Source organism: Oribacterium sp. P6A1 (assembly GCF_000702885.1).
Classification (GTDB): Bacteria; Bacillota; Clostridia; order Lachnospirales; family Lachnospiraceae; genus Oribacterium.
Map to the genome: position 1 here is coordinate 57672 of NZ_JNKO01000009.1, position 57671 is coordinate 115342.

Consider the following 57671-nt stretch of genomic DNA (forward strand, 5'->3'; position numbering starts at 1 on the left):
TATTAACGATGTGCGTCACAGTAAGATGGGCCATGGTCTTCTCCGGATAAATAATTTCATCCGCCCCAAGCTTTTTCAGTACCTTTCCCATTCTCTCGTTTCCCGCCTTGGCGATGACCTTGTGAACTCCCTGCTCTTTGGCAATGGTGGTGCACATAATGCTGGACTCAAGGTTGCTGCCCATAGCAATGATAACTATATTCATATTTCCAAGTCCGAGCTTTTCAACGGCATCCGGATCCGCAAGATCGCATACCACTGCTATATCCGCTATCTCGGACATCTGATTGATGACCTCCTCGTCATTGTCCGCCAGCAAAAGATCCGCTCCGTTTTCAAACAGCTCCTTAGCCACGTACTTTCCGAACCTGCCAAGGCCCAGTACCGCTACTGAAAGTTTTTTATTGTCAGCCATATGATTCCTCCACTTATTCCCGCTATTCTTTATTTATTGACGTGAGTTGAAAATTCTATATCCCTCAGATTGGGGCTTTGCACTGCCTGTAATGCCAGCCAATGTAATTCGCTTCACAAAAATGCCAAGTCCTCACATATCACCCTATATAGTATTTTCCGTCCGCATATTTCAGAAGATCGTTCTTATCCTTATTGCCTCTGAAGAACATCACAAGGGAAATGGGCCCTATTCTGCCGAGATACATGGCGATTATGATGATCACCTTTCCCGCCGGATTCAGGGATGCAGTCAGATTTCTCGAAAGACCCACCGTCGCCGTGGCGCTGAAGGTTTCGTAAAGCGCATCCACAAGTGAGACTGTGGGGTTCGTAAGCATTAGCATGATGCTGAGACCCGAGGTCACAAGAAAGCTTATGATAATGATGGCCACTGCCTTGTGTATGGTTTCAAAGGAAAAAGCCCTGTTGAAGATAACCGGCTTTTGATGACGATTCAGAGAACTAAGCGCATAAAGAATAAGAGCGAAAAATGTCACTGTCTTTACGCCTCCCGCAGTACCCATGGGAGAACCTCCGATAAACATGTAGAAAAGTCCGGAAAATGCCGTCACATCTCTAAGCTCATTCTGGGGCACCGTCATGAAGCCCGCCGTTCGGAAGGTCACCGACTGGAAAATGCTGTTCCAGATCTTTCCTGCCGGTGTCATGTTCTGCATGGTTCCCGGATTGTCGTGTTCAGCCACAAAGACAAGAACAGCCCCCGAAAGGATAAGCACAGCCGTCAGGGTAAGCACAAGCCAGGTATGTTCAAGAATCTTTACCCTTTTCTTTTCCCCGTCCCTCTTAATCTGGTTTTTTACATAGCCGATGATATCAAACCAGACTACAAATCCGAGACCGCCGAGAACTATAAGGAGCATGGTGACGAACATAAAAAAGTAATTGTTCGAAAATCTGATGAGGCTGTCCGGCCCAAGCACATCGATGCCGGCGTTGCAGAAGGCGGAAACGGAATGGAACAATGCCGCAAACAGTCCTTTTTCTCTTCCCATCATGGGCACAAAAACTTCGGCAGTTAATATGGCGCCGATTCCTTCTACTATAAATATGTCCATGATGACTCTTTTGCAGAATCCCACTACGCCTTTTATAGAATCCAGGTTGAAAGCGTCCATCATAAGGACTCTGGTTTTGAGGGACAGGCCCTTCTTCATAAAGAGAAGAAGCAGGGCCGAAAGACATACAACGCCGATTCCCCCGATCTGAATCAGCAGAAGTATCACGATCTGCCCGAACAGCGACCAGTGGGAAAAGGTATCAACCACCACAAGTCCTGTGATGCACACAGAAGTAGTCGCCGTAAACAGTGCTGTCAGAAAGTCCGTTTCTTTCCCCGGGGCCGTCGCGAAGGGAAGCATCAACAAGATAGTCCCGATAATGATGGCAATCAAAAAGCTCAATGCTATAAGCTGTGTTGTGCTGAAGTTCAAATTACTTTTTTTCTTTCCGTTTTTCATATCATGCCACATCCAAAAATTTTATTTCTTACATGATATCAAAAAATAAACTTCAATGTATATAGTCTTAATTTATAGCATAGCCAACCTAAAGTAAATATGCTAAAATCCACTAACACCAATAAAGATATACGGAGTTACAACAATGAAAACAAGCCTCACCTTCGGAGAGCTCATCACCATATCAAGTATGCTCTTCGGTTTATTTTTCGGCGCGGGAAATCTTATCTTCCCCGCTTATTTCGGTCAGATGGCCGGAAATCATATTTACCCGGCCCTGGCGGGATTTCTGATAACAGCTGTGGGCATGCCTCTTCTTGCAGTCATATCTCTTGGTATAACAGGGAGCAACGGACTTCTTGACCTAAGCCAAAAGGTGGGAAAGAAATTCGGATACATCTTCACCATAGCTCTTTACCTGGCTATAGGTCCTTTCTTTGCAGCCCCCAGGTGCCTGACTGTACCCTTTGAGATAGGGATCAGACCTCTGCTTCCGGAAGGAAGTAATCCTCAGCTTATGCTTCTAATGTTTACGACCTTCATGTTCGTGCTTATTCTCTGGTTTTCCCTGAGACCGGGAAATATCCTTGTATGGATCGGAAAGTTTCTTAACCCTGTATTTATAGTAGTTTTGGGAATACTTCTGTTCATAGCGCTGTCACAGCCCGAGGGAAGCATTGCACAGTTTACCGCGCAGGGGGCTTACGAAACCTCCCCTGTCCTCCAGGGAATACTTGACGGCTACAACACCATGGATACTCTTGCGGGTCTTGCCTTTGGAATCATAGTTGTGGAGGTTGTCCGTGCACAGGGCATCACTTCATCTTCACATATCGCTAAAAATACCATTATGGCCGGTATCTTCAGCTGCGGATTCATGGGGATTATATATTTCCTTGTTGCCCTGGCAGGCGCTGAAAGCAGAGCCTACGCTCCTTTAAGCGATAACGGAGGTGCTGTTCTTGCGGATATATCCGCGCATTTCCTTCCGGGATTCGGATCCGTGCTTCTTGCGGTTATCGTATTTTTTGCCTGCCTGAAGACAGCGGTTGGCCTCATGACAAGCTGTGCCACAACATTTTCCGAGATGTTTCCGGGAAAGCTTTCCTATGGTAAATGGGCCGTTCTATTTTCCACAGTGACCTTTATCATTTCAAATGTGGGTCTCGCATCCATAATCAAAATTTCGGTTCCGGCTCTAATGATGCTATATCCCATAGCCATCACACTTACGCTGCTTTCTGTTTTCGGAGGATTGTTTAAGCATAATCATACTGTCATCGTTTCTGTTATGACCATGTCTGTCATAAGCGCATTTTTTGATTTCATTAAGGCGCTGCCGGAAGCCTGGACCACTGCCATCAGAGCTGACGGTATCATAGCACTCTGTGACAGATACCTGCCCTTCTTCACCTACGGTTTCGGGTGGGTGGTGCCAACCATGGCCGGACTGATGATTGGCTTAGTGATACTCTTTTTTGCTTCTGTCTTTCCGAGAGCTAAGGCTTGAAGATTTTTAAATTTGTTTACACAAAGTGACCTCCGGATAATCCGGAGGTCACTTCTTTTATATAGAGAGTTCAATTATTTTTGGAGGATAAAAGTAACTTCTCTTGTATTCACTTATCCCTTGGTTCCGAAAACCTGCTCGCGGTATTTCTTGCCTGTAGGGGTCGCTGCAAGACCGCCTGTGGCAGTTTCCTTGAGGTCACGGGACATGGCGTCACCAACCTCACGCATGGCATCTATACACTCATCTGCAGGAATCTTTGCCTCAATGCCTGCGAGAGCCATATCTGCGGAAGAGAATGCTATAACCACGCCGGAAGCATTTCTCTTGATACATGGAATCTCAACGAGACCCGCAACAGGGTCACATACGAGACCTTCCTGATTTACGATGGCGATAGCCAGAGCATCCGCACACATCTGCGGTGTGCCGCCCATAAGTTCAACGAGGGATGCCGCAGCCATGCCTGAAGCACTTCCGCACTCTGCCTGACAGCCGCCCTGTGCACCGGCGATACAAGCCTTTTCAGCAACTATCATTCCGAAAGCGGCTGCGGTAAAGATAGACATTACCACATCCTTCTTATCCATCTTTCTGTCTTCATAAGCGGAGATGAGACATCCCGGAAGGATTCCGCAGCTTCCCGCAGTAGGAGTTGCCACGATCTTACCCATGGCAGCATTACAGTTGGAAACTGCAAGAGCTCTGGAAACGGCCCTTGACATGGCCTGACCCATGAGTCCGCCGCCATTCTTTGCATACTGAGTCATCTTGAAGCCTTCGTCACCTGTGAGACCGGAAGTGGATCTGCGGCCTTCCTGCTCGCCCCACTCTGCTGACTCAATCATGATGTCAAAACACTTCTCCATGCTCTTGTAAACTTCCTCTTCGGAAATTCCCATCTTCTTTGCCTGATCTTTGATACAGATATCACTGATTCGGCAATTATTCTCATTGGCTGCATCAACCAGCTCTTTTACTGAATTATATGAAAGCATTTATTTTCTCCTTAAATTGCATGGATAAGTAATGCATTATCGATATTATCCATTTTCTTAAGATCTGTGATCAGCTGCTCAGGCGGGAGTTCATCAAGCTCAAGTGTCATGAGAGCGTCTCCTCCGCGTTCCTTTCTGCTGAGATGGAAACCGCTTATGTTAAGTTCGCCGTATCGCCAGTACATAAGGTTGGTAACATTGGCAATTACACCCGGTGTATCCTTGTGAAGCACAAAAAGGGTGTTGTTCTCTCCGCTGAAGTTTACTTCCATTCCGTCTATATTGCTTACGCGAATGTTTCCGCCGCCGATACTTGCGCCCTCAACAAAACCGGTCTTACCGCTTTTGCAGGTGTAGTAAATTCTGGCTGTGTTCGGATGAGCTCCGGGAATGTCTTCAGCAATGAATTCATATTTAAGACCACGTTCCTCTGCTATATCCATAGCATTTCTGATCTCTTCGGAATAGCTCTTGAAGCCCATGATTCCGGCAAGAATAGCACGGTCTGTTCCATGTCCTCTGTAGGTGCGGGCAAATGATCCCGAAAGCTGTATCTTTACTTCAGTCAGAGTGTCCTGATCAACTATCTTGTTGACTATGGCACCGATTCTGCAGGCACCTGCAGTGTGGGAACTGGAGGGTCCGATCATAACAGGTCCTATGATATTGAATATATTCATTTTCGGTTTAAGACCTTTCTTTGTCCTATATCTTTTAAACAAGTTCAGGGGCAATGCTTTGCCCCCGATCTTCTTTTAATATCAGTTTTCGTTCTTAGTTATATTTCAGCATCAGTCGTCAGCGACAGCCTGTCCCTTCATGATAACCTTTCTGTAGATCTGGTCAACAACCACGCCGATGGCATTGTCACCGGAAACGTTGCATGCTGTTCCGAAAGAATCCTGTGTGATGTAAAGAGCAACCATAAGTGCGCAGATAGGGCCGTTAGGATCACCTGCTGTTGTTCCGAATACCATGTAAAGGAAAGGAAGAGCTGTCATGATGGATCCGCCCGGAGCTCCCGGAGAAGCTACCATTGCTACGCCAAGTGTCATGATGAATGGGATAACAGTAGCAAGGCTGATAGGAAGATCGTTCATGAGACATACTGCTGTAGCGCAGGCTGTGATGGTGATCATGGAACCGCACATGTGAATGTTTGCGCAAAGCGGAACAACGAAGTTTCTGATCTGTGAGCAGATACCGTCTGCATGAGCACACTCAAGGTTTACAGGAATTGTAGCTGCTGAAGACTGTGTTCCGATAGCTGTTGTGTAACCGGGAATCTGGTTAAGCATAAGCTTAAAAGGATTCTTGTGTGAAACACTTCCTGCGATGAAGAACTCGATAACGAGGTAAACAAGGTGCATTGCGATAACAACGATAAATACCTTCCAAAGGATTCCGAGGATCGTAAATGTCTTTCCTGAGTATGTAAGGTCTACGAAAGTTCCGCAGATATACAGCGGAAGAAGTGGAATGATTGCTGTGTGAAGAACCGCATCAATGATTGCCGAGAAATCCTTCATGCTGTTGTAAAGTGTTGTACCGATGGTCTTTCCGCGGAGACTTGACATGCAAAGTCCAAGGATGAAAGCAAGAACAACTGCTGAAAGTGTATCGATAACAGCAGGAAGTGAAATGCTGAAGTATGTTCCAACACTTACATCGGCTGTAGCCTGGATCTTCTCAAGAGCATCCGGAGCCATGAAGTGTGGAAAAAGTGAGCTTGATACGATGAAGGACATGCTTCCTGCAACGAGAGTACTTGTATAAGCAAGAAGTACTGTGATGATAAGAAGCTTTCCTGCTCCCTGTGACAGATCTGCGATACCCATGGTAACGTATGCCAGGATCATGAGAGGGATTACGAACTTCAGGAATGAACTGAAGATAGATGACAGTGTAACTACTGTTTTACAGAACCATAATGGCATGAACTCGCCGATCAGTATACCTATGATAATGGCGATGATAAGCTTTGGCACAAGACCTAATTTGAACTGTTTCATTTAAAAATTCCCCTTAACATATTACGGGATCAACCCGTATAATTTGACTCAACAACAGGAAGCTGTGCACCTCTCTTCCTGTCAGTAAGGGAATAATAACTAAAAAAAATACATTTGTAAAATTCATAGTTTTAAACATGTGCATTAAAAATACTAATGAGAGGAACCGGATTTCTATATCTCATTCAAAGGTCCCGGCATGTAGCGCCCCAACGCAAAAAAAGCGCGTAACATAGCCCCTATCACGCGCCTGTATTCCGACTTATATCACAAATTCCGCATCATGCGATCTTAAGTCTCTGTCCTATCTCTATCTTATTAGGGTCTCTTATCTGATCCTTGTTCATCTTGTAGATAAGATTCCATTTGGATGAATCCCCGTATACTTTCTTAGCGATTTTGGAAAGAGTATCCCCGCGCTTTACCACATAAATCTGAGCTTCCGGTTCTTCAGCCTGCTGAAGCTTTTCTCCGCTTTCATCAGCCTTCTCTTTTCCCGCAAGGGCAGCATTAACCATAGCAGTAATGCCCTCATTGACAGAGCCCGGAAGAGATGACTTCAGCTTTTCGATATCCGAATCCGTATATCCGAGAGACTTAAGATACTCTACGGCTTTATCATTAAGATCCGAAGGATTCAGATTCACGTCGCCCGGATTGACCCCCTTCGGGGCTATTCCCTTCAGATCCACCCCGCCCAGGTCCAATCCGCCGGCATTAAGACCCTGCAGGTTCACTCCACTGAGATCAACCGTACCCAAAGCTCCTTTAAGAGCATCCATGATGTCACTGCTTTCGCTGCTATTTCCGGTTTCACCGGTCCCGTCAGCATAGACCGTGGCAGACATCATAAAGATCAGCACCATCACAAGCACTGCAGTTACTAGCGGCATTTTCTTCCGGTATCCCATCATAACTCTCCCTTCCATTTAAAATTTGCCCGATTAGTTTTTTTACTTAGTTATTATTATAAACTCACTTTAGTATCTTTTGTACATACCAGGTTCTGTTTCCGAAGTTTTATCTACTGTTTTGCAGAACCTTTTTTGCGGAACTCTTAAATCTCCAGGGTCTTCACCTTTTCAACCAGCTCTCTGACCCTCGCCATATAAAGTTCTGAAAGCTTCTGTTCCTTCTCCGACATAGTCACCTTCTTATGAAGCTTTCTGATCATCCTGAGGCAGGATATGAAAGCCGCCTTGTCCGTAACTTCCTGAAGGACTCCGCTGTCCTCCGTTCCGAAATAGTTCTTTATGAAGACACTGTAAAATCTCTGTGCCGTCTGATAGGAGAATCCCATAAACTTTTCTATGACAGAGGGGTCATCCTCCCCAAGAACCACGTAGAAGTAGTACAGTCCCGCAATTTCGATTATGGGATTTCCTCTGGAAACCCTGTCCATATCTATGAGCAGAGCCTCACCGTTTTGCATGAACACATTTCCTGTATGGAAGTCTCCGTGGATAAGTGTTCCCGGAGCCGGCAGTGCATCTATGAGTTTCATGCATTTTTCTGCCAATGCCTCGTCCTCCCGTTCCACGCCTCCCCTGACATAATCTCTCAGGCTTTCGGTTCCGTCTGAAAAACCATCCTCCTCCGTCACCTCTATATCATGAATGGTATGGGCAAGGTCAGACATTATCTTTGCATAAACATCCACCTGCCCCTGATCTCTTCCTATGCAGGTTGAAACAGTGTCAGATTCGATAAGCTCATACATGGCGCCGTACCTGTCTCCCACAGAAACTATTCCAAAGGAAATGGCCGTAGGCATGCCAAGCACAAAGGTTTTACGGCTTAATGCTATCTCCTCTTCAACATCATGGTAGGTATTGTTTTCATTGAATACTTTAATGACAAGTTCATCATCATAGCGGTATACCTCACCCTTTGCTCCCCGTCCCAGGAGCTTGCATCCGTCTATGGAAACCTCTCTATACTTCTTGTATCTTGCCTTGTCCGAATCAAAGGTTCCGGGCCATATGAAGTTCATATGCTTGATATACTCCTTGAAGGCGCCGGTCTTGTTCAGGCTTAGTTCCAGCGACTCCGCAATGCTTCTGTAGTACCAGCACTGCATATGAGGGTCATCCTGATGAAGCTTCGTCCACATCTCATCTCCCATTTCGGAGTACATGCCTGAAAGAGACCTTATGTTGGCAAGCTTGTCCGCAAGCCAAAGCATCTTTACGCCTATGTCCTGACTGTTCTTCAGAATCAAGAGCGCCTCTTCCTTACGTCTCTTCCATGTGGCTTCCCTGGACTCATCCGGGTACTTGTTTTCAGACTCCGAAGATACAAGATAGGCCACTCTTTTTCCGAAGCGCTTCTCTATCTCTGTCAGTGTTCCGTCTGTATCTTCAACTATGTCGTGAAGGATGCCTGCGGTTATGATCTCTTCATCATCAGTCATGGTGGAAAGTATCTGTGCAACTTCTATGGGATGCAAAATATATGGGATACTTTTAAATTTACGAACCTTACCCTGATGCAAAACCGTAGCGTAAATTATGGCCTCTTCCAACATATTCATCATAAAGAACTTCCCTGCCTTCCCCGACCCTAGGCCGCTGTGACATGAGTGCCAGAAGCATTTGCCACTCACTGATTAGCGTTAAGCACACATCCGTGTGCAATACTCCCTGTCATTCTCTTCTCTATCAACAAAATCTTTATCGGCAGGAATAACTTATAACTTTAGAAAAACCCACTATATTTTTTACAGAAAAATCCCCTGGAACATTTCTGCTCCGGGGGATCCCTTACAGGACTGCTAATGAATCATTACTTTACATTTGCTGCCCTTTTTCTTTTTTTGCTTGCGTAAAACCATGCTGCAAGTACTGCCAGTGAGAAGATAGCACCGATTCCGTAGTAAATCATGTTGGACTCGTCGCCTGTCTTAGGTGTTCTTGATGCACCTAAAACTGCCGGCTCCTCAGGTATCTCACGGTTTGCACCGAGAACCTCTCCATCATCGGTTGAATCACCCGGATTATCGCGGGTGCCGCCGAGGGTGTCACCGCCGCTTCCGCCGTCTCCACCGCCGCCATTGCTTCCGCCGCCACCGCCGTTGCCGCCGGTGTAGCTGTTGGTGAATACTACTTCGGAAAGCTTTTCGCTCTCTGTAAATACTCTTGCTGCCACTGTACCATCACCTGTACGAGCTTCAGTACCGTAGGTTACAGACTTATAAGAAGCCTTATAGCCTGTGATACTCTCTTCAGTGAATGTGTAGTAAATACGCTTTCCGTCTGCGGTATATACAGGAACGGATGCCCATGTTGTGTCATCTGCCCAGTTGTTTGCCGCATTCAGAACTGTCTCTGTCTTAAGTCCGTCAATGGTAATGTCTGTGGTTGTACCATTATCTACCGTTGTAGTCTTAAGTGTTACCTTAAGCTCCTTAGGACGTTTATTACTCTTGTTATTATCATCACTCCAGATCTTTGAAACCTTCAGGGAAGCTGTATCCATACGGTTCGTGATATCCGTTATGAATCCGTCCTCAGTCTCTGTCGTGTCTGATTTATAAATATACGCTCCTACATGTCCTCCGGTAAGATCATCGGTCTTTTCCTTGACATTGACACTGCTTCCGTCAGAAAGATAGATTCTGCTCTCAACCGCACGGTAGCTATATCTGTTACCGGCACTGTCAAATGCAGGAAGATCATCTATGGTAATGCTTGTCTCAGGCTTACTGATGACACGTATAAAGTCTGTTCCGTTTTCGGTAACATTAATCCAGTCTGTACCCTCAGTCTTTCTCTGAAGAACAACCTCTGCTCCCGTTACGTTCTTTCCTACGCCGGCATACTCGTTCTCCCAGTTCTTTCGAACAAGGATCTTAACTGTATCCAAAGCATTTGTGATAGTAATCTCAAAAATCTTCTTTCCGGATGCATCCTCAGTAACCTTCACGGTACTTCTGTCTTCATCCTGGATGTAACCATTGACCTTGTTATCGCTTTCTGAAGCATGTCCGAAGTCATCCTCCAGTACGTAGTAGCTGATTTCTTTGCCTCTGAAGCCTCTCTTATACTCCGGAAGATCTGTCCATGTCACTGTCCAGTTATTCTTCTCATCAAGAGTATAATCGTCAAACTTCACCGTTCCGAGACTGAGATCATCATCCTCAAGCATACGGCTTACAGGCACATCTACTCTCTGGTTATCTTCATCATAGAAGTATGCCCAAAGTGTAACTGAAATCTTTTCAGGTCTGTCGCCATACTTGTTGTCCTTATCATCCCACTTCTTGGTTACAGTAACATCTACCGTACCCGGCTTGTGGATATTAGAACATGTGCTCTTTACGAGCTCACCTTCTTCGAGAAGGACTCCCTCAGCAGCTACGAACTCATAGCCTCTGGTTGAAAGATTTGCTTCAGCCTCATCCTCGTAAGCTCTGTAGACGTATGACACACCGTTTGGAGCCTTCAGAGGAAGCTGTGACCAGGAAGCGATTTCCCACTCACCTGAGTCAGTTTCACTGATACTCTGATCAAATCCTTCTATTGTCTTCCACTTGTCATCACTCTCAGACTCCAGCTTACGCTGCAAGTGGAATTTAATGCTGCCAGGACGTTTACCGTCTCTGTCATCATCATCTTCCCAAACCTTAGTAACGGAGAAATCTCCCTTCCTGAGGATATTGCTGAGATATGAAGCAAATGTTCCATTCTCCTGATCGACCTTATCAAAGTCGTAGTTGTAAGCTCCGATGACCTTTCCGTCAAGTTTAACCTCTGCTCTTTCCCTGGTTTCCTTATCCACGGTTACAAGAGACTTCTCAACTGCCCGGTAAGAAAGCTTAACACGATTATCACCATCGTTACCGTAAACAGGAAGATCATCCCATACGTAACTGTATTCATTACTCTCTGAAAGTACAGCTGTTACTTCACTTCCGCTTGCCACATGATTTCCGTTTTCATCAAGGTGATTTATAACAGGCTTCCAGCTTCCACCACCATCCTTGGAGTACTCAAGTGCAATGTTTACATAACGCTCATACTCTTCGTTTACCTTAGTGATGTCTGTTCCTTCATCCCATGATTTCCTTGCGATAACAGAAGTCGTAGCAACCGTATTCTCCAAAGCAGTTACATAACTATATCTGCTGTTGGAATTCTCAACTCTATTGGTCTCGTCTATAGCCTTACGCTCTGTTTCAGCCTTTGTCTTAGTGTATCCTTCCACCTCTCTTTCGTTAAAATCAACGTCTTCTTCATAAGGACTTTCTTTAACAACATATCTGATTTCTGTTCTGTTTTTACCGCTGAATCCTCTCTTGTACTTAGGAAGATTACTCCAGGTCGCCTTCCAACCGTTACCTGAACTAAGGATAACCGGATTATCAAGCTCTACTACCTTTCCGGTTTCAGCCTCTATTCTCGCTCCATCAGCAATCTCGATAGTCTTAACTATCTGACTGACTGTAGCCTTTTCAACAGGATCGAAATACTCCTCATAAAGGGCCGCCCAAATTCTTTCAGGTCTTTCTCCATACTTATCATTCTGATCTATCCACTCCTTCTGTACTTCCACATCAACTGTTTCAAGATCATGAATGTTTACATATGTGACAGAAGTTGTCTCAACATCTTCATCAAGTACGAATCCCTCATCATAGTAGCTTTCATCCAAATCCTGTCCTGTAAGGAGCTTATAAATAAATCTTCTTACAGGTGCTGTAATCTCCATGATAGCATCATAGATTCTCTTGAATACGCTGTAATCTACATCTACATCAGATCGTCTCAGAATATATCCATCTGTGATATCCTTTTCAACTACTCTGTATGTATACTTCTCTCCAAAAGCATCCTCCATCGGGAGATTTTCCCAGGTAGCAGTTTCCCACTCACCTGATTCTGTAGCTTTGATCTTTCTGGGAAGCTCGGATAATGTAGCCCACTTATCCTTCGCCTCTGACTTAAGTTTACGCTGTAAGTAGAAGGTTACACTTTCCGGACGGATACCGTCACGGTCATTGTCATCATCCCACAGCTTCGTAATGGAGAGATTTCTCTTCTTAAGCTTGTTGCTAAGTACTGACAAACCTATTTGTTCTTCGGCCTTGTAATCATAGCCTCCGACTACGCCGGTCCTTATAGTACGTCCATCAACCACTGTCTCACTCGGAGTCGTAACATTGAATGTCTTATCTTTATCTTTAGTACCGGATATAAGTTGAATTTTCTCCTCAATTGCTCTGTATCTGTAGTCGTTATTATCTGCATCCTTCGCAGGAAGATCATTCCACTCATGTCTGTAACAAAGCTCCGGAACGTTACTATATTCAAGAACGGCAGTTACCTTCTCTCCGTCTTTAGTCCGAACAAATTCCCATTCTCCCTTACCGGCATCATACCTCTGAAGTGCTACAGTAACCTTCTTCTCAACACCATCAACATAAGCACGGGTTGGATCAGTTTCATCTGTATCCCAGTACTTCTCTACTATGTATGATGTTGTTATGAGTTTATTGGTGAACTGTACTTCAACTGTATCATTCTGAACTAATTCTACAGGATTTGATTTATTTCCCGTCTTAATATCGCCATCAGGTTTTATAAAACTTGTTGCGTCATAATTATATACAGGAACTTCATCATTACCTACTTTCACATACTCCTCTAAGGTATATGTGATCTTACTACCGTCTGCACCATAAAGCGGAAGTTCACTCCATGTTGCGGTCCAGTTAGAATCACTCAGAGTCTTTGACTCAAGAAGGTATTTACCATCAGAAACCTTGTTAAGCTGTTTATTCTCGTTATCCCTAACCTTACCGGATGCAAAAAGCTTAACAATGAGAGTCGTAGGCCTTAAACCATACTTATCACCAAAGTCCTCCCACTTCTTAGTTACAGCGATTTCTCCAAGTTTCAGTGTATTAACTGCCTTTGTCTCAAATTTCTTGGTATCTTCGTCATAACTGTTTGTGGACTCATATACATAGGCACCTGCATCACCATTCTGATCTCCGGTTGATGAATTATCACCCTTCAATACTATGTCTACAGTTCCATCCGTATGAGTTATCTTTGTCTCAACTGCTCTATATTCATACTCCTTTCCGTTAATGTAGTCATTACTGTATTCACCCTTCAGTGGAAGATTCTTAAAATAAGCAGTCTGTACAGTCTTTCTATCGATCGTTTCTGTCCAATTCTCTACTTTATCAGCATTCCACTTCTCTACTGTCTTCCAGTCAGAAGCTTTATCAGAGCCTTTAAGTCTTTTCTGAAGAGCAAAACTTATGGACTTAATATCACTTCCAAAATCTCTCTTCTCACCTTCCCAGGTCTTTGTCACCTTAAGCTCTGTAAGATCGAGATCATTGTTGACTGTTGTTCTAAATTCGCTAGGTTTAGCAGAATCATTCAGCGTATTCTTAACTGTCTCAGAAGACATTGACTTAAATCCTGCAAATCCGTCGAATACAGATGATGTAAACTTGTTATCGTTTTCTGACAGAGATGAAAGTTCTGCGGCAATGCTATCTTCTGATCTGGTCATCGTAACTGTTTTGTAATGAGCCTTATACTCTACAGCACAATAGCTGATCTCGAAATAGTTATTTTTATCTTCATCATAAGCATAAGCAGGAAGTCCGCTTCTGTAAGTCTCATTGAACTTTCCAGCATCATAATTGAATGGTGATGTAATGGTTTGTTCACTGGTTGTGCCGTTAGCTGTCTTTGTAAGCAACTTCCAACCGGAATCGCCGTCCTGAACCTTATAATAAATTCTGTAAGTTATCTTTTCAGGAATTGCACCCATTTTATAAATGGTCTGAATTTCCTTTGTAGATAATTCACCATTATTCAATTCCTTATTTGCATACAGCGTTACAGTTTTAAATTTATTTGAATGTGTCAGTGTCGTCTCTATTTCCCGATCCACACAGGTTACAACTGAATTCGTCGTATAGACAAATGGAACAAAATTCCATGCCTTCTCTCCTGTTGGTACAACCTCCTTAATGTAATATCTGTTTCTGTATCCTCTTGGTTCATAGTAAAGAAGATTATCTTCTATTTTGTGTGTCCATGCCGGATTATCATTTTTCTTAAGTTCAAAAGTATCTATTAATTTATCCTTGCCCCCATTGTTGACACTGTTATCCTTCGCTTTATAAAGCTCGAATGTAATGGAATCCGGATAAATATCTATTCCGTCATAACTGGACGCATTTTGCCATGCTTTCTTAACTATCAGATCGCCACGAATCTTTGAGAAACCATTGATGATTGCAGCCGTACCGGTACCGTGACCCGCAGTACCCTCTGTAGGAGGAGTATACGTTCCCTTAACCTCGATATCATAGCCTTTCCAGTTATCGCCATGAGAAGTAAGTTTAGTTTGTTTATTATTTGCATCTAACTGGAAAAGATTATCGCCGGTTTCTTCAAATGTTACCGAATCGCCATTCCTGGTAACCTTGGCCTCATAAATGTGCTCATAACCATTGCTGTCTATCCTGCCATCATTCATCTTCACATATTTTTCAGAAATCATGTACTTATATGGATTAAGATTAGGCGCATAGTATGGCAGATTATTCCATGTATATGACAAGAAGTCCTTGTCCATATCATAGGTTAATGTAATCTCGGCATCACTCTCATTAGTTGTTGCTTTGCCATCCTTGCCGATTAATTCCGGCTCACCTATAACCTTACCATCATTTCCAAGCAGATATCTATACAAGCGAATAGTTATTGTTGGAAGATAATTCGGTCCATATACATAATGTCCATTTTCATCTTTCCTGAAATATTCCTTCAGGTATTTATCATCAAATTTTCCTGTCTCAGGATCAAAGCCTGTCCACTTCTTATAGAAAGTGATGCTGTAATCCTGATCCTTTCTGTACTTATTTGATGCCTGTATGCCATTTGTCAATGAGTCATCATTTACATTAAACTCATAGGTTGACTCTATAGGCTTATTAGTTGTGTCCTTTTCTACCTCCTCAATTGTATAGATGTACGGGCGACCATGTTTATCATACTTAGGAACCTTTGCTTCCTCCAGTTCACTTCCGGTAGCCTTATTACCTTTTGCATCCGTGTTATAGAACTTGAATTCTTTACTCTTAAGTGAATTTGCGCCGGCAAGCTCAGTAGTAAGATATAATATATTGCCATCGACTATCTTCTCCTCAAGAATCTTTTTGCCTGTGCCATCAGGCTTTAAATAGTACTCCGGTGACGGCTCCTTACTGCCTCCCTCTACAGATCTCATAAGACGTACTGTAACTGTAGGAAGATTATCAGTACTGTATCCCTCCGGGATATCCTCATAAATCTTTAAACCTTTGACAGTTCTGTCATTATAAGGTCTGTTTACGATGGTTCCGGCCTCATCAGGATTAAGCGTTACCTCTGCGGCAAATATATGAGGCTGCTCTTCACCATCAGCAACTTTCGGCCAAGGCAAAGTCTGTGGTGTCTTGCCTTCGTAATCATACTTCGCAACTGTTTTGCTTTCGTCAGTATAATCAGGAGCATCTGTAAAAGCACCTATCTGAGTATATTCGTTTGTGTTTTCTGAATCATAAGCCTCACCTATGTAGTATGTGTATTCATAAAAATTGCCATCCTGACTGAATCGTGGCATAGGCGCATAGATTTCCTGCCACCAGTTATTTGTTTTCTTATCTTTTATTGTGTACCAGTCATAATCAACATAGGTTTTCTCATCTACCTGCTCTATAACCTCCTTTTTCTCATTATTTACATACTTTCGATAAAGATGAGTGTAAATATCCGGTCGAGTATTCGTCTTTTCATCAGAATCATCCCAGAACTTATTTACAACAGGAGTAACTGTTGCTGAAAGCTCATTCACAAGAGAGATTGTATATCTGTCACCTGTATGGTTTTCCTCACCTAAAGACAATTCGCCCTTACGATTGGAACCTGAAGTTATGGCATAGAGCTTTGAGTACTTTTCAGCCTTATCTTCTCTTCCAGCCTTATAAATCAGCTTCTCATAATTACCGTCAGCATTCTTTAAAATCTCAGGCTCATATTCAATTAACTCACCTTTATCACCATACTTACGATATGGTCCCAGATGGACAGTCCAATCATTTTCTGCATTCAGTTCAACAGTTTCTGTAGCATATTCACTCTCATTATTGCCTTTTTTTATCTTGACCTTAAGTTCAACAGCATCCGGACGGGACTTATTTATATTATTACCATCGTTCCAGGTTTTGTGAATGTCTACATAAACAACACCAACTCTTACATTGCAAAGCGCAAAGTCAAAATTTCTGTTGGCTATTACATTTTTATCCATGAAATACTGATAATCAATGTAACTGCTTGTAGCCTTACCTTTCTTTGCTGTTTCACTGTTAATCAGCAATACATCATAATCATATGTACTGCCCTGAACAAATCCGAAATCATCTGTCTCTCTTGAAAGATTCTCAATGGAGGCTTTTTTACCACCTTCATACTGATTCCAGTCATGGCTCAGATAATGATCGGCTTTATTTTCAGGTTTACCTTGCCAGTCACTATTGACGGAATTTACAACGGTCTCTCCATCCTTACCGGTGTAATAGTGAACTTCTTTATCTCCAAGTTTTGTTTCCAGTACTCTGAATTCACCGGAACCGTCTTTTTCCTGATAGCCGTTATTCCTCCAATTATTAAAATCAGTTTTTACCTGACCATTCGGCAACTCTATAAAGACATACTTCGAATAGCTATAATCATTAGGGTTAATGCTATAGCCATTTTTATCAGCCACTGTGGTCCACTCTCCATCGCCCTTCTTCTGCTGAAGGACAAAGGTCACATTCTCTCTTGATTCCGAATCATCACCATCAAGCCACTCTTTATAAACAGTAGCGTAATCGTACTCTCCTATACCGTTAATGATTGATACAGAATCCAAAAGATACTTATCACAGTAATCGGCATTTTCCTTTCCATTGGATCCGATATATGGATTAACAACAGTATTATCTGATTCAGAATATGTAGGCTCAGTTATTTCGTTTATTACTGTTGGAATATAGCCTCTGTTAGGGTCTTCTTCATGCTCAAAGATAGAGTATGTATACTCTACACCATTGTCATCATAGCGAGGGAGTAACCCCTTCATGCTGGAATTTTCTAACTTAAGGATGGCCGTATCATATCTGTCTACGATGATTACATCTGTTAATCCAACAAAATCCTCTGAGCTGTTTAAGATAGTCTCAGTATATGTTCCGTCGTCATTTAACTTATTGTAGGTGCTGCCTTTCTTATAGGTTCTAACGATGGTTCCTATTCTTATTTTGTCCTGGTAAACATCAAACCTGAAAGAAATCTCTTCACCATTATCAAATTTTGTCTTATCTGAGTCATACAGACCATTCTTGAAATTCTTAACCAGCTTGACCTGAGCATTACCTACAAGAGTATTCTCAAAGTGGGTTGTATTGTCGCTATAGTTCCTTGTTACAGACTGAACATAACGATACCCATCCTTTGTAAGGAAATACTCTCTTCCTCCCTCAGAATATTTATTTGCATCTTCTAGTTTTGTTCCGACCTTAGTCTGAACACCGGCTTCTTCAACAAAATAGTAAAGTCTTCTTCCTTCCTCATCATATTTGTCGACATGCCATGTATGGCTGTCAGAAGTAACTTCAGCAGAGAAATCCATCACCTTTTCAGTATCAGGTACTTCTGAATAGGTGGCAACTGCTTTAAAGGATTCAAGATCACTATAGTTCGCAGGATTTGTCAAACTGCTGTAAAGCTTAAAGGTAACCTTTGCCTCTGTATCCTGTCTTGCAACAGCATGCCAGGTTTTTGACACATTAACACTGACAGTGTCCTTGATAAGATTTATCAGGGTCTCACCGTTGTATACAAAATGTCCGTCATGAAGGCCTCCCTCTACTTTGGCCCCATTTTTATCAAGAAGCTCTGTAACGTAGTGGTTTGGACTTGTACCTTGCTTAGTCTCAGTTTTTTCTTTACCTACATAAATGAACTCAGCTCCGTCTCTGTTATAGGCATCGAAGTATCTCTCGTTACCTTCCACATCCTTTAACGGAAGTGTCAGTTCATATAAGCTAAAGGGTATGATATTTTTAACTATCGGTCTCTCAACAGTCTCATCCTGAATTGCGGCTAACGGAGGAAAACTACCGTCATCAGTCTTTTTATGTCTGTATATGATGATGTTGGCTTCCGGACGAGTATTTAAATCTTCCTTAGTCTTCACAGTATCCTTCCAGAGTTTGTACATCTTATACTGTGTCTGGCCGGCAAGAATATTTACAAGCGTTCCGCCATCATAAAGACCGCCAATGTAATTTGAAGCATTTCCTGTATTTTCATAAGAAGGAACATAGTGACGATTAATTATTTCATTACCATCTGTTCCGGTAGTGTTCGGAAGTCCCTCAAGTTCCTCCGTCAGATAATAATGAACAGGATAATCTGTATCATCAAAAGCATAGCCCTTGATTTCGATAGACCATGTATCACCATTATCAACTACACTTATAGCGCCTTCAAAAAAGTCATCAATATCAGCAAAACTGTTTGCAGCCGGTTTAAGTTCTACTTCAACAGGATTATCTTTGTCCCCTTTCAGTACTTTATAAAGGGTAATCTTATTTGTGTTTTTATTTAACCAGTCTTCTACTGATGGTCTGTCCTGATTTATATCTCCTTCTTTACGGGCATCTTCATCGTTCCACTTGATTGTTGCTTTAAAAGTCTGAATCTCATTGTTGCAAAGAACCATACCGTTGCGGTCATCTGCGTCTTCAATGTATTTGCTGAAGTACTTTTTCTTGATATCACCTTCCTCAGCAATTCGGTACTTAATAGTGGCACTTTCAAGCTTGCCTGTTTCAGAATTATAGAAAACATATTTATCATATAATCCGTCTGAAAACTTATAGGTATAAACCGATACATTGTGCTCATATAAATTAGCGGATGTAGGGCGGGGAACATCTGAATCCTCAACGCCATCACCATAGCAAAGCTCGCCCTTCATGCTGTCAGCATCAAGTCGCTTCCATTCAGTGCTTATGCCCTCGATGAAGTATTCAAGATACATATAGTTCTCGACATCAGCGCCTACAAATGCATTCTTCTCTTCATCACTCTTGCCATCATCCTTCCAGAGTTTCTTGACCAAAAGGTTTATTCCTCTGTTTTCAATAAAGAGCTGATTCTCTTTGTAATCTGAATTCTCAGCCTTCTTTACAAGTGTTATAGGATTAACACCTGTTCCGAGACGACGCTGGAAAGTAGTGCCACTTGCATCAACCATCATTGTGAGGTCTTTGTCATCGGATACTACAAGAAGGTAGTAGTCTACAGGAGAGTTGATCTCTCTCTTAAAGGTATATCTTCCTTCTGAATCTTTACTAAGAGTATTTTTTATCTCTTTTGACTTGTTCAGAATATAAACATCACAAACATTATCTACGCCTAAACCATCAATTATAAAATTGATGTCAGTTCCGGCGGTGACATTCTCGGTATAAAGATATACAGGGTAAGAAATCAGCTCAGTGTAGTTAAGAGTCAGAGTTACATCTTCTGTAATAGCAACAGGATCTGCTGTTCCATTCTGATACTTGAAATAATTGATCTTTGAATCAGAACCAAGGTTAATAGGCTCCGAATCGGAACCAATAGTAATGGTTGCATTTTTAAACCTGTATTCAGGCACATTAAACAGAGCAGAAATCTCAGCCAGGTCTCCCTTGCCGTTAAGATTATTATATTCTTCTGTAGCAGAATACTTCGAAGTAGCTATTACCCTAGGATTACCGTGTTCATCTAAATTGCTTTCATCCAAAAGCACTACTGTGAATTTTGGTACATCAAAAACAAGCTCAAGTGCTGTCTCATCACTTAAGTTCTTTGGAAGAAGGTCTGTCCTACGAATAAGGTTATCAGCTGAGTTCTCATTTGCTGCAGCCGAAAGCGTAATTGTCTTCTCCTTTGCAAGAACGCTGAAACTTGCAATGCTTGCAGGCAAAGTAAAGATGCGGGTACCTTCGTCTTCTCCTGCCTTATGTGCGGCATCGTCAACAACCTCACTGCCGATCTTCTTTCTGATGATTACATCCTCATTTGCAGAAAGGCCGCTGATGGTATAGTCAATTAAATCTGAAGAATCAAGTACTCCATCCTTGGTTACAGTCAGATGAACTGTATGTGCATAATTCTTATTATTTATAAATGTAAAGCTTGTAGGCTCCGATGCATCAATCGAAATCGCATGCGGTCCGCCTTCAGGCGTATAGGAATAGTCATCCCTGTCAGCCGGCTTGATCTCAACTATATCAGTTGAATCTATAGTAAAGGACTTGTCACTTGCATTAACTTCAAAGCTGCCGTTTCCTTCAGAATCACTGTCAACAGAAAGAGTATATGAACCATTGTCCTTATCTATGACAGATACTGTGGCCTTGCCGCCGTTGCTTCCGAATCCCGAAAGCTCATAGGTGATTTTACCCTCTACATTAGGAGCGCTCTGGGCAGCATAAAACTTCTGATCGAGATCCCAGTATATACCCTTGAAGGTTACAGCCTCGTGTTCATCAACAGGCGGCTTCTCTCTTGAAGTCACCTTATATGTAACTCCATTTCTGTGAAGGGCTGTTACCTTGATACTGATTCCTTTTGAATCTGCAATCAGACCGATATTGCCGGTCTTTGCAGGAACATCGCTTATCTCACTTCCGACAGTGATATTTTCATCTTCAAGAAGTCCCAGCAGATCATCAGGATTCTGAGCTATCTGCTGTCTGAAGGCCTCAAATGTATCTTCATCCGAATATATAGCCGCAATCTTTTTCTCCTCTCCGCCCTCTGCGGTTATGGAAAGAGTAAGTGTGTCTCCCTCTTCATATGAATACTTTGAGTCACTGTCACTTCCGAGACTTATATAATAAGCCTTGATGTTACTCTTTTCAGAATAAAAAGCTACTGTATATATAGAGAAGTCTTTTGTTTTTACTGTGAGTTCACCATCTTCAGAAACAAGATCACTGTCATCTGTCTTTGGACCGGACTTCTGATCCTTTGAATCAGTCTCCTCAGGTTTTTCAATCTTTTCAGAATTTTCTGTCTCTACTGCTTCTGAATCTTCGATAACAGCTTCTTCAGTTTCCTCTGCCTTAATGTATTCAGGCTTCTTGAGTTTTTCTCCGGAATCCTGTCTGGTAACAAAGGATACAACAGAATCAACCACAGCCCCCACAAAGGAATCAGCCTCGTCCGCCTTTGCCCTGGCAGCCTTCTCAACATCTTCTTTATCCACATCCTTGAAATGGTAAACAGATACATACTGGTCTTCTTCCATGGATGCATCCTTGATGGCCTGAGACTTGAATGTAACCTCTACCTTCTTTCCTCCGGCAGTTACAGGCTCAAGTTCATTTCCTTCAGGATCTGTCACCTTGATGTCGTATGAGAAAGAATCCTTGACTGACTTGTCACCGTCAAGAGTCTTCTCTACAGCCTCTTCGATCTTTCTATTGTCCTGCTCGTCTGTGATTCTTTCAACCTTAAGAATACTGTCATTAGGAAATACTCCGGCAGGGGCTGTTACTGTGATCTCCACATCATCATCTGACCACACAGCTGAAAATGCCTCGCTGTTCTCCTCCAGCACCTCTACGCTTATAGTCGGTAATGCAGAATCATAAAGAACGTACTTGGATTCTTTTTTCACTTCCGATGTAAAGCTGTAAACTCCAGGCGTCTTGGGATCGTACTCTCCTCCGAAAGTCATATCCGATTCCCAGGTCAGGGGGAGATCGATGACTGTATAACCCTTAAGATTAAGGCCGCTCTTTTCCTCAAGCTCCTTGATGGTCGGCTTTTCTTCATCAGAAAGAAGTTCGATTAAAGCCTCCTTCTGATCATCGGTCATAAAGTCAACGCTCTTATTAAGCTGAGACTTTGAAGCCTCGCTGGATGTTGCGGTTTCATCCACACTTGATGCTGTGGAAATCCAAACCTCATCCTCATCATCGTTCTGCTCCGCTTCTTCATCTGAAGCAAGGGCATATATGGTTTTAGGCAAATTAAGCGAGGACTTTGGTGTACCAAACTCTACAGTCTGATAAGCCACGTCCTCCTTAAGTCTTCCAAATACTTTTACCGCATATACTGATATACCGGAACCTGAGGCTTTCTCGGTTGCATAGCCTGTAATGCCTGCATTGAAGCCTGATTCGATAACCATGAGTACGCAGAGAAAAAGTGATAACAGTTGCTTTGTCAGCTTATTCATTACTAAACCCCACTCAAAAAACTACTCTTACTAAAATTTTTGCCAGTATTACCTATACTTATTATCTAATTATAATACTACCACTATCATAAATGTACATAAATTTTTAATAAACAGCTTATAATTTTTTAAATAAATACAAAGAAATAAAAAAAATTACGCATACGTGTCAAGGCGTATGCGTTATTTTTTGTTTATTCCATCAAAATGATTTCCGTAATCACGATTTAACAGCACAGTAGTCTGTCTCGTTCAGCTTATCGTCATAGATAGTATATCCGTCCCTCGTTGTTTTTTTGGTATGGTACAGCGCCATATCAGCTTTCTCATAAAGATCGCTGGTGAATCCCTGTGAAGAAAAAGCAATTCCCGCACTTATGGAAACCTTAGGTATGTTGCTTCCCCGGGGATTCTTCAGAGCACTGTTTATGGCGTATATCTTATCTATGAGCATCTGTGCATCTTTATCCTCTATTCCTGTCATGATAACGCAGAACTCGTCACCTCCCATACGTATGATGTGGTCCGACAGGCGGAACTCATTCCTCATGAAGCAGGCAAGTCTCTTAAGAACCGAATCCCCTATTCCATGTCCGTAGGTGTCATTGATCTGTTTAAACTTATCTACATCCAAAAGAATGTAGGCAATAGCCATATCCGACTTCTTGAGAAGCTCGGTGTACTTGTTGTAAGCTGTTCGATTAAGTACGCCTGTAAGCGCATCATGTTCAATCTTGAACTCGAGATCCGCCTGTTCATTCTTTTCCTGGTCTATATCCTCCATGGCAAGTGAAGCCCTGGTGACATTTCCGTTCTCGTCCGCCTTTGAAGCTGTGATCAGAATTCTGAACCACTTATGGCTCTTTCCGTAATACTCGGTAGCGATTATGGACTTTTCAGACAGTCTTTCCTGCATAGTGGAGATATCCATAAAAGCATTGACCCTGTCCTTATACTCATCGGAAACATAGTTTTCGATGAGCATGTCCTTCGCAAGCTCGTAGGGCTGCTGATTCATACCGAGTCTGTCCTTTATGTAGTCGGGTACAACAAGAGGAATGAACTCCCTGGTACTGAATACGATATGGATAAGAGTAAAATATATCTTGGACATATCAACAAGTACATCCTTGTAGTCCATCTCAGTCTTTTTACTGTCTTCGATTATTCTGGTGGTATAAAGCACCTTCACGGCTTTTCCGCTTTCATCTCTGTCCAGAACGAAGAAGGAAGCTGTGGTCCATCCGTTGATGGCTCCGATAAAATCCGCTTCTATATAATCCTTTTCCGAAAGACGCTCCGCCAATGTATCCGGATTTGTAAAGGAAAGAATGGCCTCCATATATTCAGTACTCGCGAATATACGCATAACTGCGGGCATAACGTCGCTAATCTGTCCTTTATCTCCAAGGAACCTGTGCATGCTGTAATTTGCCTTGAGCTCCTTATAGCTGTCTTTTTCAAGATCCAGCATGTATATGCTGTTATATACAGAAGAAATAGCGCTGAAGATCTTCTGTCCTTCATTTAAATCCCGTCTGGAAACGAAAGAGATGCCCGGGTCCTTTTTTATTCCGACTATGTCTTCATCTTCCTTCTTGCAGGCGGCATCTATGTTCATGGGAAATTCAGCAGGTATACGCTCTGAGGGTCTTCCATAGGAGTAATAGTAGCCCTGCACTATCTCACAGCCTACACCTTTCAGATACTCCAGCTGTTCCTCAGTCTCCACACCCTTTGCGTAAGTGTGTATGCCGAGCCCCTTACTCATATTTATAACAGGTTTAAGGATATTCTTTGATTTCTCATCAAATTCCTTCATGTACCCCAGGTCTATAAGGATACCGTCAAATTCGTACTCACGTATGGTATTGAGAGAAGAATGTTCATTTCCGAAGTCATCTATGAAAACTTTAAACCCGCTGTCTCTCAGCCTTCTTATCTCCCTCTTAAAGAGATTCGGATCTGTGCTGAGGGTCTTTTCGCTTATTTCAACCTGCAGGCACTCTCTCGGAATATCAAATTCCGCAGCTATGTCTATAAGCTCATTGCAGGGGTCGAAGGACAAAAAATCATCATGTGAAAGATTGAAGGAAACCGGGATATGTTTCCCCAGGGTTTTTCTTTGCTTTTCAACATCCCTGGCTGCCTGCCTCATGACGAATCTGTCCAGTATATGCGTCAGCTTATACTCTTCCAGCACAGGAACATATTCTCCCGGAAGAAGCATGCCGTATTTGGGATCCACCCATCTGGACAATGCCTCGAATCCGTGCAGCCTGCCTGTTGCCGTAACGAACTTTGGCTGATAGTAAATCTTTATATACTCCTCTTTGACCGCCTTATCTATGTTGTTCAGAATATATTCTCTGCTGGAGTTATCCAGAATACATGTATGCTCATCCTTGAAGGTCCTCTTTTCCGCTTCCTTCAGGACAGACATGGTAACAGAAATAAGTTCCCCTTCTTCCGGGGAAGTATAAAGTCTGCCCTGTATCTCTACATATTTAATCTGATCCTTTTTACTTCTTATACGAAAGCTTACCTTATCATATCCGCCGTTTTCAGAAATCCGGGCAGTTATATTTTCTTCGGTAATGCTCAGATCTGCCGGAAATATCATCCCGGCAAAGGTGCCCCTGGTAAGTTCCCGGAACTCGTCTTCATCAGCACAATCGTATATATAAAGAACCGATTCGTTTACATAAAGCAGTTCCGCAGAGAAATCCGCCCTGTATATAAAAAATCCGCTCATCATAGATGTAAGTCCATCCAATATAAAATTACGGGACAGTCCGGCATCAAGCTTAGCTTTCATTACTCAAAATCTCCTACTCACTTCCTGTCAAACGTACCCCCAACGTACGTCTGTTTGGTTGCTTTTCATTCGGCTAAAAGCCGAAAAGCCGCATCAATATTGCATAAGTCTCACGAACCAGCAAACATTCATATTATACCTAAAGGGGGTAATTTATACAAAGGCAATTAAAAAAATAAATAGAGTTCTTAAATGCCGACTACATATGCTATAAATTTAATCATATGTCACGTATTCTTAATATGTTAAACGTTTTCGTGAATACATTGTTCTTCGGGCGTCACCCCGGTTTCAATCTTTTTAATATTCAAAGGCTTGAATTAAAGGCTATAAAATCCCTTACATTTTACCTTTGTTTTTACCTCCTGTTTTTTAACTATTTAATTTTTTTAAATTAAAAATGCCCGCCGCCGAAGCAGAGGGCAATTCCGATATTCTTATTAAAAAGTTCTCATATAAACTGTACGAATGGATAAATACAGTTACTGTACCTGTATCGGTCACCGAAGCATCAGCTCACACCACGCTCTTCAGTCCCAGGGTCTTCTCGATGATCAGCATGACTGCCAGGGTTGCCACCATAAGCAAAGTAGCAAGTGCCGCAATGGTAGGATCAAAATGATACTCTACGTATGCCATCATCTCGATAGGCAGGACGTTTACTCCGGGTCCGGTGAGAAAAGCCGAAAGAGAAACATTGTTAAAGGAATTTATCATGGCCATGATGCCCGCTGAGGCAATGGCCGATTTTATATTCGGAAGGATAATGTTGAAAAAGCAGTACACCTTGGTGGCTCCGAGGCTTCCGGCAGCTTCTTCTATGGAAAAATCGAAGTTCGAAAGAGCTGCAGTAACCACACGCATCACATAAGGTATGCCTAAAAGCGTATGTCCGATGAGAAGGCTAGGCATAACAGGCATTTTGAAAGCATTGACAACATATCTCAGCATGATAAATCCGAGAACTATAACCGGAATAAGTACCGGTGACAGAAATACCGTCTTGATTGCTTCTTTACCGTGGAAACGGTAACGGTTAAGGGCGTATGCCGCAGGGAGTCCCATGGCCAGGGCCAACAGAGTCGAAACAATCGCGACTATGATGGAGGTTCTGGCTGAATCTATGAAGGAGCTCATAGTCAGTACCTGTGCATACCACTTGAGGGTAAAGCCCTTCCCCGGAAATGTCAGATAATTTGTGTCGCTGAAGGAGGCCGCCATAATGATAAGAAGGGGGCCTATCAGGAAGAAATATACCAGTATAGTAAGCAGGAGAAGACTTTTACTCTTTTTCATAAGAGACCTTTCTAAAATAACCCATCGCTCATCAGAGAAATACTGATAAGCCAAGTCCTGTGATGGAAATATCCATACAGGTGAAATGTGCTTTGTAACGATAAGTGAGTGGCTGATACCCATGCCACTCACAAAAGATGCAGATCAAAAGTATTAAATCGTAAATCAATCACAGGATTTTATATTTTGATCCTTACATCATACATATTACTGAACTGAGAACAGGTTGTTCCACTTCTCGATCCACTCAGCCTTCTTCTCTGTAATGAGATCCCAGTCCGGAACGATAAGGCCGTTTACCATCTCAGCGCCGTATGTGAAGTTCTGTGCCTGCTCAGCTGTGAGCTCTACAGCTGTGTTTACGGGAGAGTCAACTCCGTCGAGAGCCTCTGCCTCCTGAACTTCCTTTGAAAGATAGAAGTCGATGAAAGCCTGTGCAAGCTCCTTGTTCTCACAGCCCTTAACGATGTTCAGCATATTGAAGCCTGAGAAGCTGCCCTCTGCAGGATCTACCCACACGTAAGCATCATTAGCCTGCTTGGCTGATGTGTAGCTGTAGTCAAGAAGAAGTGCAACTGAAGCCTCGCCCTGGTTAAGCATAGTGATGGTATCGTTAGCTGATGTGTATGTCTTTACAACGTTTGGCTTAAGCTCTGCGAGCTTTGCAAAAATAGCGTCATCATCCTTGCCAGGCTCAAGACCGAAAGCTGCTGCTGTTCCGTAATAGAAAAGCGGACCTGAAGTTGTTGTGATATCAGGGATGGCGATTGAGCCCTCAAGCTCAGGATTCCAAAGATCCGCAAAGCTCTTGATCTCAGTTGTGCATGTCTCCGGATCATAAACGATTCCGAGACGGTTGAATGTATATGCAGGTCCGAACTCTTCACCCATAGGAGCCTTTGCTGAATCATAGATAGAATCAAGGTTTGTAAGAGCTGATCTGTCAACAGACTCAAGCATGCCGTCCTTAGCAAGCTGAGCTGCAAATGAATCACCGATGATAACTACATCATAGTTCTCAGGAGACTCTTCAATCTTGGTTACACGCTCTGCATTCTTACCTGTCTCGATAACGAGCTCTGCGCCTGTCTTCTCCATGAAAGGATCGTAAACGTTCTTCTGAAGAAGCTCAGCGTTGAATGAGAAGGTGCTGACTGTAAGCTTCTGTCCTGCGAAAGGCTTCTCTCCCTCTGGGGCAGCAGCTGTTGTCTCCTCTGCTGCGGCTGTTGTTCCCTCTGCTGCTGCAGCTGTTGTCTCTTCCTTAGCTGCAGCTGTTGTTGCAGCAGTCTGTGATGATCCGCACGCAGCGAGACCAAGGCTCATTGCAGCTACAAGTCCAAGTGATAATACTCTCTTCATAATTTCCTCCTAAATCAGATGGTGATAAATGGACCTTTGTACTCTTTCCAAAACCTGCTCCAGCGGCACCGAATCCTCCGGCAAATCTCCGACAGTGCCGAAGCACGTCACATGTCAAAGGATTTCAGCATCAGCCGATTCTCAGGTTACGGAATAAGTACGATTTTATTTGGTGTCAGAGAAAGGGTAATGTTATCTCCGACAGAAAATACATTTTCCTGAGCTGTGCTCACTATAAGCTCGCCTATATTTGTTGAAACATTGTACTGTGTTCTCTTACCGAGGAAGGTCTGGACACTGACCTGTCCGCTGATGGCATTGACAGGAGCAGCTGTGCCTCTCTCTATAACTATATCTTCAGGACGGATGCAGGCTCTCAGGCTGTCTCCCGGGATATCCTCTGTAACTGTGATTTCAGTGCCCGCGGAAGTTTTGAACTTTCCGGATCCGGTTCTTGTAAGATCCATGAAATTTTCAAATCCAACGAACTTCGCGATGAATTCTGTTTTCGGATGATTGTATATCTCTGCAGGCTTATCCATCTGCTCGATGACACCGTGATTCATGATGGCTACCTTGTCACTGATGGCGAAACACTCTTCCTGATCATGTGTTACGTAGATAGCCGTGAAGCCCAGCTTCTGCTGAAGCTTACGTATCTCTACTCTCATCTGGACACGAAGCTTTGCATCCAGGTTTGAAAGAGGCTCATCAAAAAGCATGAGGTCCGGATTTATGACCATGGCTCTGGCAAGGGCGACTCTCTGTCTCTGTCCGCCTGACATCTCCTTGGGAAGTCTCTTCTCGAAACCATCAAGGTCTACTGTATGGAGCATCTCCATAACCTTTGTCTTTATCTCCGACTCAGGTACCTTTCTCTGACGAAGTCCGAAGGCAACATTGTCATAGATGTTCATGTGAGGGAACAGGGCGTAGCTCTGGAATACAAAACCGAAATTTCTCTTGTGGAGAGGTATCTTTGTATAGTCCTTTTCATTAAAGAAGAAGTTTCCCGAAACAGGCTCCGAAAAACCCGCTATAAGTCTAAGGGTTGTTGTCTTTCCGCATCCGCTGGGTCCAAGAAGGCTCACAAGCTCTCCCTTCTCCACGTTAAGATTCAGGTTCTTCAGGATAATGTTCTTATCATATCCCGCGGTAATATCTCTAAGTTCAAGTAATGACATGTTATTTCTCCTTATGTGAGCGGATTGATCTTTTTACTTACAGCATTGAAAACCGATGAGATCAGCATGGTGACGATGATCATGATGACCGCAACTACGGAAGCCTGAATCCAGTCTCCAAGACTCATGGCATACTGATAGATCATGGTGGAAAGCACTCTTGTATCTGTTCCGCCGAGAAGCTGAGGTGTTGTATATGCTGTGATGCAGCCTGTGAATACCAGCACGCTTCCTGTCACAAGACCTGAAACACTTAGAGGCAGTGTGATCTTCACAAAGGTCTCCATGGCTGTGCAGCCTAGATTACGGGCAGCAAGAGTCAGATCATCGGGGATGCTCTCAAGCACGCCTATAAGGGACAATATCATTAGAGGAAGAAACAACTGTACGAAGCCTACAGTAATGGAAAATTCGTTATACAAAAGACTCTGAGGTTTTGTAAAAAGACCTGCAGAAACAAGAAGTTTATTGACGATGCCCTTCTTACCTAAGATAACCATCCAGCTGAAAGAGCGGATGACAGGGCTGGTGAACATAGGGAACACTGCAAATGCCATGAGCATACCCTTGTTCTTTGAGAATTTTGCGATGTAATATGCGGCAGGATAACCAAGAGCCGCACAGATAAGTGTGCTCAGGATACTGAGCTTCAGACTTCTTACGAACACCTGCTGAAAATAGGTGCTCTGAACTATATCAACGTAAGCTGATAATGAGAACCCTCCTTCATTGGGAAAGAAGGTTGCGACAAGCAGTGTACAAAGTGGAATCAGCATGAATACGGCAAGGAATAAAATCCCCGGCAGTATCATAAAGATCCACGCTTTATTTTTGATCCAGTTCACGTGATATCCTCCTGAAAACGGCGAATCGTATTTAGGCGGCCCATGACCGCATTTTTAGGTTTCGGCACATCTTATGCGCCGTATGCGCTGATGACTTATGCACTAAACCGCATCAGCCTTAATTTTTATAGCATAATATTTATTCCGCTGTAAATGTTTAAAATACTGAATTATTGTATTAATATTCAATCATTTAGCGACTTTTAAACAATCTATCTGAATATCATGAAGCCTGTCTCTCGCTTTTCTGCAGGCGCAGACGGGAGGCAGACTCATGGAGCTTATGTCAAATGATATCCCTGTACTCCTCTGCCGCCTCCATAAAGGGTTTCATGGCCTGAAGAAGATCCGACTTTATCTTCGGAAGATCCAGTGATGTCAGCTTTCCGTCCCGCACAAGAATCTTTCCGTCTGCCATGACGAGGGAAACGTTTGAAGCATTGGCAGAATAAACCAGGGCGGAATATGGATTATAGGCGGGGAACATGTTCACAGACTCTGTTTCCACCATCTGAAGATCCGCCTTCTTTCCGGGCTCGAGACTTCCGAAATGCTCTGCACCGAGAGCCACGGCGCCGCCTGCTGTGGCAGCTCTCACCACACGCTCCGCAGAGAAAATGCTTCTGTCATGATATCTTGTTTTCTGGGCACAAGGCATGAGGCGCATCTGATCGAACATAGACAGTGTGTTTCCCGAAGAAGGCCCGTCGGTTCCGAGGCCGAAAGGAACTCCCATGGAATCCGCATCCTTCATGGGGGCGATGCCCTTTCCCGCCTTGGTGTTGCTGGCGATGCAGTGGGCTATGCTGCTCCCTCTCTCTTTCATAAGAGAAAGGTCTGATTCCGTCGCATGGATGCAGTGAGCCGCCAAAGTATGCCTGGACAAGGCTCCTATTGAATCAAGGAACTCTATGGGGGTTTTTCCCATGTCTCTGAAGTGGTTCATCTCATAATCCATCTCAGCGGCATGAAGGGTATATATGGTGTCGTATTTCACCGCCAGGTCGTGTGCCTCGCAAAGCTTCTCCGGACTTAATGTGGTAGTGCCGTGAGGGGCAATGACAGGAATGATACGGTCATGGTTTCTGAAATTCTCGAGAAATTCCTTTTGATAATCAAATCCACCGTACTCCTTTTCGGGGCTGTCGCAGGTCTTCTGGCCTATAAGGGTCTCTCCCAGATAGCCTCTTATGCCGCTCTCAAGACAGGCCTTTGCCACCTCATCTTCGAAATAGTACATGTCCAGGAAGGTGGTGGTGCCGGAGAGAAGCATTTCCCCTATTCCGTACAGAGCAGAGAGATATACCAGTTCCCGGTTCATAGCCTCTAGTTCCAGGGGAAAAAGAAACTTTCTCAGTCTGTCGGGGCAGTCGTCCCCCATGGTGCGGAAGGGCACCATGGAAACGTGGCAGTGTGTGTTTACAAAGCCGGGAAGCATGATGCCGCATCCCCCATCGATATATTCTTCTGCTTCAATTCCCTCAGGTTTTCTCCCATCAGAGGTCCCCAGTTCTTTGATAATGTCTCCCTCAGTAAGCAGCCAGCCGTCCTTCAGTACCGTGCCTGATTTATCCATGGTCAGTATCGTGGCGTTGTATATAAGTGTTTTCATATTGTCTCCCATTCAGATCATATACTATAGAAGCAAAAACTCTGATTCCATTGACCAGCACCTTTTCATCGAAGTCAAATCTCACGGTGTGCTGGGGGCTTGCCATATCAGTCATGGTACGCATATAAGCGGCAAGTCCTCCGTGGCTCTGTACCCTGTTCATCATGACTGAGATGTCCTCGCTTCCCCAGTTTCTGGCATTGGGAATGCTGCTGACTCTGAGATCGGGACAATGCTCAGCCAGCATATTTCCTATTCTGCCCCAGAGTTCTTCATCACTGTGCTGTGTCTCGCCACGGCCTACCATCTTCATTTCACAGCTGCAGCCTGTCATCATGGCTGCGCCTTTGCAGATGCTCTCTGCCTGGCCTGACATATAGTCATTTATCTCCGTATCCTCTCCCCGGACTTCTATCTCCAGCTTTGCGGTGTCCGGTATCACATTCCTTCCGGTGCCTGCGTGAAGGGTTCCGACATTGACACGGGTCTGACCCTGGCTGTGACGTGGTATGGAGTAAAGTCCAAGAACCGCATGAGAAGCAGATACCAGGGCATTCCTGCCCTTTTCGGGATATCCTCCCGCATGGGACGCTTCTCCCCGGAACCATACATCATACTTTGTATTGGCAAGAGAGCCATAGGTTCCGGGTGTCACATCCCCGTCATCAAGTGAGTTTGTGGGGGCAATGTGATTTCCTATAAAATAATCCACATCATCCAGGTGCCCCTTCGCGACAATGGGCACCGCCCCGTGACCGCCTTCCTCTCCCGGCTGGAATATGAGCTTTACGGTTCCCCTGAGCTCCTCCTTTATCTCCATAAGAAGCTTTGCCACCCCCAGGCCTATGGCCGCATGTCCGTCATGTCCGCAGCCGTGCATCATTCCCCTGTTCACTGAAGAAAAGCCTTCCCTGAAGGGTCTGTGTTCCATATCCGAAGCCTCATTCATTCCGAGAGCATCTATGTCAAAACGAAGGGCTGTCACAGGTCCTTCTCCGCATCTGAGGATACCTATGACTCCGGTATAGCCTTCCCGGATCTCCTCAGTAAGATCCTCCTCTGAAATTCCCTGCCCGAGAACTTCCGAAGCATGAAGGGAAAGCTCCTCCGGGGACGGTACTCCAAGACGCTCACCTTCTTTGCAGACCGCTTTTCCTGTGAGCACCTCATATCCAAGCTCTTTTAAATGCTTTTCGATAATTACCGTTGTACGCATTTCCAGAAATGCCGTTTCAGGATGTTTATGAAGGTCCCTTCTGATACGAACCGACTCTTCTTCCATTTTTTGAGAAAGTGTACTTATCTTTTCGTAGATGTCCATCGCTGCCGCCTCTCCAACCGTATATTGTTTTGATCCGCTTAACTGTAGATCCTTCATCCAAGCCTCATCTCTACAAAGCATGAAATCCTATAAATCTGCTGATAACTATAGCATATAACCGTAAGCATTTGACAACATGCCTGAACCTTAAATTAACCTTAAAAAAGCGTCCCTTATTTTCAATGATGGTTTAAGAGTGATTTATTATAATAAGTTACGTGTCATGAATCATTTTTGCTTTTTTTTGCTTGAATTACAACCATGAATTTTTTAAGACATAAAAAACAATTACTTGTACAAAAGAAACTATATAATCCGTTACTTATATCCTTTGTTATCAATATTGTGGCCTACAATGTCTCCAGACTTTGGACCACTTCTTCGCACCACATAAACATGGCGGTCCGCTTTGACAGCCTCATTCCTGTCATTCCCTGGACCACCGCTATTTATCTGGGAAGTTATATATTCTGGATGATCAATTATCTCATGGGTGCCCTTCAGGATGACGAAGAGGAAGCCTACAATTTTTTGTGCGCCGATGTACTGGCAAAGCTGATTTGTCTTATTTTCTTTACCGTGCTGCCTACAACAACCTTTCGCCCCACCATCACAGGTGCCGACGTCTGGTCCCGTTTGCTCCGCACTGTATACAGAATGGATGCTGCGGACAATCTTTTCCCCTCCATTCACTGTCTCACAAGCCAGTTTTGTTTTATCGCCGTGAGAAAGAGCAGCTTTGTGCCGAAATGGTACAAGGTCTTTTCCATGCTTGCGGCAGGTCTTATATGCATATCTACCCTTACCACAAAACAGCACGTGGTGGCAGATGTGTTCATGGGCATAGCATTGGCAGAGACCAGCTACTTCCTTGTAAAGGTTACCGGACTTGCCAGATTGTACAATCGTGTAATCAATGTAAATTATGAATATGAGCGCAAACTGAAATGAATGTTAAAAAGAATATATTTTTCGCAATGGGAGCTGTGCTTATCGCATATCTCACCTTAAGGACCGTTTCATCCCAATCGAAAGCCCTGACCCCGGAGCATCTTATGCTGATGCTGGAGCACGCCTCCATTCCGGGGCTCATATCCGCCTTTCTTTCGATGTTCGGTTTCATCCTTTTTGAGGGGCTGGCGCTGCAATGCCTGCTGAATTCTCTGGGATACAAAACCAATTTACTAAAGGGGCTTTTGTACAGCGCCGGAGACCAGTTCTTCTCCGCCATAACCCCTTCCGCCAGCGGAGGGCAGCCGGTGAGCGCGCTGTTTATGCGTTTCAACAGGATACCTGTTTCGGCCATAACGGTAACGCTTCTTGCAAACCTTGTGATGTACACCCTGTCCTCTTTTTCCATAGGGCTTGTAAGCATCATCTTTATGCCGGATGTCCTCGGGAATTTCGACGAGATATCACTGGCTTTTATCCTTTTCGGAAGCCTGGTTATGCTGACACTGACCGTCATTTTCTACGCACTGCTGGTAAAAAGCTCTTACCTGAAACGAATAGGATTAAACACCATAAAGTTTCTTCATAAGATTCACATCATAAAGGATGTCACCAGATGGAACGACAGGATGGAAAGGCACATGGCAGACTTCAAGCTGTGTTCTCAGATGCTTCATAACAAAGGTTCGGTGCTGCTTCTGGCCTTCATTTTCAATCTGGCCCAGCGCATATCACAGATAAGCATCACGCCTCTCATGCATCTGGCTCTGGGAAATCTTGAAAGTGTAAATCTTGCAAGATTATGGATCATTCAGAATCTGGCTCAGGTAGGTTCCAACTGTGTACCTATTCCAGGAGGAATGGGGGTTGCCGACTATCTCATGCTGGACGGATTTCAATCGGTTTTTACAAAGGACTACGCCTACATGCTGCAGACTTTATGCAGAAGCATTTCCTTCTACATCTGCTCTTCCATATCAGGATTGATAGTCCTTGTAGGATATATAAAACAAATCATTAAATCAAATAAGGAGTTTTTAAAAAAATGATTAAGCCATTAGGTTACTATGATTACACAGTCGTACTTACATACGCCGGAATGATGTTTTCCTTCTACGGAATCATGATGTCAATTGACGGAAAGTTTTTCGAGGCCCTGTTCTGCCTCCTCATCGCAGGACTCTGTGATATGCTGGACGGAACCGTTGCCTCAACAAAGGAAAGAAGTGTTCAGGAAAAGAGATTCGGTGTTCAGATCGATTCTCTCTGTGATCTCATAAGTTTTGGCATCATGCCTGCCGTCTTCACATACATGATTTCAAACTGCAACCCTCTGGTGGGTATCATTGCTTCTCTTTACACTCTTGCAGGACTTATCAGACTTGCTTATTTCAATGTTCTTGAAGAGGACAGATCCCAGAATCATCCGGAGAGAAAGAGATGTTTCATGGGTGTTCCCATTACCACCATTGCGCTTTTACTTCCCATCGCATGTGTGCTTCGTGCCAATTTTGCCCTGAACGGCTATGAGCTGATCCTCGGAACACTTATCTTCTGCAGCATCGGTTTCCTGACTCCTATCGAGATACAGAAGCCAAACACCACAGGCAAGGTTCTTCTTTCAGCCATCGGACTCATTGAAGCATTTTGTGTATTTTTCGTAGGACGTACCATCATATGAGCAGTTCACTTGGTTTAAAATTTTTATATCACACTGTTCCGGGACGCATCATTTTGAAGCAGCTTGTCAAACCTTCTGTATCTGTGAGGATGGGAAAGTTCCTTTCAACCGGTCTCTCTGCACGACTGGTTCCCGGCTATGTGAAAAAGAACGGCATCGATCTTAGTCGCTATGAGGTTCCTGCCGGAGGATACGTTTCTTTCAATGACTTCTTCACCAGAAAGCTTCTTCCTGAAAACCGTCCGAAGCCGAATTCAGGGCTTACAGCTCCCTGTGACGGACTTCTGACTGTACTCGATATAGACAGTGAATCCAATTTCCTGATAAAGAACAGCAACTACAGCCTGGTGAGACTCCTTAAGGACAGGGAGCTTGCGGATAAATTCAGTAACGGAACCGCATTTATTTTCCGTCTCACTCCGAGCCACTATCACAGATACAACTTCTGTTCCAACGGAACTGTTTCTTCTCAAAAAAGAATTTCCGGAAAGCTTCACTGCGTAAGGCCCATAGCACTGGAACAGCTTCCTGTGTTTATAGAGAATTCCAGAGAATATGTCACCATAGAAAGCGAACAAGCCGGAAAACTCATTCAGATGGAGGTCGGGGCCCTGTTTGTAGGGAAGATTTCGAATTATGCTCATAAGGATGAGACCTACCATGTTCGCACTACTGACGAAAAAGGATATTTCGAATTCGGAGGCTCCACCATCATAGTCCTCACTGACCACAGGGTTTCAGTGAACGAAGCGATCCTTAACAGAAAAAGAAATGAAGAAGGCGAGATACCGGTAGTAATCGGGGAGTCGCTGATAAATTAATAGAGAGTTTCAGACCATCACAGCCAGGACTTAAAGTCCCGGCCTGTGATGGTTTTTTATTGTCCCCGGCCGTGTGGCGGATCCTCATTAATTGTGTTAAACTTTACTGTACATTTCCAACAGTTTTTTGAGAAGAAAGTGTATTTAATATAAATGAGAATTTTAGTAGTTGAAGATGAAAAGGAAATATCCGACGGTATAACCACCATACTCCGGGGCGAGGGTTATCAGGTGGATGCAGTTTACGACGGACTGTCCGGCCTTGATTCGATTCTGGAAGACATTTACGATCTCATACTTCTGGATCTTATGCTCCCGAAACTGAACGGTATAGATATCCTTAGAAATGCGCGTATGGAGGGCATCACAACTCCCATAATCATACTTACCGCCAAGTCCCAGACAGAGGACAAGATTCAGGGGCTTGATTTCGGAGCCGATGACTATCTGACCAAGCCTTTTGATGCCGGGGAGCTTCTCGCAAGAATAAGGGCAAGGACCAGGAAACAGGGTCAGAACACTGTCTCAGCATTGACATTTGGCGATATCAAGCTGGACAAAAGCAGCTACAAGCTCTGCGGAAAAGAAAAGTCGGTAAAGCTCGGGAACAAGGAATTTCAGCTTTTGGAATGTCTCATGGCGGATCCCGGACATATTCAGACAAAGGACAGCCTCATTTCAAAGGTATGGGGATTCTGCGACGAGGGGGATTACAACAGTCTTGAGGTTTATATCTCTTTTTTGCGAAAAAAGCTCAAATTTGTAGAAGCAGAAACTCAGATCATAACCACCAAGGGCGTTGGATACTCTTTGGAAGGAGAAAGAACCGATGGTTGAAAATCTGAGAAAAAAGTTCGTAACTGTGACCATGGTCCTGCTGATCGCCACCATAGGCATTCTGTTCGTAGCATTTTACCACTACTCTTCCTATGAGACTGCAGTAAATAAATACCAGATAGTCAAGTGGGTGGCAGATAACGATATCCTTCTCAGAGGCGACTACAAAAACCGTATCACTGCCCTGGAGGAAACAGGTCTCAATCCTGTTGTGGGGGTTATCATTGACGGAAACGATACTGTCACAGACATACGAAAAATCGGAAGCGGAAGTACAGATGATATCACACAGCGTCTCATAGATCGCATACTGAACAATACTCCCAAGAGCTGGCGCGAAGCGTCCTTTGTATATATAAAAAAAGAGCTTTCAGACGGCAACAGACTCATAGTTATCCTGAACACCGAACATCGTGAAAACAGGATATATCTGTTGGGCAGTCTGGTGATTTTCATTATTGGAATCGCTTTGCTCACTTTTGTCACCAACGATCTCTCCAGATTCGTCACAGAACCTGCAAGGCAGGAGCTGGAGAGAGAAAAACGCTTCATTACGGATGCGAGCCACGAACTGAAAACGCCTCTTGGTGCCATAAGCATAAATGCGCAGGCTCTCGAAATGGAAAACGGCGAGAACATCCATATAAAAAACATCGTGTCCGAGACCCGAAGGATGAACAGCCTTATAGAAAGACTGCTGACTCTGGCGCGGCTGGAAGAAACTTCCACCTTTGAAAGCAGTGAGTTTTCATTGTCCGCTGCCGTTGAGGAGATTTCACTGACCTACGAATCCATCGCATACGAGAAGCATATTGATTATAAGTATGATGTTCAGGAGGACATAAATGGCATCGGTAACGAAGACGAGTTTAAACAGCTGGTGGCCATACTTCTCGACAATGCCTTAAAGCATACGGCAAAGGATGAAAGAATCCGCATCAGGCTGTCTCAGGATGATGACGGTATCCTTTTCACTGTAAAAAATACCGGAGAGTACATTTCCGAATCTGATCTTCCCTATATCTTCGACAGATTTTATTCCAGCGACAGAGAGAACAATAAGGGTTCCTTCGGCCTGGGGCTTTCCATAGCAAAGGCCATAGTTGAACGAATGAAGGGAACCATCTCCGCTGAAAACGAATCCGACGGCACCTGTTTTACGGTGGAATTATAAGCATTTTATAAAAGAACGCTCATGGACTTTACGGGTCCATGAGCGTTCTTTTATTTTACATCTTTATATTCAAATCGTGAAGCCGGCTCATAAGTCGGCATAGTGCCCCTTCACAAGGGCCATGCCAGATGGAGCCGGTTATGTCTTTAGATCATCACTTCAGGAAACCGTTTATGATCTGCTCCTCTGCCTCTGCTTCGGTGAGTCCCAGAGTCATAAGCTTGATGATCTGATCTCCCGCGATCTTTCCGATGGCCGCCTCATGCACAAGTGCTGCGTCGAGATCATTGGCCTCAAGAGCAGGCACTGCAAGAATCTTTCCTCTGTCCATGATGATGGAATCGCACTCTGTATGACCTGAACATGCAGCGTTACCTACAAGCTTTGCATCAAACTTCTGATATGAATCATCTCTTGCAACGGATCTGGAAACCACGTCCGCGCTTGCGCCTTCGCCGTTAAGATTTACCACATAGGTGCTGAGGGCCTTCTGATCACCGTGAGTCATGAGACGCTCTCTTACCACAAGCTTTGCGCCTGCCGCAAGCTCTGCGGTGGTGGTACGGTTGGTGTCATCAACACCCTTGATCTGTACCATCTCCATCTCTACAGTACTGCCCTCTTCCTGATAAACCTCAGTTCCCGGGTTAAGGATTCTCTTTCCGCTTCCGGATCCGGAACCGTAGTGCTTCTCCACATACTTTATCTTCGCATTCTTTCCTACGAAGAAACGGTGGATACCGTCATGCTCGGAATCCTGTGAACCGCAGTTGTCGATACCGCAGCCTGCCACGATGGTAACGTCAGCATCCTCACCGATATAGAAGTCGTTGTATACAATCTCCTTGAGTCCGGTCTTTGTCATAACAACAGGGATATGTACACTCTGATTCTTTGTACCCGGCTTGATGCGGACAGTCAGGCCCTGTCCGTCTTCTCTCGGGATGATCTCGATGTTCTCGGTGGAAACACGTCCTGCGGATTCACCGTTGGAACGGATATTGTAGGCTCCCTCCGGAACCTTGTGAAGATCTGCCACCTCTTTAAGCAGTCTCATCTGTATCTCGTCAAGCTTAAGCATCCTGTTTTGCCTCCCTTGCCATATCTAACTTATTGCATCCCGGTACTGCAGAAGCAGTTCCCATGAGTTCAGGAAGCACCTCATCCTTTGAACCGCGCTTCACTACTTTTCCGTCCCTGATAACGATTATCTCATCTGCAATGTTCAGAATTCTCTCCTGATGGGAAATGATCAGTATGGAGCTGTCATTGATTTTCTCTCTCATTCTCTGGAATACCTCGATGAGATTCTGGAAGCTCCAAAGGTCGATTCCGGCTTCGGGCTCATCAAAAACCGACATCTTTGATGCCTTGGCAAGAACGGTAGCGATCTCAATTCTCTTCAGCTCTCCTCCGGAAAGACTGCTGTTTACTTCTCTGTCGATATAGTCTCTTGCGCAAAGGCCAACCTCTGCAAGATACTTACATGCATTTGCTGCAGAGATATTCTTCCCTGTGGCAAGTTTGATGAGGTCAAACACCTGAATTCCCTTAAATCTTACAGGCTGCTGGAAAGCAAAACCAAGGCCCTTCTTTGCACGCTCAGTAATGGAAAGATCCGTGATATCCTCTCCGTCAAAAAGTATCCTTCCCGAAGTGGGCTTCTCGATACCGATGATAAGTCTCGCAAGTGTTGACTTGCCTCCTCCGTTAGGTCCTGTGATGACCACCAGCTTGTTATCCGGAATGGTTAATGATATATCTCTGATAATCTCTTTATCCTGACCCTCCGCGTCTACCTGAAAAGAGATGTTCTGTAACTCTAACATAAAAACCTCCAAGTTTCCTGACTCAACAAATGATGCCAGGGCCAATGCTTCTGCCCTAACATCATCATATCGCCGGCCCCACCGGCAACTGAACTCTGCCTTACGGATCTTTATTACTGACCATGTTTTTGTCCATAGAGCAGCGCCCTTAATTCATGCTGTAATTTTGATCTCCTAGTGTTCTACCATACTATCACATCAGTGCCCTGTTTCCCATGAATATTTTGTTTTTTATAAAAACAGCCCCGGGCCTAAACATTGACCTTACAGGCACAAAGGATTATTCTGTTGCAAGACTATATTCTATAAAAAAGAGGGAACCCATGAATTCCACAAAAACCTTTATCAAAAAAGAAATCGTACTCACTGTTTCATTTGTACTGGCAGCCCTTTCCTGCCTCTTCGTAAAACCTGACAGCCTTTACATCGGCTACATTGATTTCAGGACACTCAGCATACTTCTGGCCCTCATGCTGACCATGGCGGGGTTTCAGAAACAGGATGTGTTCCTGCAGATAGGAAAGAAGCTTGTTGGCCGGATGAGCTCCATCCGGGGAGTTTCCATCATCCTCATAGCCCTCTGCTTCTTCTCAAGCATGTTCATCACCAATGATGTGGCACTTCTCACTTTTGTGCCATTTTCTATCATAACCCTGTCCATTTCGGGGCACGAGGACCTTTTTATCGATGTTATCGTCCTTGAAACCGTAGCCGCCAATCTGGGAAGCATGCTGACACCCCTTGGGAACCCCCAGAACCTCTATCTCTATTCCCTGTCGGGCATGAACCTCACAGAATTTATCATGCTAATGCTTCCCTACAGCATCGCAGCCGGCATCCTTCTTCTCATTTTCGCCTTCTTTATGGTCAAGCCTGAACCTGCTGCTTTACAGGAGGACAGTGAATTTTCAGGTTCAAAGCAGAGAACCATGATGATAGCCATGTATATCCTTGCATTTATGCTGTCACTTCTTGTGGTGGTCCGTGTTCTGCCATACCAGATGGGACTTCTGGCAGTTCTTCTTTTAGTTCTGCTCTTTGATCGTGAGATCCTGAAAAAACCGGACTATTCCCTGCTGTTCACTTTTGTATTCCTCTTTATCTTCATCGGAAACATCAAGAGGATACCTTTCCTGAGTGACATCCTGAAGGAACTCGTGAAGCTAAACGAGGTAGGCATCAGCATCCTCCTCAGTCAGTTTATCAGCAATGTTCCTGCCGCGATTCTCTGCTCAGGATTCACTGAAGACATCCCTAAGCTCATCGTGGGCACAAATCTCGGAGGTCTCGGTACCCTTATAGCCTCCATGGCCAGCCTCATTTCCTTCAAGCAGTATTGCGGAACCGAAAAAGCCGATACAAAGAAGTATCTGCTGGTTTTCACGGTGATAAACCTGATCTTCCTTCTGGCCATGGCAGGGGTACTGATGATAATCAGGTGAGATGGCATTTAACTCATCATTAATTATGCTTTTCCTTAAAAATAATCTGTTATTTTCCACAGCAGGTATGAATCATGTGTTATAATTAAACAAATATTCTATTGATTCGTGATTTTTGAAACATAATTCTTTTTTATCGCAAAAGCAGATTCTTTTCTGCTTTGACACTTATGTTTATTGATTCGGACAAGCTGATAAACAGGAATTATGACTAAAGAAGGAGGAGCAAAGATGAAAGCCAAAAAAACGTTTTTTACAATTGCAGCTACCATGGTCTGCATCCTTATGTTCGGGTTGACAGCATTGGCCGGAACCTGGAAATGGGGAGATTACGGATGGTATTATGAATTCGACGATGGTTCCTATGCTAATAACGGTGTATATAGAATCAACGGCGAAAAGTACGCATTTGACAAGCACGGCTGGATGAAGTCAGATACATGGTTCCAGGGCACCAAGGGCTGGTATTACTGCACCAGTACCGGCGCCATCGCAACAAACCAGTGGGTAGGCGACTACTATATGGGCGATGACGGAATCATGCTCACCAGTACCTGGACACCTGATGGATATTATGTAGACTCATCAGGGAAATGGGACAGAACAAAGACCAAGCAGGGAAGTTCGTCAGGCTCTTCCAGCAGCTCTTCAAGCAACAGCGGCATTCCATCAAAATACTACACAATTGACGGATACTGGGACAACAGAGATCAGACCGGTTTCAATTCTGACAAGAGGGTAGATATGTGGATAACCGTTGTTCCCGGTGATGAATATATAGCAAGCGCTGATTTCGGTCTCTACATGAGCACAGGTACTCCATACAGTCTTTATGACTCAAACAACCCTAACGGTGACAGCCTGAAGCTCGGAACCGTAGACGGTCTTAACTGGGGCGCGCGAAGCACCATCTCCGACAAGTGGTATGATCTTGAGTATGACGGCAAGGATACCATCGTTCTCAAATGGAGATCCACACAGTGGACCGGCGGAAACCTTGTATTCAAGAGAAGATCCGGTGGTTCTCTCCTGAAGACATGGTCTGCAGGCGGAGTAGGCTGACAGGCAGAGCTGTCGTATCTTTTACGACCAACTTATCAGATTAATAAAAAGGTGACCACCTCTAAAGAAGTGATCACCTTTTTTCTTGACTTATTTTATGATGATGTTGCTACCATGGTGAATCTTCTTCGCCTCGTACATCCGTTTATCCGCAGCGTGCACAAATGAATCTATATCCATTTTTCCGCCATTCCACTCAACCACGCCAATGCTTACAGATACGTTCAGACCATCCTCACTGAACAATCCTTTCACACGATTTTCAAGTTCCAGATTCATTTCCTTCAGGACATCTTTCTCGATTTTTTTCGGTATGAGTACAGCAAACTCATCTCCTCCAAGTCTCGCTATGACGGAGCCCTGATATATCTCCTCTATGGCTCTTGCGGTTTTGTAAAGTACTTCATCACCTATGACATGTCCGTAGCGGTCATTGACCACCTTGAAGTTATCCATATCCATATAAAGAAGTGTCATGCTGGCATTCTCGTTATTCTTCAGAAAATCATAGAAATATCTCCGGTTCCAAAGCTTGGTCAGAGCATCCGTATTGGCGGTTTCCAAAATCTTCTTTTCATATTCCCGCTGGAATGTCACATCCTGGAACAGACAATAATATGCCGAAATACTGCCAAAGGTATCCCTCACCTCCTGCTCAACGATGATAAAAAACCTTTGCTTACCATCACACTCTATCCTGAACTCCTGAAACCGATAATGCCTGTCAGCATCAACCTTCGCCTCTGAAACAGGCGTCATCTTTTCCTTTTTAAAATCACGATATGAAAACTCTCTGATGGCCTCCTCATCCATTCCGAAGAACTCCACAAAATGCTGATTAGCCCGTATCGTCTCCCAGTTCACAGAACAGATAAGCATGGGAAATGGTATATTCTCAATGAGCATAGAAAACTGAATACCCATATTTCCGAAATCAGTCACATCATGACCTATACCCACAGTACCTATGATCTTCCCGAAGGGATCAAACAGAGGTGATTTGTAGGTAGTAAACTGCTTCATACCTTCAGCTGATTTTACCGGCTCGTAGGATACATCCATCTTTCCTGTGCTAAGGACACGTTCATCTGAATCCTTGCAGGTAAACTCTCCCTTTTCAAACTCTTCTTTTGGGATATCCCATATATAATAGTGTTCTGCGCCCTCGCACTGTTCCTTGGTTTTATTGACTATCTCCGTATATACTCTGTTCACGTTGTAATGGAAGCCGTCAACATCTTTAAGCCACATCATATCGGGCATACTGTCGATAGTTGTGTTGAAGAGGTTCCTGTACATCCATCTTCCGCACTCTCCGTCCACACGGTAAAGAAGGTTCTGAAGCCTGAAAAGCTTATACTCTGTATCTGCAGAACGAAGCCAGAAGTCAGATAGTCTTTTTTTCAGTTTTGGATCAATGTCTTCGAAACAATCCCCTTCATAAACAAGATATGTGAAGCCTTTCCTGTCCTCCGGAACAGAAAGAAGTATATCCTCCCTATCAGAAATAACCAGAATATTTTTATCTTTTACAAATTCCGGCATATCACCGGAATCACCTATATGATATGAAACCTCAAGGTCATCAGGAATGATAATTTCCGGCAAATGTTCCTCAAGTTCCCGATCAGCAGCATGAAGATAAACCTCCAAATACATAGATTTAACGGTTTTCATACAAATCTCCATTCCGCTGCCTTCGCTGAGCGCACAAATAGTTGTGAAAAAAGATTTTTCACATTAAGTCCTCTCTGAAAGCAGCCTGTATCCGCCAGACAAAAACAATACAACTTTATGGCTGTATCTGTCCACAACCATCTCTTATGGATCAAGGTGTTAAATCAAAACATGCACCTTACCTTAACTTTTCTGTCGACAGATTATATCAATAATATAATGACGTGAATGTCAAAAGTATCTGCCACTCACCTATAGCGCCCACACACATTCGTGTGAAATGTGCTGCATATATAGTTCACTTGCATCTCTTGAATCTTAATTCTTTATATTCTCCTCCTTCTTTGTCGATATTAACGATATATAGTATCTGTAATTAAGGAATAAAAAGTGGGAATAATTAAAGAAGGAGGAACCAATGAAAACAAAGAAAATTTTAGCAACTGCTGCGATGACTATAAGCTGTATCCTGATGATTGGTATGACCGCCTTTGCTTACGGAACCTGGAGACACGACGGCTACGGGTGGTGGTATGATCATGGAGACGGAAGGTATCCGAAAAGCACAATGAAAAATATCGATGATGAATACTACATCTTCGATAAACACGGCTACTGTATCACCAGTCAGTGGACCATGTACAATGGTCAATGGTACTATGCAACCGGTAGCGGTGTTGTTGCCACTAGCCAATGGATAGGCGATTACTATGTAGGCGAGGACGGCATCATGCTCACAGATTGTTGGACCCCTGACGGATACTATGTTGACTCAACAGGAAAGTGGGATAAATCCAAGAGCAAGAACGGAAGTTCTGATGCAACTGATGAATACTTCACCATCGATGGTAATTGGGATAACAGAGACCAGTCAGGTTTCAGCAAGGATAAGCGTGTCGATATGTGGATCGAAGTAGATCCCGGTGATGCCTATCTCGCAAGCGCTGACTTCGGTCTCTACATGAGCTCAGGTACTCCTTACAGTTTGTATGATAAAGAAAATCCAAATGGTGATTGCCTGAAACTCGGCACTGTTGACGGTCTCGACTGGGGTGCAAGAAGTACCATTTCTGACAAATGGTATGACCTTGAATATAATGGTAAAGACACCATCACTCTTAAATGGAGATCTACCCAGTGGACCAACGGAAACCTTGTCTTCAAGAGAAGATCCGGAGGTCGTCTCTTACATGCAGGAACCAACGGTTCAGTTGGCTGATACAATTAAGCCCCCAGGTCTCACGACCTAGGGGCCTTGCTTTGCCATTCCATCACACCGGAGCATCTTCATATGCATATTTCTTTATATTCTTGTAGGCTGTTACATTGAGAACCACCATCACTGCAACAAGGCCGATTCCCAAAAGGGTGGTGATCACTTCCGATTCCAACGCTCCCGCAAGGAAACATATAAAATCATACCATCCATGTATCAGAATGGCAGTTATGATGCCCTTTCTTCTCATGGCCCTTGCTCCTGCCGGATTTCCGTTCAGCTCAAGGGTTTTTGACTGTCCGTAATAGTAACCCATGTATATTCCGAATATACAGTGTCCGGGAAAAGCCGCTCTTGTAAATGCCGTATCCGCCGTACTGTCCAAAAGATACAGGATATTCTCGAATATCTCAAAGCCTATGGCTACCGTGGTGCTGTAAACCACTCCGTCAAAACGAAAGTTAAATGCCGGATTCCTCCACGTCAATGCCTTCAGCACAGCATATTTGCATAACTCTTCCGTTGCGGCTGCCATGATAAAAGCTGCCGCAGCACAGTACAGTATGGGGTTCCAGCCGAAAAGCACACTGATAACCACATCCAGTGCCGATTCAATTACTACTGCCGTAATAGTGGATATCAGCGCACCGCCGAAAAACAGTTTCATCAAAAGTCCCATAGGCTCAGGCTCTATCCTGTCCATCCTGTAGATAAGAAACATAAGCACTATTCCGGGAACACAGGACACTATGAGAGCTATTTCCATTTCTGCTTCAGCCGAAAAAAAGGAAGTGATTAAAAATCCCAAAGTCAGAACGGCTATGAGCAGCATAGGCATCCTTCTAATGACAAAAGGAGGCTTGGGATCCACATATCTGCTGCCGCAATAGGCACAAAAACCGGCTCCGGGGTCTACGGGAGCACCGCAGCACCTGCACTTCGGATATATTTTTTGTTGGTTCACGTCAATTTACCTCTCATCAATTAACGCTGTATTTTAGCCGTAATTTCTGACATACAGATGTCAGTCCAATCGGCTCTTATCCACTGCACTAACTTATACTCTTTAAGTACTTTTTGTTTTCATACATGTTCTTATCTGCCCGTTCAAAGACTCCAGCCACATTTTTGTCACCATCAAATCTGGCAAATCCGGCAGCCACAATAACTCCTCCGTTTTTCATATTCTCAGTGTTTTTATTTTCAACCTGCTTCATCAACAATTCGATATCTTCATAGCTCTTTCCCTGGGCTATGACAGCGAATTCGTCACCCCCGACTCTGAATACAGGACAGTGGGCAAATATCTCACAGATTTCAGAACAACCCTTTTTGATATACTCATCACCCTTCTTATGGCCGAAGGTGTCGTTTATGTACTTAAGACCATTGATATCAAACACGGCTACAGCAAATTCCTTGATGGTCTTTTCTTCTATATGCCTGTTGATTTCTTCCTCAACATCTATATAGGCATGCTTGCTCTTGACTCCCGTGAGAGCGTCTTTGTTGGCTTCATTACGGGCAGCTGTCAGCTTGGATGCATACTCGAGTTCTCTCTTAACCTGTTCGTCTACATCTACTATACCCACAACAAGTTCATCAACGCCGCCTTCACTTATGAGAGCCGCCTTAATAGTCACATATACTATATCTCCTTCCAGGAGTCCCCGTACGTTTACGGAATATATTCCGCTCCTGTTTATGATATCAAGAACATTATCCTTAGTGAAAGAATTAAGGAACATTTCCTGATCGTCGGCAAAGATATGGTTTCTTCCTGCATCTCTCATCTTTTCAAAGAATCCGGTTCCTCTTTCTTCGATAAGGGCCGCAACATACTCCTCGCTGGATGCAAACTTCTCATACTTCTCCGTAACCGGATCCACTGTATAGATAACCATAAGATCTGAAGACAGAGCACTTACTCTGGCATAGCTTCTTCGCTCCTGCTGAGCCCTCTCGATCTCCGCCTGCTGCTTTTTCTGGGCATCTATATTGCTTACACCCATAATGATTCCGTTACCCTTTTTACCTGCACGAACCACCTTCATATTCACATAGGTTGGCACCCCGTTCAGCATCAGCCTGTAGGTAAAATTAAAACTGCCGTTGTCTTCAATTGCCTTTTTTACATTTTCCTTTGTGAAAACAGCAAGAAACATATCTATATCCTGAGGATACAGAATTATCCTGGCATTCTTCCTGGATTCCGCAAAAAAGTCTCTTCCTTTCTGGTTTGTGAAAATATCGTTCACTACATTTCCCAGTCCGTACTCGACATACTCCTCCGTATCCAGATCAATATAATAAAAATATAAATAATCCGATGAAAGCTCCTGAATGACACTTGCAAAGGTCACATTGAATTCATCACTTTCCTTCGTGAATCCAAGGACCGCCACAACATAAGCCGCCACTTTCCTTACAGGGTTTGTCGCTATACGCCGTATAAACAGATGCACTGTATTCCCGTCATTCATTACTTCATCCAGGAACACTTGCTTTCCGTCCTCATAGCAATCGGACAATGCCCCCAGAAACAGCTCATTCTGATGGTTAGAGCCCAAAGCACGGGGGTCAATCTTTTCTTCCGGCACTATAGCAGCGAAAGCATCCTTAAATAACTTTCGGAATGACTGATTGGAGCGAAGCATGGTAATCCTCTCCCCGTCCCACTCCACAATGTTTATGGGCATGGTGTTAAAGTACTTTTTCGCTACGTCTTCATCATTAGCATCCCCATCCCCAAAGGAAGTTCCCAGATCATAGAGATTTACTCTTCCTATCACTGCATAGTAAGGTGCCTCATCGGGATTCTCAAATCCGATCTGCGTTCCTGTTCTGTATCTTTCAAATATCCCTTTAAGAGACAAAGGTTTACAGTAATGATATCCCTGAAGTTTAGTACATCCTATTTCCTTCAGGAACTCCACCTGCTCGTCAGTTTCAACTCCCTCCACAACGGTTTCGATGCCGAGAGAGATAGCCATCCTTACCAGTTCGGACAGGATGATCCTGCTCTCATTGCCGGCATAAAAAAGATGCATATACTGCATTTCAAACTTTATGGTATCAAAATGGATTTTCTGAAGAACTTCCGGTGAAGAATATCCGCTTCCGAAATCATCCATCCATACGCTGAACCCAAGTTCCTGAAATCTCTCCACCTCACGTTTAATATATTCAACGTCAGAGGCAACTATGCTCTCCGTCAGTTCAACCGTGATGAGCTTTCTATCCAGACCCGCATCATCCACAAGTTTCCTGACCTCTTCCACTATGTCACAGGAATAAAAGTCAGCCCTTGAAAGATTCACAGACTGGGGAACCATATATAATCCGGCTTCCTTTTGCTGCTTCAGCTTATCTATGACCCTGCTGATGACATGGAGATCCAGCTTGTATATAAGCTTCGCATCCTCAAGAACAGATATGAACTCCTGAGGCAGTATGACGCCTTTTTCAGGATCAGTCCATCGTGCCAATGCTTCCTCGTCACTTACCCGGCCATTGGCAGCTCTTACTATGGGCTGATAATATACCTTGATCCACCCACCGGCTATGGCTCTGTCGATATTAGCGATAAAATACTGACGCTTTTCCTCTTTCTCCAGCATATCGGGAGTGAAATAGCCAAAACCGGAAACATACTTGCTTCTTATAGCATCACAGGCCATCTTGGCTCTGTCACAGGCTATACTGGGTTCAACCACGTTTTCATCAGTAACATATATACCTATTCTCACAGGAAGATTAACACCTTCATTGACATCCTTCATGTCGGAAAGTGTGTCGTTCAGTCTTTCCTCCAGATCATCAAGAGATGTATATATAGCAAAATGATCTCCTCCGAATCTTCCGCAGTTCTCTGTACTGAAATGTTTCTTCAATACATCCGCGACTCCCTTTATCAGTTTGTCTCCATCCTTAAACCCGTACTTTTGATTGAACAGCTTCATACCGGTGAGATCCACATACAGCATAACAGGCCTCTCACCCTTTTCCAGCATCCGGTCCTTTCCGTTTGCTGCAAGTTCGAAGAAGTAGGTCATACTGGGAAGTCCCGTAAGATAATCATACTTCATCTCATGCCTTATGGTCTGTTCACGCACCAGTTCACTGAGAGATTCATTGATATCCTTCGTAAAGACAGTATCGTTATCGGAATAGGGACCTTCATCCATATACCTGACAACTCCGAGCCTGGTGCCTCTTTTATACTCATGCTCTCCCCTGGCTCTGAAGATCCTGTACTGACCATCAACACTTGATCTGTAAACTACATCATACTTGTCATCTTCAGTGGCAAACCTGTATGCTGCATCTGAAATCCGAGCAATATCGTCCGGATGGACATCACGATACATGTCATGATTCATTACATCATAGGCTTCGTCCATGGTTTTAAAACCAAAGATCCTGCACATACCCCTGGATAAGGCAACAGTAACCACACGCCTATCCAAAAACTGATAGTACGCCATGGGGATACTGCTTTCCTCTATTAAACTCTGTTCGACATCACTGAATCTGAATCTTTCCATACTTAATATTTTATCAGATAGACAATAGGATTGCTCACATTAATTTAGTATTTTTTAATACTTTTTTACGACCGGTAATATCAGACATAAACAAAAGCTCTGATGATTCCGCCTGTTTCTCTTTCATATCTCTTTTGAATCATATTACCCGGTGTTATACTATGATGATAAGGGAGCGCAAAGCGCGTAGCGTTCTTATATCATTTTTCTCATTTCTTATCAAATCACCCGAAAGTGAGGTCCTAACATCATGGTTATTTCAAAAAATATGGAAAAATTAGTAGCAGGAAGTTCAACCATCAGAAAGCTCTTCGAAGAAGGCATCCAGATGGCTCAGGAAGTAGGCGCTGAAAATGTTTATGACTTCAGTCTGGGAAATCCCGCCTCTCCGGTTCCTCACGAAATAAGAGATTCCATAGAAAATATACTTGATAACACCGATGGAAACATTGTTCACGGATACATGAAAAATGCAGGTTATGATGAGGTCCGTAAGGCGGTTGCAGACAGCCTGAACAGAAAAAACGGGACCTCTTATTCTGCTGATGACATTATCATGACCTGCGGCGCTGCCGGTGCCATGAATTGTGTCTTCAGAAGTCTTCTGAATGCAGAGGATGAGGTTATAACATTTGCGCCCTTCTTCGGTGAATACAGAAGCTATGTGGCAAATTACGGCGGAAATCTGGTAGTTGTTCCGGCAGATACAAAGACTTTCCAGCTGAATCTTGACGCCATCCGCCCTCTTATAAACGAAAAGACCAGATGTGTCATCATCAACAATCCGAACAACCCGTCAGGTGTCATCTATACCGAGGATACCCTGAAAAAGCTTAATGACATACTAACAGAAGCCGAAAAGGAAATCGGGCATCCGATTTACGTTCTCGCAGATGAGCCTTATCGCGAGCTGGTTTACGGTGATCAGACAGTTCCTTACATACCGAATATCATCAGGAACAGCATCTTCCTGTATTCCTTCAGTAAGACTCTGTCTCTGCCGGGAGAGAGAATCGGCTATATGGCGGTTTCAAAGGATATTGATTACTATGATGAGATGATCTCTGCTCTTGTGGTCGCTAACCGCTGCCTGGGCTACATAAACGCCCCGTCCCTGTTCCAGCTTGTTGTTGCACAGTGCCTGGATATACCTGCAAACCTTGAGTTCTACGACAGAAACCGCAAGCTTCTTTACAACAAACTCACAAGCCTCGGTTTTGAAGTGGTGCATCCCGACGGAGCTTTCTACATGCTCATCAAGTCTCCAACTCCTGAAGAAGATGACTTCGTTGCCATGGGAAAGAAGTACCACATCATCCTTGTGCCGGCCAAATCCTTCGGCTGTCCGGGCTATGTACGTCTCGCCTACTGCGTATCCCACGATATGATAGAGCGTTCACTGCCGGCTTTTGAAAAGCTCGCAGCCGAGTACTACAACAAATGAAATGACTAAGTAAAAAAAGTCTTATCCCACATTTGTGCAAGCACAAGCGGGATAAGACTTTTTTCACTTATATCATTTTATTCAGCTTCAGCCAATGCCTGCTCAACTCCTCTTGCGAGCTGATCCGCACAGGATGTGCCCTTTGAACCGCAGAGGTTTCCCTTCAGGATCTCAACAGCCTTTTTGGCATCATATCCCTCAAGAAGCTTACTGATGGCAAGTGTGTTTCCTGCACATCCGCCGTAAAAATGAACATCATGAAGCTTTCCGTCTTCGATACCGAAATCCACCTGTCTGGCACAAACTCCGCTGGTTTTCATACTGTAATTCTGCATAATCTTTTATCTCCTCTTCACATAACTCTCTTTTTCTATATCATACATGCCTCAATCTCAGCGTCCGCTTAATCAGTAATGTCGCATGCCTCTCCTGATAATGCACTCTATTGTATCATCTGATCACATATTTGACATACTGTTTCTTAAAAGAAGTACAAATTGTACATTTATGATATCTTTACTAACATATATAATATATTCTGAATTTACGCCGAAAAAGAATTCTGAATAGAGGTTAAATCAGAAAACAATGAGTACTTCAATTTCTCAGGAATACAATGAATTTATACTCAACAACCGAAAAAAGGTCAATGGTTACCTGAACATGGTGCTATGGCTTTTTGTGCTGACCGGACCGGCTATAGCTATGGGCGTAGCTATGGGAATTTTTCCAAACGTAACTTATATCACCTGCTGTTACATCAGCACTCTGGTCATAGGCCTTTCAGCCCTGCATCTCATCATGCTCAGGAATATACCCCACTCTTTTTCTGCCAGTATCTTTGCTCTGACAGCATTGGACATACTTCTGTTTTACATGTGTCTGTCCGAAGTGTCCATTCGCATCACCTGGTTCCTGGTTCCGTTTCTCAGTCTGCTCTTCTGTGAAAGGGGCATTTACTACTATGCCTTTATTCTGAACTTTATCACCATGTTTACAGCAACATATGTGAGTTACATGTATCAGTTTACTCCCGCAGACTCCTCACATTACGCAAAAATTCTGTTCCTTAACTCCATGGGCGGCTTTACCATAGAGAGCCTTATCATGTTTGTTTCCGGATGTATCATTCTGAGACTTGCGTCTGATTACTACAAAGGTCTTATAGAAACAAACAACATTATTGAGACTCAGAAAAAAGATATGCTTGAAAAAGTGCAGCTTTTGGATGCGGTAGTCAGGATCTTTGACAATGTAAACCTCATAAATTTCATAACCCGTACCGAAACCTCTCTTAAAAGCCTTAAAAAGAATTCTCTGTCCATCGATTTTGTCAATCAGAGCCATACTGTGGTAAATACACGTTTACAGAAATACATCATTGCCGAACAGCATGAGCAGTTTATGGAATTCACAAACCTGCATACATTGAGAGAACGGCTTATCTGCAGGAATATCATAAGCGAAGACTTTATAAGTTCTGAATCCGGATGGATACGTGCGCAGTATATCACTGTTTCGACTGATGATAACGGTCTTCCGTCTGCAGTTATATACATCACACGAAATGTAGATTCGGAAAAGAAGAAAGAGGCTTATCTGCTTGAAATTTCCATGACCGATGCCCTTACAGGCCTGTATAACAGAAGAAGTTATGACAAAGACAAACTTGCCATAAACAGTTCACCGCTCCCGGAAAATCTGGTTCTGTTCTCCATGGATGTTAATAATCTTAAGACTGTGAACGATACCCTGGGACATAACATCGGAGATGAACTTATCAAAAATGCGTCCCGTTGTCTCTCTGCCGCTATCGGGCCTCTGGGAACCGTTTACAGGGTTGGTGGTGATGAATTCTTCGCCATAGCCATAACCGGTGATCCTGAAAAGATCCGGAAAGACATCTCTGAACTTACAAAGAGCTATGACGGAACCTATCCTAACCAGCTGAACATCTCCGTAGGCTATGCATCTTTACGTGATCATCCGGAAGCATCCTACGATGAACTGGAAAACCTGGCAGATGTAAATATGTACGAAGAAAAAGACCGCTATTACAGGGAAAACCATATCGACAGAAGACGAAGACGCAGAGCTTCGGGCTGAAGAAACACTGTCATAATAAGAGCTTTTTCTGAGATATGGGAGTTCAAACGTAAACATCAGAATTATCAACATATACAGAAGCCAAAAAAGATCCGCCATCACGGCAGATCTCTTTTTTGATAATTCCAGGCTGTTAATGTTATATTACAGTACCATCCTTTTGCGTGTCATAACAAGCTCTGTACTGATACGCCCGAGTTTGGATGTCCAGCCGTTTTTTTCAACTAATTGTAAATAACTGCAGCAATATACTTTATTTAGCAGCGTACTTAGCAGCATTCTCACCTGAGATGAAGCCCATGTAAGCGCCTACGCCGAGAGCCTCACGGCCCGGATAGTAATCACCGAAGAATCCTGCGGAACTGATGATACCTGCAGCATAAAGACCGGGGATAGCATTGCCATCCTTGTCTGTTACCTCACCTGCAAGGTTGGTTTCGATTCCACCGTAGTTTCCTCTTGTAAGATCATACTCCTTAACCGCATAGAAAGGACCTGCATCTATAGCTGAAAGATACTCCGCATCCTTACCGTGATCTGTATCCTCACCTGCCTCACACAGCTTGTTGTACTGATCAACTGTTGCCTGAACTGTTGCAGGATCAAGATTCATATCCTTTGCAAGAGCCTCGATGGAATCCTCCTTGTAAGCCTGGATCACTGATCCCTCTGAAGTTCTTTCCAGATATTCATCAAGCTTCAGGAATTTATCAGCGATTTCCTGATCCATAACAACCCAGCCGTAATCAGCTTCACCTTCGTTGATGAAGTAGATCATCTGGTCATGTACTCCGAGAGCCTCGGAAACAGGACGGTTGCCCTTATTGTCAAGAAGGAGACATTCAAACGGATAACTGTTGTTCGGCTGACCCACTACAGGCATATCGTATGGATCCGGTGCGAAGCATCCGCTCATGGACTCACCGAAAGCTGACTTAACAGCGCCGACCTCAACAGCCATATTGATACCGTCACCTGTGTTTGAAACAGCAGTTGATGTGAAATTGTGAAGTGCATCCGGGGCAAGCTCTCCTGTGAGCTCATCGTTCCATGCGTAATCACCGCAGGCAAGAACTACAGCCTTTGCATTGATGGTCTTTGTTCCTGTCTTTGACTCACAGACAACACCTGTTACATGATTCTCTGCATCTGTAAGAAGCTTTGTGGCCCTTGTGTTGAAGTAGATAGGAACGCCGTTATCTGCAAGATTATCCTCAAGCTGATTTACGAGCGCCTGACCGCCCTTTACCTTAACCTTAGCTGTTGCAAGCTTAATGTTTTCGGCGTTCTTCTTTGCCTGCTCTGAAGCTGTAGGAACCATAGTTCCTTCTTCATTGAGCTTATAGTCAACATTAGCATCTGTAAGGAGCTGTAATACATCAGGTGAAACAGCACATGCAGTGTTTATCTTATCCATATCGAGAGGATTTCTCTCTGTTATCTTGTTACGCTTTACCCACTTCTCCACAAGCTCAGGAACACCTTCAGCAGTATCAGCTGCGATAAATGAACCTGATGAGAAGATAGATGTTCCGCCGCCGAAGGCAAGCTTCTCAACAACTACTACATTAGCACCTTCACGCATTGCCTTCTGGGCTGCTGCAAGACCGGCAATTCCGGCACCTACCACAACAACGTCACAGTCAATGGTCTCGTCCTTTACTTCTACCTTTACTTCACGGTTCTTCCACTCGGATACATCACCGCCGGCCTGCTCTACAGCATCGCCTACAAGCATACGAACAGCAGAGCTTGATACTGTTGCTCCTGAAACAGCGTCAACTCCGAGCGACTGGTGCTCGATGATGGCATCAGCCATAAGCTTAAGTGCCTTGTCACCAACTCCTGCTGTCTCATCCTGCTCTGTGTAGTTGATTTCTGCGATCTTACCGTCCTTAACTACAACCTCAGCAGTAATGTCTCCGTCCATGCCCTTTGCGCTGGCAGTGTATGTACCGTCAGTAAGGGTGCCGGTAGTCCCGGAAGTCTCTGCGGCTGTTGTTGCAGCCTCTGTTGAAGCCTCTGCAGCGGCTGTAGTAGCTACCGGCACTGAAGAAGCACCGCATCCTGTGATGGACAGAGCGGATACAACGGCCACTGTTCTAAGCATTGATTTATTCATTTTTGTTTCCCCCTCAAAACATGATGATGCATTTCATTCCTGCATATGAACGTTTTGCATCTGACCTTAAGTCCGGCCGTGTTCGTTTTATCCGGACTGATACTTCACGTCGGTTTCCAGAATCTCCGACATGATTGATATTTTTTTGTCACCATGGTTATGAGGAGATTATAGTGCATATCCTTTGTGCATAATGTACTTGTATAAAAACACGAAACGTTTCATTCAGTCATCTTATATATCAAAAATCAATACAGGCAATACTAAATACCTATATAGTTACAAAATATCCAAAAAAACAGTATCATCAAATTATAAATAATGCCGATAAAATAGATATAAGCGGATCAGATGGTCTTAAGTCCACACCGGGGCCGGGCTCATATCTGTCCGGCATGGGCCTTTGATACTCACATTTAGATATAGTCAGGCGGTCCGATATCTGTTTTTGAAACTTAGATCATTACGGAGTTTTTATGGAAAGAGAAATAAGACGCAGGCAAAGCATACTGTCAGTCACCGGAAACGGTGTTATGTTCCTCGGTATGTGGAGCTTTCTGAAAATAAATCTATATTTCATATTGGGCCGGAATGCCATTTTGGAGGATATCCTTGAGGATCAGTCCATAGATGAAAACACCTTACTGCTGATAATGTATATCATCTCCATGATCCTCGCATCCCTGGAGCTCTTTTTCCGTATAAGGGTAGGTCGGGGCGCCATAGCCGAATCAAGAGATGAAAAAAAGCCTAAAAGATATATAGGCATGGCTATGACCCTTATCATCCTGTACGTATTTTCAGTGATTTTCACAGTTTTCAATCTGGATTTTACCAAAGACGGTTTATGGGACCAACTCGCCTCCATGATAGTGGACATTACTTCTCTGGTTATGCTGATAGAACTGGTCAGTTCCGCAAGTGTCCTCCGTAAAATAAAGCAACAGATGGGATAATATCTATGCAGAAAGATTTTCATTACTACGCCACATATTGTGCAGCCATACTTTCGGGCTACACCCATGAAGAAGCCATGGACATATGCTACAGCGCCCAGTTTGTGGACCTGTGTTCTGCCACCCTGCTATCGAAGCTGAAAGCTCCGAAGTCAGCCGCCACTACACAGCTTCAGCTGGAACTCATGGATTCAAGAACAGATATCGTAAGCCTTCAGAACATAACCCGCATATGGTCATCATTTCATTTTCTTCCGGGGGATCTTTATGCCCAAAAAGAAAAGTGCTCCAAGCGATATCTCAATAAATACCGACTCATATGCAAGCCCAACAGCGATCTTATGGTGAGCACAGTCGAACATGCAAAGAACAGTTCCCTTCAGGCCGTAGGCATTGCCATGCACGTTCTCGCTGACACCTGGGCTCACAGCTATTTTGCCGGCACCCCTTCTCTTGTCATCAACAATACCGACTCATACTTTTTTGAACTTATCCCCGATGGCGAGACATTTTCCGAAAGGCGTATAACATTTAAACATAAAACCTCCATCAGCGATGATCCCGACAGCTCCACATACGTAAGCAGCCTTTATCAGAGCTCCGAGAATTCCATCA

The 57671-nt window shown here is 43.8% G+C and carries 36 protein-coding genes (2 of these 36 cut by a window edge); 14 read left to right on the forward strand and 22 right to left on the reverse strand.

Going from position 1 to position 57671, the window contains the following annotated elements; translation table 11 throughout:
* Both T515_RS08240 and T515_RS08245 read right to left on the reverse strand, forming a co-directional pair.
* On the reverse strand, nt 1–415 hold the 5' portion of the coding sequence (locus tag T515_RS08240; RefSeq protein ID WP_051671568.1) for a potassium channel family protein. Its footprint begins 5 nt before the window's first position; only the first 415 of its 420 coding nucleotides appear in the window; the start codon lies at nt 413–415; its stop codon lies beyond the left edge, outside the window.
* 139 nt (nt 416–554) lie between these two features.
* Nucleotides 555–1934, reverse strand: coding sequence for a TrkH family potassium uptake protein (locus T515_RS08245; RefSeq protein ID WP_051671580.1), 1380 nt, complete (start codon nt 1932–1934; stop codon nt 555–557).
* 145 nt (nt 1935–2079) lie between these two features.
* Here T515_RS08245 and brnQ point away from each other — a divergent pair, with 145 nt between their 5' ends.
* Nucleotides 2080–3444 (forward strand): branched-chain amino acid transport system II carrier protein, encoded by a 1365-nt coding sequence (gene brnQ / locus T515_RS08250; protein ID WP_036609690.1) that lies wholly within the window; start codon nt 2080–2082, stop codon nt 3442–3444.
* Between the two features lie 113 nt (nt 3445–3557).
* On the opposite strand, the gene sdaAA is transcribed toward brnQ, so the two are convergent.
* From sdaAA to T515_RS08315, 13 genes are all read right to left on the reverse strand, one after another.
* Nucleotides 3558–4442 (reverse strand): L-serine ammonia-lyase, iron-sulfur-dependent, subunit alpha, encoded by an 885-nt coding sequence (sdaAA, locus tag T515_RS08255; protein ID WP_036609692.1) that lies wholly within the window; start codon nt 4440–4442, stop codon nt 3558–3560.
* Nucleotides 4443–4453: 11 nt separating this feature from the next.
* Entirely contained in the window at nt 4454–5122 is a 669-nt protein-coding gene (sdaAB, locus tag T515_RS08260) for an L-serine ammonia-lyase, iron-sulfur-dependent subunit beta (protein ID WP_036609694.1), read from the reverse strand.
* Between the two features lie 111 nt (nt 5123–5233).
* Nucleotides 5234–6454: a dicarboxylate/amino acid:cation symporter gene (locus T515_RS08265; RefSeq protein WP_036609696.1), complete on the reverse strand. Its 1221-nt coding sequence runs from the start codon at nt 6452–6454 to the stop codon at nt 5234–5236.
* Between the two features lie 281 nt (nt 6455–6735).
* On the reverse strand, nt 6736–7347 hold the full coding sequence (locus tag T515_RS08270) for a LysM peptidoglycan-binding domain-containing protein (protein ID WP_197026413.1): 612 nt from the start codon (nt 7345–7347) through the stop codon (nt 6736–6738).
* 164 nt (nt 7348–7511) lie between these two features.
* Nucleotides 7512–8990 carry an HD domain-containing protein gene (locus T515_RS16580; protein WP_051671569.1) on the reverse strand — a complete coding sequence of 493 codons (1479 nt, stop codon included), beginning with the start codon at nt 8988–8990 and terminating at the stop codon, nt 7512–7514.
* A 248-nt stretch (nt 8991–9238) separates the two neighbouring features.
* Nucleotides 9239–22756, reverse strand: a complete 13518-nt coding sequence (locus T515_RS08280; protein ID WP_036609700.1) for a Cna B-type domain-containing protein — start codon at nt 22754–22756, stop codon at nt 9239–9241.
* A gap of 220 nt (nt 22757–22976) precedes the next feature.
* A complete protein-coding gene (locus tag T515_RS16585; RefSeq protein WP_051671570.1) occupies nt 22977–25574 on the reverse strand; it encodes a bifunctional diguanylate cyclase/phosphodiesterase in 2598 nt (865 codons plus the stop codon).
* Nucleotides 25575–26090: 516 nt separating this feature from the next.
* Complete coding sequence (locus T515_RS08290; protein ID WP_036609804.1) at nt 26091–26870, reverse strand: ABC transporter permease; 780 nt, start codon at nt 26868–26870, stop codon at nt 26091–26093.
* Between the two features lie 207 nt (nt 26871–27077).
* Nucleotides 27078–28229 (reverse strand): ABC transporter substrate-binding protein, encoded by a 1152-nt coding sequence (locus T515_RS08295; protein ID WP_036609702.1) that lies wholly within the window; start codon nt 28227–28229, stop codon nt 27078–27080.
* Nucleotides 28230–28375: 146 nt separating this feature from the next.
* A complete protein-coding gene (locus tag T515_RS08300) occupies nt 28376–29413 on the reverse strand; it encodes an ABC transporter ATP-binding protein (RefSeq protein ID WP_036609704.1) in 1038 nt (345 codons plus the stop codon).
* Between the two features lie 11 nt (nt 29414–29424).
* Nucleotides 29425–30258: an ABC transporter permease gene (locus tag T515_RS08305; protein WP_242839354.1), complete on the reverse strand. Its 834-nt coding sequence runs from the start codon at nt 30256–30258 to the stop codon at nt 29425–29427.
* A 286-nt stretch (nt 30259–30544) separates the two neighbouring features.
* Nucleotides 30545–31870: an amidohydrolase gene (locus tag T515_RS08310; RefSeq protein WP_036609706.1), complete on the reverse strand. Its 1326-nt coding sequence runs from the start codon at nt 31868–31870 to the stop codon at nt 30545–30547.
* Nucleotides 31827–33248, reverse strand: coding sequence for an amidohydrolase (locus T515_RS08315; RefSeq protein WP_242839355.1), 1422 nt, complete (start codon nt 33246–33248; stop codon nt 31827–31829). The genes T515_RS08310 and T515_RS08315 overlap by 44 nt, the downstream gene beginning before the upstream one ends.
* A gap of 204 nt (nt 33249–33452) precedes the next feature.
* Between T515_RS08315 and T515_RS08320 the strand changes: the two genes are divergently transcribed.
* From T515_RS08320 to T515_RS08345, 6 genes are all read left to right on the forward strand, one after another.
* Nucleotides 33453–34142: a phosphatase PAP2 family protein gene (locus T515_RS08320; RefSeq protein ID WP_036609708.1), complete on the forward strand. Its 690-nt coding sequence runs from the start codon at nt 33453–33455 to the stop codon at nt 34140–34142.
* On the forward strand, nt 34139–35191 hold the full coding sequence (locus tag T515_RS08325; protein WP_036609710.1) for a lysylphosphatidylglycerol synthase transmembrane domain-containing protein: 1053 nt from the start codon (nt 34139–34141) through the stop codon (nt 35189–35191). The genes T515_RS08320 and T515_RS08325 overlap by 4 nt, the downstream gene beginning before the upstream one ends.
* Entirely contained in the window at nt 35188–35823 is a 636-nt protein-coding gene (locus T515_RS08330) for a CDP-alcohol phosphatidyltransferase family protein (RefSeq protein ID WP_036609712.1), read from the forward strand. Before T515_RS08325 ends, T515_RS08330 begins: the two co-directional genes overlap by 4 nt.
* Entirely contained in the window at nt 35820–36644 is an 825-nt protein-coding gene (locus T515_RS08335) for a phosphatidylserine decarboxylase (protein WP_036609714.1), read from the forward strand. The genes T515_RS08330 and T515_RS08335 overlap by 4 nt, the downstream gene beginning before the upstream one ends.
* 153 nt (nt 36645–36797) lie before the next feature.
* On the forward strand, nt 36798–37481 hold the full coding sequence (locus tag T515_RS08340) for a response regulator transcription factor (RefSeq protein ID WP_036609716.1): 684 nt from the start codon (nt 36798–36800) through the stop codon (nt 37479–37481).
* The gene (locus T515_RS08345; protein WP_036609719.1) at nt 37474–38655 is read left to right on the forward strand and encodes a sensor histidine kinase; all 1182 of its coding nucleotides are present in this window, start codon (nt 37474–37476) and stop codon (nt 38653–38655) included. The genes T515_RS08340 and T515_RS08345 overlap by 8 nt, the downstream gene beginning before the upstream one ends.
* A gap of 154 nt (nt 38656–38809) precedes the next feature.
* On the opposite strand, the gene T515_RS08350 is transcribed toward T515_RS08345, so the two are convergent.
* Together T515_RS08350 and T515_RS08355 are read right to left on the reverse strand one after the other, a co-directional pair.
* Complete coding sequence (locus T515_RS08350) at nt 38810–39736, reverse strand: SufB/SufD family protein (RefSeq protein WP_036609721.1); 927 nt, start codon at nt 39734–39736, stop codon at nt 38810–38812.
* Nucleotides 39729–40484, reverse strand: coding sequence for an ABC transporter ATP-binding protein (locus tag T515_RS08355; protein ID WP_036609723.1), 756 nt, complete (start codon nt 40482–40484; stop codon nt 39729–39731). Before T515_RS08355 ends, T515_RS08350 begins: the two co-directional genes overlap by 8 nt.
* A gap of 323 nt (nt 40485–40807) precedes the next feature.
* Between T515_RS08355 and T515_RS08360 the strand changes: the two genes are divergently transcribed.
* Both T515_RS08360 and T515_RS16590 read left to right on the forward strand, forming a co-directional pair.
* Nucleotides 40808–41926 carry an SLC13 family permease gene (locus T515_RS08360; RefSeq protein WP_036609726.1) on the forward strand — a complete coding sequence of 373 codons (1119 nt, stop codon included), beginning with the start codon at nt 40808–40810 and terminating at the stop codon, nt 41924–41926.
* Between the two features lie 231 nt (nt 41927–42157).
* Nucleotides 42158–42988: a hypothetical protein gene (locus tag T515_RS16590; protein ID WP_051671572.1), complete on the forward strand. Its 831-nt coding sequence runs from the start codon at nt 42158–42160 to the stop codon at nt 42986–42988.
* A gap of 90 nt (nt 42989–43078) precedes the next feature.
* Here the strand turns inward: T515_RS16590 and T515_RS08370 are convergent, their stop codons facing one another.
* A complete protein-coding gene (locus T515_RS08370; RefSeq protein WP_036609728.1) occupies nt 43079–44665 on the reverse strand; it encodes a sensor domain-containing diguanylate cyclase in 1587 nt (528 codons plus the stop codon).
* Between the two features lie 418 nt (nt 44666–45083).
* Between T515_RS08370 and T515_RS08375 the strand changes: the two genes are divergently transcribed.
* Entirely contained in the window at nt 45084–45884 is an 801-nt protein-coding gene (locus T515_RS08375) for a hypothetical protein (protein ID WP_036609730.1), read from the forward strand.
* Nucleotides 45885–45936: 52 nt separating this feature from the next.
* Here T515_RS08375 and T515_RS08380 read toward each other — a convergent pair whose 3' ends face one another.
* Nucleotides 45937–46845, reverse strand: a complete 909-nt coding sequence (locus tag T515_RS08380; RefSeq protein ID WP_081832739.1) for a PrsW family glutamic-type intramembrane protease — start codon at nt 46843–46845, stop codon at nt 45937–45939.
* Between the two features lie 88 nt (nt 46846–46933).
* Nucleotides 46934–50428, reverse strand: a complete 3495-nt coding sequence (locus T515_RS16595; protein ID WP_081832740.1) for a sensor domain-containing diguanylate cyclase — start codon at nt 50426–50428, stop codon at nt 46934–46936.
* A 250-nt stretch (nt 50429–50678) separates the two neighbouring features.
* Between T515_RS16595 and T515_RS08390 the strand changes: the two genes are divergently transcribed.
* Nucleotides 50679–51872, forward strand: coding sequence for a pyridoxal phosphate-dependent aminotransferase (locus T515_RS08390; protein ID WP_036609734.1), 1194 nt, complete (start codon nt 50679–50681; stop codon nt 51870–51872).
* A 77-nt stretch (nt 51873–51949) separates the two neighbouring features.
* On the opposite strand, the gene T515_RS08395 is transcribed toward T515_RS08390, so the two are convergent.
* Nucleotides 51950–52207, reverse strand: coding sequence for a TIGR03905 family TSCPD domain-containing protein (locus T515_RS08395; RefSeq protein ID WP_036609736.1), 258 nt, complete (start codon nt 52205–52207; stop codon nt 51950–51952).
* Between the two features lie 253 nt (nt 52208–52460).
* Here T515_RS08395 and T515_RS16600 point away from each other — a divergent pair, with 253 nt between their 5' ends.
* The gene (locus T515_RS16600) at nt 52461–53978 is read left to right on the forward strand and encodes a GGDEF domain-containing protein (RefSeq protein WP_051671574.1); all 1518 of its coding nucleotides are present in this window, start codon (nt 52461–52463) and stop codon (nt 53976–53978) included.
* Between the two features lie 253 nt (nt 53979–54231).
* Here T515_RS16600 and T515_RS08405 read toward each other — a convergent pair whose 3' ends face one another.
* On the reverse strand, nt 54232–56100 hold the full coding sequence (locus tag T515_RS08405) for an FAD-dependent oxidoreductase (RefSeq protein WP_036609738.1): 1869 nt from the start codon (nt 56098–56100) through the stop codon (nt 54232–54234).
* A gap of 476 nt (nt 56101–56576) precedes the next feature.
* Here T515_RS08405 and T515_RS08410 point away from each other — a divergent pair, with 476 nt between their 5' ends.
* The gene (locus T515_RS08410; RefSeq protein WP_036609740.1) at nt 56577–57056 is read left to right on the forward strand and encodes a hypothetical protein; all 480 of its coding nucleotides are present in this window, start codon (nt 56577–56579) and stop codon (nt 57054–57056) included.
* A gap of 5 nt (nt 57057–57061) precedes the next feature.
* Nucleotides 57062–57671: the 5' portion of a DUF6765 family protein gene (locus tag T515_RS08415; RefSeq protein WP_036609742.1), read on the forward strand. 545 nt of this gene lie beyond the right edge of the window; only the first 610 of its 1155 coding nucleotides appear in the window; it begins with the start codon at nt 57062–57064; its stop codon lies beyond the right edge, outside the window.

What these genes read in the sequence shown, in the direction of transcription:
- T515_RS08245 (WP_051671580.1), bottom strand. Translation starts at nt 1,934, where the DNA reads ATGAAAAACGGAAAGAAAAAAAGTAATTTGAACTTCAGCACAACACAG.
- brnQ (WP_036609690.1), top strand. Translation starts at nt 2,080, where the DNA reads ATGAAAACAAGCCTCACCTTCGGAGAGCTCATCACCATATCAAGTATG.
- sdaAA (WP_036609692.1), bottom strand. Translation starts at nt 4,442, where the DNA reads ATGCTTTCATATAATTCAGTAAAAGAGCTGGTTGATGCAGCCAATGAG.
- sdaAB (WP_036609694.1), bottom strand. Translation starts at nt 5,122, where the DNA reads ATGAATATATTCAATATCATAGGACCTGTTATGATCGGACCCTCCAGT.
- T515_RS08265 (WP_036609696.1), bottom strand. Translation starts at nt 6,454, where the DNA reads ATGAAACAGTTCAAATTAGGTCTTGTGCCAAAGCTTATCATCGCCATT.
- T515_RS08270 (WP_197026413.1), bottom strand. Translation starts at nt 7,347, where the DNA reads ATGCCGCTAGTAACTGCAGTGCTTGTGATGGTGCTGATCTTTATGATG.
- T515_RS16580 (WP_051671569.1), bottom strand. Translation starts at nt 8,990, where the DNA reads ATGATGAATATGTTGGAAGAGGCCATAATTTACGCTACGGTTTTGCAT.
- T515_RS08280 (WP_036609700.1), bottom strand. Translation starts at nt 22,756, where the DNA reads ATGAATAAGCTGACAAAGCAACTGTTATCACTTTTTCTCTGCGTACTC.
- T515_RS16585 (WP_051671570.1), bottom strand. Translation starts at nt 25,574, where the DNA reads ATGAAAGCTAAGCTTGATGCCGGACTGTCCCGTAATTTTATATTGGAT.
- T515_RS08290 (WP_036609804.1), bottom strand. Translation starts at nt 26,870, where the DNA reads ATGAAAAAGAGTAAAAGTCTTCTCCTGCTTACTATACTGGTATATTTC.
- T515_RS08295 (WP_036609702.1), bottom strand. Translation starts at nt 28,229, where the DNA reads ATGAAGAGAGTATTATCACTTGGACTTGTAGCTGCAATGAGCCTTGGT.
- T515_RS08300 (WP_036609704.1), bottom strand. Translation starts at nt 29,413, where the DNA reads ATGTCATTACTTGAACTTAGAGATATTACCGCGGGATATGATAAGAAC.
- T515_RS08310 (WP_036609706.1), bottom strand. Translation starts at nt 31,870, where the DNA reads ATGAAAACACTTATATACAACGCCACGATACTGACCATGGATAAATCA.
- T515_RS08315 (WP_242839355.1), bottom strand. Translation starts at nt 33,248, where the DNA reads ATGAAGGATCTACAGTTAAGCGGATCAAAACAATATACGGTTGGAGAG.
- T515_RS08320 (WP_036609708.1), top strand. Translation starts at nt 33,453, where the DNA reads ATGAATTTTTTAAGACATAAAAAACAATTACTTGTACAAAAGAAACTA.
- T515_RS08325 (WP_036609710.1), top strand. Translation starts at nt 34,139, where the DNA reads ATGAATGTTAAAAAGAATATATTTTTCGCAATGGGAGCTGTGCTTATC.
- T515_RS08330 (WP_036609712.1), top strand. Translation starts at nt 35,188, where the DNA reads ATGATTAAGCCATTAGGTTACTATGATTACACAGTCGTACTTACATAC.
- T515_RS08335 (WP_036609714.1), top strand. Translation starts at nt 35,820, where the DNA reads ATGAGCAGTTCACTTGGTTTAAAATTTTTATATCACACTGTTCCGGGA.
- T515_RS08340 (WP_036609716.1), top strand. Translation starts at nt 36,798, where the DNA reads ATGAGAATTTTAGTAGTTGAAGATGAAAAGGAAATATCCGACGGTATA.
- T515_RS08345 (WP_036609719.1), top strand. Translation starts at nt 37,474, where the DNA reads ATGGTTGAAAATCTGAGAAAAAAGTTCGTAACTGTGACCATGGTCCTG.
- T515_RS08350 (WP_036609721.1), bottom strand. Translation starts at nt 39,736, where the DNA reads ATGCTTAAGCTTGACGAGATACAGATGAGACTGCTTAAAGAGGTGGCA.
- T515_RS08355 (WP_036609723.1), bottom strand. Translation starts at nt 40,484, where the DNA reads ATGTTAGAGTTACAGAACATCTCTTTTCAGGTAGACGCGGAGGGTCAG.
- T515_RS08360 (WP_036609726.1), top strand. Translation starts at nt 40,808, where the DNA reads ATGAATTCCACAAAAACCTTTATCAAAAAAGAAATCGTACTCACTGTT.
- T515_RS16590 (WP_051671572.1), top strand. Translation starts at nt 42,158, where the DNA reads ATGAAAGCCAAAAAAACGTTTTTTACAATTGCAGCTACCATGGTCTGC.
- T515_RS08370 (WP_036609728.1), bottom strand. Translation starts at nt 44,665, where the DNA reads ATGAAAACCGTTAAATCTATGTATTTGGAGGTTTATCTTCATGCTGCT.
- T515_RS08375 (WP_036609730.1), top strand. Translation starts at nt 45,084, where the DNA reads ATGAAAACAAAGAAAATTTTAGCAACTGCTGCGATGACTATAAGCTGT.
- T515_RS16595 (WP_081832740.1), bottom strand. Translation starts at nt 50,428, where the DNA reads ATGGAAAGATTCAGATTCAGTGATGTCGAACAGAGTTTAATAGAGGAA.
- T515_RS08390 (WP_036609734.1), top strand. Translation starts at nt 50,679, where the DNA reads ATGGTTATTTCAAAAAATATGGAAAAATTAGTAGCAGGAAGTTCAACC.
- T515_RS08395 (WP_036609736.1), bottom strand. Translation starts at nt 52,207, where the DNA reads ATGCAGAATTACAGTATGAAAACCAGCGGAGTTTGTGCCAGACAGGTG.
- T515_RS16600 (WP_051671574.1), top strand. Translation starts at nt 52,461, where the DNA reads ATGAGTACTTCAATTTCTCAGGAATACAATGAATTTATACTCAACAAC.
- T515_RS08405 (WP_036609738.1), bottom strand. Translation starts at nt 56,100, where the DNA reads ATGAATAAATCAATGCTTAGAACAGTGGCCGTTGTATCCGCTCTGTCC.
- T515_RS08410 (WP_036609740.1), top strand. Translation starts at nt 56,577, where the DNA reads ATGGAAAGAGAAATAAGACGCAGGCAAAGCATACTGTCAGTCACCGGA.